This window comes from Methylobacterium sp. JK268, from assembly GCF_054052225.1.
In genome coordinates, this window is sequence record NZ_JBSVZN010000004.1 from 281,667 (window position 1) to 335,351 (window position 53,685).

Annotated in this window: 54 protein-coding genes, 2 tRNA genes and 1 pseudogene (2 of these 57 running past the window's edge); 25 read left to right on the forward strand and 32 right to left on the reverse strand. The window is 72.8% G+C overall.

Annotation, left to right across the window (positions count from 1 at the left end; genetic code table 11):
- The 5 genes from ACW9J6_RS06830 to ACW9J6_RS06850 form a co-directional block, all read left to right on the forward strand.
- A protein-coding gene (locus ACW9J6_RS06830; protein WP_457115692.1) for an O-acetylhomoserine aminocarboxypropyltransferase/cysteine synthase family protein crosses the window boundary here: on the forward strand, positions 1–57 show its 3' end. The gene continues 1,272 nt to the left of window position 1, outside the view; only the last 57 of its 1,329 coding nucleotides appear in the window; its start codon lies beyond the left edge, outside the window; its stop codon occupies positions 55–57.
- A 3-nt stretch (positions 58–60) separates the two neighbouring features.
- Complete coding sequence (locus ACW9J6_RS06835; RefSeq protein WP_457115693.1) at positions 61–864, forward strand: MetQ/NlpA family ABC transporter substrate-binding protein; 804 nt, start codon at positions 61–63, stop codon at positions 862–864.
- Positions 861–2,234, forward strand: a complete 1,374-nt coding sequence (locus ACW9J6_RS06840; protein ID WP_457115694.1) for an LLM class flavin-dependent oxidoreductase — start codon at positions 861–863, stop codon at positions 2,232–2,234. Before ACW9J6_RS06835 ends, ACW9J6_RS06840 begins: the two co-directional genes overlap by 4 nt.
- Before the next feature lie 22 nt (positions 2,235–2,256).
- Positions 2,257–3,681: an LLM class flavin-dependent oxidoreductase gene (locus tag ACW9J6_RS06845; RefSeq protein WP_457115695.1), complete on the forward strand. Its 1,425-nt coding sequence runs from the start codon at positions 2,257–2,259 to the stop codon at positions 3,679–3,681.
- A gap of 192 nt (positions 3,682–3,873) precedes the next feature.
- The gene (locus tag ACW9J6_RS06850) at positions 3,874–5,316 is read left to right on the forward strand and encodes an LLM class flavin-dependent oxidoreductase (RefSeq protein WP_457115696.1); all 1,443 of its coding nucleotides are present in this window, start codon (positions 3,874–3,876) and stop codon (positions 5,314–5,316) included.
- Between the two features lie 482 nt (positions 5,317–5,798).
- Here ACW9J6_RS06850 and ACW9J6_RS06855 read toward each other — a convergent pair whose 3' ends face one another.
- From ACW9J6_RS06855 to ACW9J6_RS06895, 9 genes are read right to left on the reverse strand one after another with little or no spacing between them, the layout of a single operon-like run.
- Positions 5,799–7,211 carry an FAD/NAD(P)-binding protein gene (locus ACW9J6_RS06855; RefSeq protein WP_457115697.1) on the reverse strand — a complete coding sequence of 471 codons (1,413 nt, stop codon included), beginning with the start codon at positions 7,209–7,211 and terminating at the stop codon, positions 5,799–5,801.
- A gap of 24 nt (positions 7,212–7,235) precedes the next feature.
- On the reverse strand, positions 7,236–7,985 hold the full coding sequence (locus ACW9J6_RS06860) for an ABC transporter permease (protein WP_457115698.1): 750 nt from the start codon (positions 7,983–7,985) through the stop codon (positions 7,236–7,238).
- Complete coding sequence (locus tag ACW9J6_RS06865; protein WP_457115699.1) at positions 7,985–8,809, reverse strand: ABC transporter permease; 825 nt, start codon at positions 8,807–8,809, stop codon at positions 7,985–7,987. The genes ACW9J6_RS06860 and ACW9J6_RS06865 overlap by 1 nt, the downstream gene beginning before the upstream one ends.
- Positions 8,806–9,864 carry an ABC transporter substrate-binding protein gene (locus ACW9J6_RS06870; protein WP_457115700.1) on the reverse strand — a complete coding sequence of 353 codons (1,059 nt, stop codon included), beginning with the start codon at positions 9,862–9,864 and terminating at the stop codon, positions 8,806–8,808. The genes ACW9J6_RS06865 and ACW9J6_RS06870 overlap by 4 nt, the downstream gene beginning before the upstream one ends.
- Before the next feature lie 56 nt (positions 9,865–9,920).
- Complete coding sequence (locus ACW9J6_RS06875; protein ID WP_457115701.1) at positions 9,921–10,976, reverse strand: ABC transporter substrate-binding protein; 1,056 nt, start codon at positions 10,974–10,976, stop codon at positions 9,921–9,923.
- 17 nt (positions 10,977–10,993) lie between these two features.
- Positions 10,994–12,043 carry an ABC transporter substrate-binding protein gene (locus ACW9J6_RS06880; RefSeq protein WP_457115702.1) on the reverse strand — a complete coding sequence of 350 codons (1,050 nt, stop codon included), beginning with the start codon at positions 12,041–12,043 and terminating at the stop codon, positions 10,994–10,996.
- Between the two features lie 11 nt (positions 12,044–12,054).
- Positions 12,055–13,401, reverse strand: coding sequence for an LLM class flavin-dependent oxidoreductase (locus tag ACW9J6_RS06885; RefSeq protein ID WP_457115703.1), 1,347 nt, complete (start codon positions 13,399–13,401; stop codon positions 12,055–12,057).
- A gap of 14 nt (positions 13,402–13,415) precedes the next feature.
- Complete coding sequence (locus ACW9J6_RS06890; RefSeq protein ID WP_457115704.1) at positions 13,416–14,246, reverse strand: ABC transporter ATP-binding protein; 831 nt, start codon at positions 14,244–14,246, stop codon at positions 13,416–13,418.
- Positions 14,243–15,601 (reverse strand): LLM class flavin-dependent oxidoreductase, encoded by a 1,359-nt coding sequence (locus ACW9J6_RS06895; RefSeq protein ID WP_457115705.1) that lies wholly within the window; start codon positions 15,599–15,601, stop codon positions 14,243–14,245. Before ACW9J6_RS06895 ends, ACW9J6_RS06890 begins: the two co-directional genes overlap by 4 nt.
- A gap of 141 nt (positions 15,602–15,742) precedes the next feature.
- Between ACW9J6_RS06895 and ACW9J6_RS06900 the strand changes: the two genes are divergently transcribed.
- Positions 15,743–16,567, forward strand: coding sequence for an NADPH-dependent oxidoreductase (locus tag ACW9J6_RS06900; protein WP_457115706.1), 825 nt, complete (start codon positions 15,743–15,745; stop codon positions 16,565–16,567).
- A gap of 73 nt (positions 16,568–16,640) precedes the next feature.
- Entirely contained in the window at positions 16,641–17,093 is a 453-nt protein-coding gene (locus tag ACW9J6_RS06905) for an RrF2 family transcriptional regulator (protein ID WP_457115707.1), read from the forward strand.
- 91 nt (positions 17,094–17,184) lie between these two features.
- On the opposite strand, the gene ACW9J6_RS06910 is transcribed toward ACW9J6_RS06905, so the two are convergent.
- The 3 genes from ACW9J6_RS06910 to ACW9J6_RS06920 all read right to left on the reverse strand — a co-directional run bounded on the left by ACW9J6_RS06910 (position 17,185) and on the right by ACW9J6_RS06920 (position 20,635).
- Positions 17,185–18,099: a hypothetical protein gene (locus tag ACW9J6_RS06910; RefSeq protein WP_457115708.1), complete on the reverse strand. Its 915-nt coding sequence runs from the start codon at positions 18,097–18,099 to the stop codon at positions 17,185–17,187.
- 365 nt (positions 18,100–18,464) lie between these two features.
- A complete protein-coding gene (locus ACW9J6_RS06915; protein WP_457115709.1) occupies positions 18,465–19,811 on the reverse strand; it encodes an LLM class flavin-dependent oxidoreductase in 1,347 nt (448 codons plus the stop codon).
- Between the two features lie 734 nt (positions 19,812–20,545).
- A tRNA-Ser gene (locus ACW9J6_RS06920) sits at positions 20,546–20,635 on the reverse strand.
- A gap of 367 nt (positions 20,636–21,002) precedes the next feature.
- On the opposite strand from ACW9J6_RS06920, the gene ACW9J6_RS06925 reads away from it, so the two are divergent.
- Positions 21,003–21,395 carry a response regulator gene (locus tag ACW9J6_RS06925; RefSeq protein ID WP_457115710.1) on the forward strand — a complete coding sequence of 131 codons (393 nt, stop codon included), beginning with the start codon at positions 21,003–21,005 and terminating at the stop codon, positions 21,393–21,395.
- Here ACW9J6_RS06925 and ACW9J6_RS06930 read toward each other — a convergent pair.
- The 3 genes from ACW9J6_RS06930 to ACW9J6_RS06940 form a co-directional block, all read right to left on the reverse strand.
- On the reverse strand, positions 21,370–21,600 hold the full coding sequence (locus ACW9J6_RS06930) for a hypothetical protein (RefSeq protein ID WP_457115711.1): 231 nt from the start codon (positions 21,598–21,600) through the stop codon (positions 21,370–21,372). The genes ACW9J6_RS06925 and ACW9J6_RS06930 overlap by 26 nt on opposite strands.
- Before the next feature lie 125 nt (positions 21,601–21,725).
- Complete coding sequence (locus tag ACW9J6_RS06935; protein WP_457115712.1) at positions 21,726–21,956, reverse strand: hypothetical protein; 231 nt, start codon at positions 21,954–21,956, stop codon at positions 21,726–21,728.
- A 1,214-nt stretch (positions 21,957–23,170) separates the two neighbouring features.
- Positions 23,171–24,028, reverse strand: a complete 858-nt coding sequence (locus ACW9J6_RS06940; RefSeq protein WP_457115713.1) for a LysR family transcriptional regulator — start codon at positions 24,026–24,028, stop codon at positions 23,171–23,173.
- Positions 24,029–24,120: 92 nt separating this feature from the next.
- Between ACW9J6_RS06940 and ACW9J6_RS06945 the strand changes: the two genes are divergently transcribed.
- Complete coding sequence (locus ACW9J6_RS06945) at positions 24,121–24,690, forward strand: DUF4865 family protein (protein WP_457115714.1); 570 nt, start codon at positions 24,121–24,123, stop codon at positions 24,688–24,690.
- Between the two features lie 5 nt (positions 24,691–24,695).
- Positions 24,696–25,085, forward strand: coding sequence for a tautomerase family protein (locus ACW9J6_RS06950; protein ID WP_457115715.1), 390 nt, complete (start codon positions 24,696–24,698; stop codon positions 25,083–25,085).
- Between the two features lie 912 nt (positions 25,086–25,997).
- Here the strand turns inward: ACW9J6_RS06950 and ACW9J6_RS06955 are convergent.
- Positions 25,998–26,567: pseudogene (locus ACW9J6_RS06955) on the reverse strand (hypothetical protein); the annotation flags it as partial.
- A gap of 44 nt (positions 26,568–26,611) precedes the next feature.
- Positions 26,612–27,001 carry a hypothetical protein gene (locus ACW9J6_RS06960; protein ID WP_457115716.1) on the reverse strand — a complete coding sequence of 130 codons (390 nt, stop codon included), beginning with the start codon at positions 26,999–27,001 and terminating at the stop codon, positions 26,612–26,614.
- A gap of 345 nt (positions 27,002–27,346) precedes the next feature.
- Between ACW9J6_RS06960 and flhA the strand changes: the two genes are divergently transcribed.
- On the forward strand, positions 27,347–29,473 hold the full coding sequence (gene flhA / locus ACW9J6_RS06965) for a flagellar biosynthesis protein FlhA (RefSeq protein WP_457115717.1): 2,127 nt from the start codon (positions 27,347–27,349) through the stop codon (positions 29,471–29,473).
- A 514-nt stretch (positions 29,474–29,987) separates the two neighbouring features.
- Here flhA and ACW9J6_RS06970 read toward each other — a convergent pair.
- Positions 29,988–30,659, reverse strand: coding sequence for an NADPH-dependent F420 reductase (locus tag ACW9J6_RS06970; protein ID WP_457115718.1), 672 nt, complete (start codon positions 30,657–30,659; stop codon positions 29,988–29,990).
- A 103-nt stretch (positions 30,660–30,762) separates the two neighbouring features.
- On the opposite strand from ACW9J6_RS06970, the gene ACW9J6_RS06975 reads away from it, so the two are divergent.
- Complete coding sequence (locus ACW9J6_RS06975; protein ID WP_457115719.1) at positions 30,763–31,668, forward strand: LysR family transcriptional regulator; 906 nt, start codon at positions 30,763–30,765, stop codon at positions 31,666–31,668.
- Here the strand turns inward: ACW9J6_RS06975 and ACW9J6_RS06980 are convergent.
- Positions 31,659–32,816 (reverse strand): citrate/2-methylcitrate synthase, encoded by a 1,158-nt coding sequence (locus tag ACW9J6_RS06980; protein WP_457115720.1) that lies wholly within the window; start codon positions 32,814–32,816, stop codon positions 31,659–31,661. The two genes, ACW9J6_RS06975 and ACW9J6_RS06980, sit on opposite strands and share 10 nt — an antisense overlap.
- Positions 32,817–32,890: 74 nt before the next feature.
- On the opposite strand from ACW9J6_RS06980, the gene ACW9J6_RS06985 reads away from it, so the two are divergent.
- Positions 32,891–34,321 (forward strand): CoA transferase, encoded by a 1,431-nt coding sequence (locus ACW9J6_RS06985; RefSeq protein ID WP_457115721.1) that lies wholly within the window; start codon positions 32,891–32,893, stop codon positions 34,319–34,321.
- A 77-nt stretch (positions 34,322–34,398) separates the two neighbouring features.
- Positions 34,399–35,361, forward strand: coding sequence for a cation diffusion facilitator family transporter (locus ACW9J6_RS06990; RefSeq protein ID WP_457115722.1), 963 nt, complete (start codon positions 34,399–34,401; stop codon positions 35,359–35,361).
- A gap of 169 nt (positions 35,362–35,530) precedes the next feature.
- On the opposite strand, the gene ACW9J6_RS06995 is transcribed toward ACW9J6_RS06990, so the two are convergent.
- From ACW9J6_RS06995 to ACW9J6_RS07005, 3 genes are all read right to left on the reverse strand, one after another.
- Positions 35,531–36,382, reverse strand: a complete 852-nt coding sequence (locus tag ACW9J6_RS06995) for a class I SAM-dependent methyltransferase (RefSeq protein WP_457115723.1) — start codon at positions 36,380–36,382, stop codon at positions 35,531–35,533.
- Between the two features lie 3 nt (positions 36,383–36,385).
- A complete protein-coding gene (locus tag ACW9J6_RS07000; RefSeq protein ID WP_457115724.1) occupies positions 36,386–37,441 on the reverse strand; it encodes a lysylphosphatidylglycerol synthase domain-containing protein in 1,056 nt (351 codons plus the stop codon).
- Positions 37,442–37,582: 141 nt separating this feature from the next.
- Entirely contained in the window at positions 37,583–38,470 is an 888-nt protein-coding gene (locus ACW9J6_RS07005; RefSeq protein ID WP_457115725.1) for an alpha/beta hydrolase, read from the reverse strand.
- A 181-nt stretch (positions 38,471–38,651) separates the two neighbouring features.
- Between ACW9J6_RS07005 and ACW9J6_RS07010 the strand changes: the two genes are divergently transcribed.
- Positions 38,652–39,242 carry a GNAT family N-acetyltransferase gene (locus tag ACW9J6_RS07010; protein ID WP_457115726.1) on the forward strand — a complete coding sequence of 197 codons (591 nt, stop codon included), beginning with the start codon at positions 38,652–38,654 and terminating at the stop codon, positions 39,240–39,242.
- Positions 39,243–39,278: 36 nt separating this feature from the next.
- Here ACW9J6_RS07010 and fliJ read toward each other — a convergent pair whose 3' ends face one another.
- Both fliJ and fliI read right to left on the reverse strand, forming a co-directional pair.
- The gene (gene fliJ / locus ACW9J6_RS07015; RefSeq protein ID WP_457115727.1) at positions 39,279–39,686 is read right to left on the reverse strand and encodes a flagellar export protein FliJ; all 408 of its coding nucleotides are present in this window, start codon (positions 39,684–39,686) and stop codon (positions 39,279–39,281) included.
- Between the two features lie 118 nt (positions 39,687–39,804).
- The gene (gene fliI / locus ACW9J6_RS07020; RefSeq protein WP_457115728.1) at positions 39,805–41,178 is read right to left on the reverse strand and encodes a flagellar protein export ATPase FliI; all 1,374 of its coding nucleotides are present in this window, start codon (positions 41,176–41,178) and stop codon (positions 39,805–39,807) included.
- Between the two features lie 495 nt (positions 41,179–41,673).
- On the opposite strand from fliI, the gene ctrA reads away from it, so the two are divergent.
- A complete protein-coding gene (ctrA, locus tag ACW9J6_RS07025; protein ID WP_379126594.1) occupies positions 41,674–42,375 on the forward strand; it encodes a response regulator transcription factor CtrA in 702 nt (233 codons plus the stop codon).
- A 52-nt stretch (positions 42,376–42,427) separates the two neighbouring features.
- Here the strand turns inward: ctrA and ACW9J6_RS07030 are convergent, their stop codons facing one another.
- Genes ACW9J6_RS07030 through ACW9J6_RS07040 form a run of 3 tightly spaced genes read right to left on the reverse strand, consistent with a single transcriptional unit; the run spans position 42,428 to position 44,644 of the window.
- Positions 42,428–43,252, reverse strand: a complete 825-nt coding sequence (locus ACW9J6_RS07030) for a substrate-binding domain-containing protein (RefSeq protein WP_457115729.1) — start codon at positions 43,250–43,252, stop codon at positions 42,428–42,430.
- Positions 43,222–43,938, reverse strand: a complete 717-nt coding sequence (locus ACW9J6_RS07035; RefSeq protein ID WP_457115770.1) for an ATP-binding cassette domain-containing protein — start codon at positions 43,936–43,938, stop codon at positions 43,222–43,224. Before ACW9J6_RS07035 ends, ACW9J6_RS07030 begins: the two co-directional genes overlap by 31 nt.
- A gap of 10 nt (positions 43,939–43,948) precedes the next feature.
- Complete coding sequence (locus tag ACW9J6_RS07040; RefSeq protein ID WP_457115730.1) at positions 43,949–44,644, reverse strand: ABC transporter permease; 696 nt, start codon at positions 44,642–44,644, stop codon at positions 43,949–43,951.
- Between the two features lie 162 nt (positions 44,645–44,806).
- On the opposite strand from ACW9J6_RS07040, the gene mntR reads away from it, so the two are divergent.
- The 4 genes from mntR to ACW9J6_RS07060 all read left to right on the forward strand — a co-directional run bounded on the left by mntR (position 44,807) and on the right by ACW9J6_RS07060 (position 47,399).
- On the forward strand, positions 44,807–45,295 hold the full coding sequence (gene mntR, locus ACW9J6_RS07045; protein ID WP_457115731.1) for a manganese-binding transcriptional regulator MntR: 489 nt from the start codon (positions 44,807–44,809) through the stop codon (positions 45,293–45,295).
- A 96-nt stretch (positions 45,296–45,391) separates the two neighbouring features.
- Positions 45,392–45,649 (forward strand): AbrB/MazE/SpoVT family DNA-binding domain-containing protein, encoded by a 258-nt coding sequence (locus tag ACW9J6_RS07050; protein WP_457115732.1) that lies wholly within the window; start codon positions 45,392–45,394, stop codon positions 45,647–45,649.
- The gene (locus ACW9J6_RS07055) at positions 45,649–45,981 is read left to right on the forward strand and encodes a type II toxin-antitoxin system PemK/MazF family toxin (RefSeq protein WP_457115733.1); all 333 of its coding nucleotides are present in this window, start codon (positions 45,649–45,651) and stop codon (positions 45,979–45,981) included. Before ACW9J6_RS07050 ends, ACW9J6_RS07055 begins: the two co-directional genes overlap by 1 nt.
- A 143-nt stretch (positions 45,982–46,124) precedes the next feature.
- Complete coding sequence (locus tag ACW9J6_RS07060) at positions 46,125–47,399, forward strand: serine hydrolase domain-containing protein (protein WP_457115734.1); 1,275 nt, start codon at positions 46,125–46,127, stop codon at positions 47,397–47,399.
- Between the two features lie 78 nt (positions 47,400–47,477).
- Here the strand turns inward: ACW9J6_RS07060 and ACW9J6_RS07065 are convergent, their stop codons facing one another.
- The 3 genes from ACW9J6_RS07065 to ACW9J6_RS07075 all read right to left on the reverse strand — a co-directional run bounded on the left by ACW9J6_RS07065 (position 47,478) and on the right by ACW9J6_RS07075 (position 49,258).
- A complete protein-coding gene (locus tag ACW9J6_RS07065; protein WP_457115735.1) occupies positions 47,478–48,524 on the reverse strand; it encodes a MaoC family dehydratase in 1,047 nt (348 codons plus the stop codon).
- Between the two features lie 120 nt (positions 48,525–48,644).
- Entirely contained in the window at positions 48,645–48,965 is a 321-nt protein-coding gene (locus ACW9J6_RS07070) for a DUF167 family protein (RefSeq protein ID WP_457115736.1), read from the reverse strand.
- Positions 48,966–48,970: 5 nt separating this feature from the next.
- Positions 48,971–49,258 (reverse strand): YggT family protein, encoded by a 288-nt coding sequence (locus ACW9J6_RS07075; RefSeq protein WP_457115737.1) that lies wholly within the window; start codon positions 49,256–49,258, stop codon positions 48,971–48,973.
- 107 nt (positions 49,259–49,365) lie between these two features.
- Here ACW9J6_RS07075 and ACW9J6_RS07080 point away from each other — a divergent pair.
- The 4 genes from ACW9J6_RS07080 (at position 49,366) to ACW9J6_RS07095 (ending at position 51,425) form a co-directional block, all read left to right on the forward strand.
- Positions 49,366–49,441, forward strand: a tRNA-Ala gene (locus tag ACW9J6_RS07080).
- 240 nt (positions 49,442–49,681) lie between these two features.
- Entirely contained in the window at positions 49,682–50,788 is a 1,107-nt protein-coding gene (locus tag ACW9J6_RS07085) for a CaiB/BaiF CoA transferase family protein (protein WP_457115738.1), read from the forward strand.
- A 75-nt stretch (positions 50,789–50,863) separates the two neighbouring features.
- The gene (locus ACW9J6_RS07090; RefSeq protein WP_457115739.1) at positions 50,864–51,142 is read left to right on the forward strand and encodes a BrnT family toxin; all 279 of its coding nucleotides are present in this window, start codon (positions 50,864–50,866) and stop codon (positions 51,140–51,142) included.
- Positions 51,126–51,425, forward strand: coding sequence for a BrnA antitoxin family protein (locus ACW9J6_RS07095; RefSeq protein ID WP_457115740.1), 300 nt, complete (start codon positions 51,126–51,128; stop codon positions 51,423–51,425). The genes ACW9J6_RS07090 and ACW9J6_RS07095 overlap by 17 nt, the downstream gene beginning before the upstream one ends.
- Positions 51,426–51,570: 145 nt before the next feature.
- Here the strand turns inward: ACW9J6_RS07095 and ACW9J6_RS07100 are convergent, their stop codons facing one another.
- Positions 51,571–51,822, reverse strand: a complete 252-nt coding sequence (locus ACW9J6_RS07100; protein WP_457115741.1) for an anti-sigma factor family protein — start codon at positions 51,820–51,822, stop codon at positions 51,571–51,573.
- A gap of 10 nt (positions 51,823–51,832) precedes the next feature.
- Positions 51,833–52,480, reverse strand: a complete 648-nt coding sequence (locus ACW9J6_RS07105) for an RNA polymerase sigma factor (protein WP_457115742.1) — start codon at positions 52,478–52,480, stop codon at positions 51,833–51,835.
- A gap of 153 nt (positions 52,481–52,633) precedes the next feature.
- On the opposite strand from ACW9J6_RS07105, the gene ACW9J6_RS07110 reads away from it, so the two are divergent.
- On the forward strand, positions 52,634–53,685 hold the 5' portion of the coding sequence (locus tag ACW9J6_RS07110) for a solute carrier family 23 protein (protein ID WP_457115743.1). It continues 253 nt past the right edge of the window; only the first 1,052 of its 1,305 coding nucleotides appear in the window; it begins with the start codon at positions 52,634–52,636; the stop codon falls past the right edge of the window.

A 53,685-nucleotide genomic window follows, 5' to 3' on the forward strand; every position in this document is an offset into this window, starting at 1 on the left:
CTGGCCGACCTCGACCGCGGTCTCGCCGCCGCGGGCGGGCTCGCCCAGGCCGCCTGATCGATGCGCCGCTTCGTTCTCGGGCTCGTCGCCGCGCTCGCGGCGGCGGGCAGCGCCCTCGCCCAGCCCGACAAGCCCGACCTCACGGTCGGCTTCGTGCCCGGCCCCTACGAGGACGCCTTCAAGGCCGGGGTCGAGCCGACCCTGCGCGCGCAGGGCTACCGGGTGCGGGCCGTCCACTTCAGCACGGGCGTCGAGGTCAACGCCGCGGTCCATGCCGGCGAGATCGACGCCAACGTGATGCAGCACAGCGTCTACCTGAAGGCCTACAACGACCGGAACGGCACCGACCTCGTCGGCATCGTGCAGGTGCCGACCCCGCCCATGGGGCTCTACTCGCGCAAGCACCGCTCGGCCGCCGAGGTGCGGCCCGGCGCGACCGTGGCAGTGCCGAACGACCCGGTGAACCTGGAGCGGGCGCTCAAGATCCTGCGCGATCTCGGCTGGGTGACGCTGCGCCCGAACGGCAACCCGGTCGACGTCACCGAACTCGACGTGATCGCGAACCCGGCCGGGATCCGGCTGGTGCCGCTGGAGGCCGCACAGGCCCCGCGGGTGCTCGACGACGCCGATTTCGCGGCGATCCAGGGCAATTTCGCGATCTTCAGCGGGCTCAAGCTCAGCGAGGCGCTGGCCCTGGAGACGATGACCGCCCCCTACGTGAACGTCGTGGCGGTGCGCAGGGACAAGGCCGGGACGCCCTGGGCGCGGGACATCGTCGCCGCCTACCGCTCGGACGCGTTCAAGGCCGCGATCCGGGCCGACCGCTTCTACGACGGGTTCAAGCTGCCGGATTACTTCGAATGAGCCGCCGCGAACTGCGCCTGAACGCCTTCCACATGCATTCCCCCGGCCACACCTGGGCCGGGATGTGGCGCCACCCGCGCGACGCCTCGGTGCGCTACACCTCCCTCGACTACTGGACGTCGCTGGCGCGCACGGCCGAGCGCGGGCTCCTCGACGGCATCTTCCTCGCCGACGTGTTCGGCACCTACGACGTCTACGGCGGCAACGCCGACGCGGCGCTGGCGGGGGCCGCCCAGGCCCCGAATGCCGACCCGCTCCTGGTCGTGCCGGCGATGGCGCTCGTCACCTCGCAGATCGGTTTCGGGGTGACGGCGAACCTCACCTACGAGCACCCCTACCAGTTCGCCCGGCGCTTCTCGACGCTCGACCACCTGACGCAGGGCCGGATCGGCTGGAACGTCGTCACCGGCTACCTGGAGAGCGGCGCCCGCGGCATGGGCCTCGCGCAGGCCCGCGCCCACGACACCCGCTACGAGGCGGGCGAGGACTTCATGGAGGCCGCCTACAAGCTCTGGGAGGGGAGTTGGGAGGACGGCGCGGTCGTCCACGACCGCGCGCGGGGCCTCTACACCCGCCCGGACAAGGTGCACCGGGTTCGCCACGAGGGACCCTATTACCGGGTCGACGCCCGCCACCTCGCCGAGCCCTCGCCCCAGCGCACGCCGGTGCTCTACCAGGCCGGCACCTCCTCGCGCGGGCGCGCCTTCGCGGCCCGCCACGCGGAGTGCATCTTCCTCAACGGCCACACCCGGGCCATCGCAGCCAAGTCCGTGCGCAGCATCCGCGAGGCCGCGCGGGATCACGGGCGCGACCCCCACGACATCCTGATGTTCCTCGGCGCGACCGTGATCGTCGCCCCGACCCACGCCGAGGCGCTGGACCTGCGCGACGAGTACGCCCGCTACCTCGACGTGCAGGGCCAGCTCGCCCTCGTCTCGGGCTGGACCGGCATCGACCTCTCGACGCTGGGCCCCGAGGAGGCGCTGGCCTACGTGAAGACCAACGCCATGCAGTCGCTGGTCGAGAACCTGACGGTGAACGCGGACCACCGCTTCACCGTGCGGGACTTCGCGCAGTTCGGGCCGCTGGGCGCGCGGGCGCCCTTCATCGTCGGTTCGCCCACCGAGGTCGCGGACGAACTCCTGTCCTGGGCCGAGGAGGCCGACGTCGACGGCTTCAACCTGACGCGCGTGGTGGTGCCCGAGACGCTGGAGGCCTTCGTGGACCTCGTGGTGCCCGAACTCCAGGACCGCGGCGTGTTCAAGACCCGCTACGCGGAGGGCACGCTGCGCGAGAAGCTGTTTCCGGGCACCGGCCCGCGGCTGAAGCCCACCCATCCGGGCGCCGCCTTCCGGCACCGCGCGGAGTGAGGATCGCCATGAGCAGAGCCCCATGAGCAAACCCATCCGCGTCAACGGCTTCGCGATCCACGGCCCGGTCCACCTCTCGCCCGGCCTGTGGCGGCACCCGCGCGACCGCTCCCTCGCCTTCAACACGCTCGGCTACTGGACGGACATCGCCCGGCTCCTGGAGCGCGGGCTGTTCGAGACCCTGTTCATCGCCGACGGCCTCGGCATCCACGACGTCTATGCCGGCACCGCCGACGCGGCCCTGCGCCGGGCCGCGCAGGTGCCCAAGCACGATCCCATGCTCCTCGTCTCGGCCATGGCGGCGGTGACGGAGCATCTCGGCTTCGGGGTGACGGCGTCGGTCTCCTACGAGCCGCCCTTCACGCTCGCCCGCCGCTTCTCGACCCTCGACCACCTCACGAACGGGCGCATGGCCTGGAACGTGGTGACGGGCTACTCGGCCGCGGCCAGCCGGGCGGTGGGCCGGCCGGGCATCGCCGCGCACGACACCCGCTACGACGTCGCGGACGAGTTCCTCGACGTGGTCTACCGGCTCTGGGAAGAGAGCTGGGAGGACGGCGCGGTTCTACGCGATCGGGAGCGCGGCCTGTTCGCCGACCCGGCGCGGATCCACCGCATCACGCATGCGGGCGAGCACTTCCGGATGGAGGGCATCCACCTCGTCGAGCCCTCGCCGCAGCGCACGCCGTTCCTGTTCCAGGCCGGCGCCTCGAACCGGGGCCGCGACTTCGCGGCCTCCCACGCCGAGGCGGTGTTCCTGAGCGACCCCTCGAGGCAGGCGATCGCCGCCACGGTGGCGGATACCCGCGCCCGCGCGGCGGCCCGCGGCCGCGACCCGGCCGACATCCTGTTCTTCGCGCTCATCACGGTGATCGTCGGCCGCAGCGAGGCGGAGGCGCACGACAAGCACCGCGACTACCTCGCCTACGTCGATCCGGAGGGGGCGCTGGCGCTGTTCTCGGGCTGGACCGGCATCGACCTCGCCGCCTACGCGCTCGACGACCCCTTCCCGGTGCTCCGCCGCGACAACGCGATCGCGTCGGTGGCCGAGTCGTTCGGCCGAAGCGAGCGGCGCTGGACGATCCGGGAGATCGTGCAGCACAACGCGATCGGCGGGCGCGGCCCGGTGCTGATCGGCTCGCCCGCGCAGGTGGCGGACGGGCTCGAAGCCTGGATGGACGAGACCGGCATCGACGGCTTCAACCTGAGCTACGCGGTCACGCCCGAGGGCTACGGCGACTTCATCGACCTCGTCGTGCCCGAGTTGCAGCGCCGGGGCCGCTACAAGGCGGGCTACGCGCCGGGCACCTTGCGCCAGAAGGTGTTCGGCGAGGCCCGCCGGCTGCTGCCGGCGAGCCACCCGGCGGCGCGGTTCCGGCCGGTACGGGACCTCGGCGCTGTCGCTCCGCCGCGTTCTCGGACGAGCGACCCTCGGCACTTCTCCTGAACTGGCGGTCGTGCAACATTCCGGCCGCGCGGGCGGTGGCCGCTTCGGCGAACGGTGCCGAGGGCCGGATCCGATCACCTCGCAATCGGATCCGGCTCTCTGTCTTTTTGATCGTGCCGCATTGTCGTCGGCGAACCGGCATCCCCTTCGCCGAAACTGATCGAGCCTGGCCGAAGGAACGCGGAGACTACCATGGCGAGTGCCCGCACCCTGCATCTCGGCGCCTTCATGCGCCCCGTCGGCATCCACACCGCGTGGTGGCGCTATCCGGGAGGCTACCCGGACGCGAACTTCAACTTCGCGCACCTCGCCCGCTTCGCGCAGACGCTGGAGCGGGCGAAGTTCGACGCCTTCTTCATGGCCGACCACCTCGCGGTCCTGAACATGCCGGTCGAAGCGCTCAAGCGCTCGGCGACCGTGACCTCGTTCGATCCCCTGACCCTGCTGCCCGCGCTGGCCGTGGTGACGGAGCGCATCGGGCTCGTCGCCACCGCCTCGACCACCTACGACCAGCCCTACCACGTCGCCCGCAAGTTCGCGTCCCTCGACCATCTCTCGGGCGGGCGGGCGGGCTGGAACGTGGTCACGACCTCGAACCCGGACGCGGCCAGGAACTTCGGGCTGGAGCACCATCCCGAGCACGCCGACCGCTACGACCGCGCGCACGAATTCGTCCGCGTGGTGAAGGGTCTGTGGGATTCCTTCGCGGATGACGCCTTCCGGCGCGACGTCGGGACCGGGGTGTTCTTCGATCCCGAGCGCATGCACGTTCTCGATCATCGCGGCGAGCACTTCGCGGTGCGCGGGCCTCTGAACGTCGCGCGGCCCGTCCAGGGCTGGCCGGTGATCGTGCAGGCGGGCGCCTCGGAGGCCGGGCGGCAGCTCGCGGCGGAGACCGCCGAGGTGATCTTCGGGGCCGCCGCGACCCTGGAGGACGGCCGACGCTTCGCGCAGGACGTCCGCGGGCGCATGGCGCGGGTCGGCCGCGACCCCGACCACCTGAAGATCCTGCCCGCCTGCTTCGTCGTGGTGGGCGACAGCGACGAGGAGGCGCGCGAGAAGCGCGCGGTCCTCGACGGCCTGGTGCACGAGGCGAGCGCCATCGCGGCCCTGTCGATCGCGCTCGGGGTCGATGCGGCCGCCTTCGACCCGGACGGCCCGCTGCCCGAGATCCCGGAGAGCAACCAGTCGAAGACCGGCCGCGAGCGGGCGATCGCCCTTGCGACGCGCGAGGGCCTGACCGTGCGCCAGCTCGCGCAGCGGCTCGGCGGCTATGCCGGCCTCGCGATGGTCGGCACGCCGCGGCGCATCGCCGATCAGATGCAGGCCTGGATCGAGGCCGGCGCGAGCGACGGCTTCAACGTCATGTTCTCGGACGTGCCGCAGGGGCTCGACGACTTCACGGCCAAGGTGGTGCCGGAGTTGCAGCGGCGCGGGCTCTTCCGCACGGAGTACGAGGGCCGCACCCTGCGCGAGCATTTGGGGCTGCCGAGGCCGGCGAACCAGTTCTACGCGTGCGCGCCTGACATCCGCGGCGCGCGAGGCGAACCCGGCGGCCTGGGTCTCGCGGGCGCGGCTGCGACGACCATCGACGGCACGCCCGAGCGCGCGGCGTCTTCCGGACGTGTTGCGTGATCGTGGAAGATCGCCGGCTGGTGCAGCTCTGACTGGCGGTGAAGATATTGAGTCATTGATGCTGTTACATTGATGCCCGCGTACGATCCTCTCTCGAGTGGATTATCGCGTGTACAATGTACAATGATAAGTCCATCAGCTGAACGAATGAGTAAGACACAACATTCCTCATGCTGAGGTGCGACCGCAGGGAGCCTCTGGCGGGCCGCAGGCCCGCACGCACCCCAGACCAGTCTGTCCAAGCAGCCGTTATGTTGGAGCACCCGTCAGGGGTGCTTCGAGGCTGCGCACGATCTTCGATCGCGCGCAGCACCTCAGCATGAGGCGTGTTGTGCGCTCCAGGAGCGTTCCGCTGATGCTTCGGTCGCGGAGCGTTGGGTACACGCTCGCCTGCTTGAGAGAGAGGAGCCCCGCGCCACGGTCCCGGAAACGGGGTGCTCCACATCTCGCAGCACCCGCTATGCCTTGCGCGTACGTTCTATTCAGGCGGCCGTGGCGGCTGGAATGGCATCCTCCGGCCGGGCGAGCAGCGGCCCGAGCGCGATGGCCTGGGTCAGGATCTCCAGCACGGTGTTCGATTCCCAGCGCCGGCCTCGGAGCACCGGGCCGATGCCGAACAGGCGCTCGCTCGCGCGGCCGTCGCGGCCGATCAGGCTGCCGGCGGGATCCGCGTCGAGCCCTGAGCCCAGCGGACCGGGTCGCACCAGGCCGCGCGCCAGGAGGTTGCGGGCGAGTGGACGGGTCGCGGCGGCGCGGGTCCAGGAATAGTCCCAGCCGAGGTTGTTCACGACCGCGTCGACGGCCAGGTCGTGCACCGCGCCGCCGCGAGTCGCCACCGTCGCGACGAGGCGTCCGCCGCTGCGGGCGAGGCCGACGACGCGGCCCGCCTGCGCGCTGAACCGCCTCTCCACCTGCACGGCCCGGAAGGTGGCGTAGGAGGGGCCGGGCGAGCGGTGCAGCGCGTTCTCCCAGTGGCGGCGCAGGTGGCGCAGGAAGCGCGCGCGCTCCGCGTCGGAGGCGCCCGCCCACAGGGCCGGGACGTGCGGGCGGACCGACGGCACGATCGCCTGCCAGTCGCCGCCCTGCGCGGTGATCGCGGCGAGCTCCCGCCGCACCCGGGCGAGCAGCCCCAGCGCGGTCGCGGGCAGCGGCGCCTGCCCGAGAAAGTCCGGCCAGGCCGGGGGCTCACGGCGCTCCTGGGGCAGGAAGCCGTGGCGCGACACGCCGATGTGGCGACCGCGAAAGCCCCGGCGCTCCAGGCTCACGAGGCTGTCGAGCATGGTGAGGCTGGTGCCGACGTGCAGCACGGTCCCGTCCGCCGGCACCTGCGCGTCGGCCGCCGCGTCGAAGGGATCCGCGACGTAGCCGTCCTCCGGCCCCAGCGCCTCGGCGCCCGGGATCGCGGGCTTGGCGCCGACGAGGCCGGTGGCGAGGAGCGCCCGCTCGGCCCCGACGGTGCGGCCGTCGTCGAGCACCACCGCGACGCCGTCGCGGGAGACGCGCAGGTCCGTGGCCTCGGCGCGGACGTGGTCGAGCCGGGCGCGGGGAGCGGCGCGCAGGGTCCGGGCGAGTTCGTCGCGGACATAGGCCGCGAGCGCCCCGCGCCGGGCAAAGGCCTCGGGAAGGGACGATCCGGCCCAGGCCTCCGGCTTCGCGGCGAGCCACTCCGAGAAGTGGCTCGGGCGCTCGGGGTGGAGGGAGACGATCTTGGCCGGCGCGTTGAGGAAATGCGCCGGATCGGCGGTGCCGTAGGCGATGCCGGCGCCGAGGTCGGCCGCCGGCTCGACGATGGTGATCGCCACGGGCCCCTCGGCGGCCGCGACGACCTTCAGGGCCGCGACGGCGCCGGAGAAGCCGCCGCCGACGATGACGAGCGATGTGCTTGTGTGCGTCATGGATGGGGTCCTTGTGGGGAAGGGTCAGCCGTCGCGCCAGCGCAGCAGCCGCTTCTCGAGGCGGGCGGCGCCCTGGTTGAGGAGGAACCCGACGAGGCCGAGGATCACGACGCCGAGCATCACGAGGTCCATCTGGAAGCGCTCGCGGCCCGCGATGATGAGGCCGCCGATCCCGGGTCCCACGGTCATGAAGTACTCGGCCCCGACGGTGGCGAGCCAGGAGGCGATCAGTCCGAGATGGAGCCCGGTGAGGATCGCGGGCGCGGCGGCGGGCAGGTGGAGCAGCCGCAGCCGCTGCCAGCGGGTCAGCCGCAGCGCGCGGGCAACCTCGCCCAGCGGCGCCCCGGCGGCGCGCACGCCCTCCTGCGTGTTCACCGCCACCGGCACGAAGGTGGCGAGCGCCACGAACACCACCTTGGCGGTCTCGGCGAAGCCGAACCAGATCGAGATGATCGGGATCCAGGCCAGCACGGCGATCTGCTTCAGGCCGTGGAAGGCCGGCCCGAGCAGGAGCCCGGCCGCCCGCGAGAGCCCGAGCAGCGCCCCGAAGGCGATGCCGAGCCCCGCACCGAGGGCGAAGCCCGCGAGGTTGCGCGCGAGGCTCGCGGCGAGGTCGGCGAGGAGGCCGCCCGAGGCCGCCTCGCGCCACGCGGTCGCCGCCACCGCTTCGAGGGGCGGCAGGAAGCGGAGATCGACGAGGCCGCCCCGGCTCGCCCCCTCCCAGGCGGCGAGGAGGAGGACGGGGAGGATCAGGCCGCGGAGGGTGGCGCGCATCAGGCCGTCTCCCCGGAGGCGAGGCGCCACGCCTGCAGCCGCCGCTCGATCCGGGCGAGGCCCGCATCCATCAGGAAGCCCACGAGGCCGATCAGCACCATCGCGGCCAGCATGGTGTCGAGCCAGAACATCTGCCGGCCCCAGACCAGCAGGTAGCCGAGCCCCTCCGAGGAGGCGAGGAGCTCGACCGCGACCAGCGCCGTCCAGGCCTTGGTCAGGCTGTAGCGGATCCCGGTGAAGATCGACGGCACCGAGGCCGGCAGGATCAGGCGGCGCAGGAGCTGCGCGCGGGTGAACCGGAGGGCGCGGGCGACCTCCAGGTAGCCGGGCGGCACCGCGCGCAGGCCCGCGGCGGTGTTGAGCACCATCGGCACCAGGGCGGCCTTGGCGATGACCACGATCTTCAGGGTCTCGCCGATGCCGAGCAGCAGCATCAGGAGCGGGATCCAGCCGAGGCTCGGCACTTGGGCGACCGCGGTGAAGAGCGGCCGCACCGCCTCGTCCACCGCCCGCGAGAGGCCCATGGCGAGGCCCAGCAGCAACCCGAGCCCGGCGCCGAGGAGGAAGCCCAGCGCCACCCGGGCGGCGCTGGCGCCCGCGTGCTGGGCGAGTTCGCCACTCCTCGCCATGTCGAGGAGCGCGTCGAGGACGAGGCGCGGCGCGGGCAGGATCTGCTCCGGCAGCCAGCCCCGCGCCGCCGCGAAGGCCCACCCGACCAGGAGAGCGAGGGGCACCAGGAGCCCGAGGCCGAAGGCCGCGAGGCGCGGCGCCCCGGCGGCGAAGCGGCCGGCTGCGCGGGCTGCGATGGCGGCGGGCGCGCTCACGACAGGGGCCGCCCGTCGGGCCCGAGGCGGGTCCAGGTCTTCTCCAGGCCGAGATCCTTGAGCGCCTGCTCCAGGTAGCGGGGCTCGAACCAGCCGTGGACGTCGACGTCGCGCCGCACGAGCCCGAAGGCCTTGGCCTGCTGCGCCTGCACCCGGTACTGCTCGATCAGGAAGGGGTCGATCAGCGGCGAGTTGCGCTGCGCCAGCGGCTGATCGGCGTAGTCGTAGCGGAACACCGAGGCGGGGGTGCCCGACTTCGCCCAGGTCTCGATCAGCGCCTCGCGGTGCGCCTCGTCGGACGCCCAGGCCGAGGCGGCGACGAGCGCCCGGACCACCTTGGCGACGAGCCGCGGATGGGCGGCCTCGAAGGTGTCCGTCACCAGCACGGCGCCCTGCCGCTCGAAGGCGGGATCGTCGCCCTTGGTGGAGTAGACGATCTTCGCCCGGCCCTGCTCCTGCAGCGAGATGAGCGGGAAGTTGCCGAAGGCGGCGTCGATGTCCCGGCTCGCCAGGGCGGCGCTGGTGGTGGCGGTGTCCATGTTGAGCACCTGGAGGTCGCGCTCCGAGAGCCCGTTCGCGGCCAGGATCTTCGCGGCGGCGAGGTGGTTGTTGGTGCCGCGGAAGATCGCGACCTTCTTCCCCCGCAGGTCCTTGACGGAGGTGATGGGGGAGCCGGGCGGCACCGCGAGGTAGGTCGGCGCATGCGCGCCGGTGGCGAGGAGGATCTTGGTCCTCAGCCCGCTCGCCCGGCCGATCACCGAGGGCAGGTCGCCCTGGAAGGCGAAGTCGAGCTGGCCGTTGGCGAAGGCCTCGTTCACGGCCGGCCCCGCGCCCTTGAAGAACGACCACGCGACCGTGACGCCGGGCTCGTCCCTCAGCGCGTCCTCGACGTAATGCTCGGCATGGGCCAGCGCCGCGGCGCTCCCGCCCGCGAAGGGGCGGTTGTCGACGCCGATCGAGGCGAAGCCGAAGCGGATCGTCACCGGTTCGGCGAAGGCCGCCGCGGGGAGGAGCAGGAGAACCAGCGCCAGGGCGGCGCGACGGGCGAGGAGCATCGGGGCGTCTCCGGGGATCGGGGCTCGGGAGGGGTCGGGCGTCGTCGGCTCCGCCCTCACGACAGGGGCCGCCCGTCGGTCCCGAGGCGGGTCCAGGTCTTCTCCAGGCCGAGATCCTTGAGCGCCTGCTCCAGGTAGCGGGGCTCGAACCAGCCGTGGACGTCGACGTCGCGCCGCACGAGCCCGTAGGCTTTCGCCTGCTGCGCCTGCACCCGGTACTGCTCGATCAGGAAGGGGTCGATCAGCGGCGAGGTGCGTTGCGCCAGCGACTGGCCGTCGAGATCGTAGCGGTAGACCGACGCCGCGATGCCGTTGCGCGTCCAGACCGCGATCAGCGCCTCGCGGTTGGCCTCGTTCGACGCCCAGGCGGCGGCGCGCACGAGCGCCTCCACCACCTTGGCGACGAGCCGCGGATGGGCGGCCTCGAAGGCCTCGGTCACCAGCACCGCGGCCTGGCGCTCGAGGGACGGATCGTCGCCCTTGGTGGAGTAGACGATCTTCGCGGCGCCCTGCTCCACGAGCGCGATCAGCGGATGATTGCCGAAGACCGCGTCGACGTTCCGGCTCGCCAGGGCAGCGTTGGCCCCGGCGATGTCCAGGTTGATGACCTGGAGGTCGCGCTCCGAGAGCCCGTTCGCGGCGAGGATCTTCACGGCCGCGAGATGCAGGTTGGTGCCGCGGAAGATCGCGACCTTCTTGCCCTTCAGATCCTTGACGGAGGCGATGGACGAATCCGCCGGCACCGCGAGGTAGGTCGGCGCATGGGCCTCGGTGGCGAGCAGAATCTTCGTCTTCAACCCGCTCGCCCGCCCGATGACGGAGGGCAGGTCGCCCTGGAGCGCGAAGTCGAGCTGGCCGTTGGCGAAGGCCTCGTTCACGGCCGGCCCGGCGCCCTTGAAGAACGACCACGCGACCGTGACGCCGGGCTCGTCCTTCAGCGCGTCCTCAACGTAATGCTCGGCATGCGCGAGCGCCGCGGTCGATCCGCCCGCGAAGGGGCGGTTGTCGACGCCGATCGAGGCGAAGCCGAAGCGGATCGTCACCGGCTCGGCGAAGGCCGCGGCGGGGAGGAGCAGGGCGAGCGCCAGGACGAGGCCGCGGGTGAGGAGCATCGGACCATCTCCGGGGTTCAGGAGCCGAGGGGGCGCCCATCGGCGCCGTAGCGCGTCCAGGCGCGGTCGAGCCCGAGGCTGCGCAAGGCCGCGTCGAGGAAGCGTGAGTCGAACCAGCCCGAGACGTCGACCGGGCGGCGCACGAGGCCGAGCGCCCGCACCTGTTCGGCCTTCTCGCGGTAATTCGTCACGAACAGGTCGTCGATCAGCGGCGAGAGCCGGTAGGCGAGCGCCTGGCCCTCGTAATCGGCCCGGAACACCTCGGCCGGCGTGCCGGACTTCGCCCAGATCGCGAACAGCGCCTCGCGGTTCGCCTCGTCCGAGGCCCAGGCGGCGGCCCGCACGCTCGCCGTCACCACCCGCCCGACGAGGTCGGGATGGGCGGCCGCGAAGGAGCTGGTGACCAGGAGGTGGTTGCTCGCCACGGCCGTCGGGTCGCCCTTCGCGCTGTAGACGACCTTCGCGTCGCCGCGCACGACCAGGGACAGGAACACCGCCTTGCCGAAGGCCGCGTCCACGTCCCGGGAGACGAGGGCCGCGAGGGCCGTGGGGTCGTCCATCGGCACGAAGCGGATGTCGCGGCTCGACAGCCCGGCCCGCGTCAGGACCCGCTCGGTGGTCAGATGCGTGCTGGTGCCGCGGAACTGGGCGACTCGCCGCCCTCGCAGGTCGGCGAGGTCGTGGATCGGAGATTCGGGCGGCGCCACGAGGTAGAGATTGTCCCGCGCGTTCGTGCCCATGAGGATGCGGGTCTCGAGCCCGGCCGCGCGGCCGCTCAGGGACGGCAGGTCGCCCATGAAGGCGAAGTCGAGCTGGCCGCTCGCCAGGGCCTCGTTCACGGCGGGACCGGCGCCCTTGAAGAAGAACCACTCCACCGCGACGGCGGGATCGCCCTCGAATTCGCGCTCCAGATAGCGCTCGGCCGCGATCAGCCCGGCGAGGCCGGGCACGTTGCGGCTGCCGCCCGGTCCGATCCCCGCATAGCCGACCCGGATCGTCAGCGGCGCGGCGACGGCGGGCAGCAGCGAGGCGAGGAGGAGCAGCGCGGCGAGCGTGCGGGCGAGCATCCCGGTCCTCCTCACTCGGCCGCCTCGCGCCGCGGCAGCGGCCGCGAGGGGTGCGGCAGGCCGAGATGGTCGCGCAGCGTCCGGCCCTCGTAGGCGTCGCGGAACAGGCCGCGGCGGCGCAGCTCCGGCACGACGTGGAGGATGAAATCCTCGAGCCCGCCCGGCAGGTGCGGCGCCATCACGTTGAAGCCGTCGGCGCCCCCCTGCAGGAAACGCTCCTCCAGCTGATCGGCGATGTCCTGCGCCGTGCCGACCACCTGCCAGTGGCCCCGCGCCCCCGCGATCGCGAGGTAGAGCTGGCGGATGGTCAGGCCGTCGCGCCGCGCGAGGTCGATCAGCAGCTTCTGGCGGCTCTTCGGGCCGTTGGTCTCGGGCAGGTCCGGCAGCGGCCCGTCGAGGTCGTGGCCCGAGAGGTCGACGCCCCCGAGCGTCGAGCCGAGCAGGCTCAGGCCCACCACCGGGTGGATGCGCTCCTGCAGGATCTCGAACTTCTCCTGCGCCTCCGCCCGGCTCGTGCCGACCACCGGGAAGACGCCCGGCATGATCTTGAGGTGGTCCGGGTCGCGCCCGTAGCGGGCGAGCCGCCCCTTCACGTCGGCGTAGAAGGCCTGCGCGTCGGCGAGGGTCTGCTGGGCCGTGAAGATCGCCTCGGCGGTGGCGGCGGCGAGGTCCTTCCCGGCCTCGGACGAGCCCGCCTGCACGATGACCGGGTGCCCCTGTGGCGAGCGGGCGACGTTGAGCGGACCGCGCACCCGGAAATGCGCCCCGCGATGGTCGAGCACGTGCAGCTTGCCGGGGTCGAAGAACAGCCCCGACTCGCGGTCGCGCAGGAAGCTGTCGTCCTCCCAGGAGTTCCACAGGCCGACCACGACCTCGGCGAATTCCCGCGCCCTGCCGTAGCGGTCGGCATGCGCGGCGTGGCGCTCGAGATTGAAGTTCCGCGCCTCCGACTCGCTCGACGAGGTGACGAGGTTCCAGCCCGCCCGGCCGCCCGAGAGCAGGTCGAGCGAGGCGAACTTGCGAGCGAGGTTGAAGGGCTCGTTGAAGCTCGTCGAGGCGGTGGCGATGAGGCCGATCCGCTCGGTGACGACGGAGAGGGCCGAGAGCAGCGTCAGCGGCTCGAAGCTCGCCCCGCGCGAGGTGCGGCTGAGCGGCGCCACGCTGGTCTCGCGGATGCCCGAGGAATCGGCGAGGAACAGCGCGTCGAACGCCGCCGCCTCGGCGAGGCGGGCGAGGTGCACGAAGTGGTCGAGGCTGACATGGGCGTCCGGCCGCCCCTCCGGGTGCCGCCAGGCCGCCACGTGGTGGCCGTCGGTCATCAGGAAGGCGCCGAGCTTCATCTGCCGCGGCTTGGTCATGACGGTCTCCGGGATCAGGCCGAGCGGGCGGCGAGCGGCGCCAGGGCGGGTGCGGGGGCGATGGCGGGCTCGGGCGGTCGCGGGGCGCCCTGGTTCGCTTCGAGGAGGTCGAGGACCGCGTTGCGGAAGGCCGCGAGCGCCGGGTCGCGCCGGTCGCGCGGGCGCGCCGCCGGGACCGGCAGGATGCGGGCGATGCGGCCCGGCCGCGGGGCCATCACGACGACGCGGTCGCCGAGCAGCACCGCCTCGTCGACGTCGTGGGTGACGAGGATCGCGGTCAGGCGCTCGCGGGCGCAGATGCGTTGGAGTTCCTCCTGCAGCCGGGCGCGGGTGAGCGCGTCGAGGGCGCCGAAGGGCTCGTCGAGGAGGAGGAGGCCCGGCCGGTTGACGAGGCCGCGGGCGATCCCGGCGCGCTGCGCCATGCCGCCGGACAGCTGGCGCGGATAGGCCCGCTCGAAGCCCGACAGCCCAACGAGGGCGAGATGCTCGGCGACGAGCCGCTCCTTCGCGGCCCCGGAGAGGGGCGCGTTCTCGAGGCCGAGCGCCACGTTCTGCGCCACGGTGAGCCAGGGGAACAGCCGCGGCTCCTGGAAGACGATGCCGCGCGCCAGGCTCGGGCCGGTGACCGGCACGCCGTCGTGGCGCACCTCGCCCTCGTGGTCACCGTCGAGCCCCGCGATGATGCGCAGCAGCGTCGACTTCCCGCAGCCGCTCGCCCCGACCAGGGTGACGAACTCGCCCGGCGCGACCGACAGGTCGATGCCGTCAAGGGCGCGCAGGGGGCGCCCGTCGACCCGGAAGGTCTTCGCGACGCCCCTGATCGCGATCCGGTCGGAGGCGGTCATTCGGCGGCCTCCCGCTGCGCGCCGCGCACCCGGTGCGGCGGGCGGGCGAGGCCGAGATGGTCGCGCAGCGTCCGTCCCTCGTAGGCGGTGCGGAACAGGCCGCGCCGCTGGAGTTCCGGGATGACGAGGGTCGCGAAGTCGTCGAGCCCGTCCGGCAGGGCGGGCGGCATCACGTTGAAGCCGTCCGCCCCCTCCTCGACGAAGCGCTCCTCCAGGGCGTCGGCGACCTGCGCGGGCGTGCCGATCACGGTCCAGTGGCCGCGGGCGCCGGCGATGCGCAGAGAGAGGTCGCGGATGGTCAGGTTCTCGCGCCGCGCGAGGTCGACGAGGAGCGCCTGCCGGCTCTTGCCGCCATTGGTCTCCGGCACGTCCGGCACCGGCCCATCCTCCGGGTAGCCGGACAGGTCGAGGCCGAGCATCCGCTCCAGGAGGGAGCGGCCCACCACCGGATGGATCAGCTCCTGCAGTTCGTCGTACTTCGCCCGCGCCTCGGCCTCGGTGCGGCCGACCACCGGGAAGACCCCCGGCATGATCTTGAGGTCGCCGGGCGCCCGGCCGTGGCGGGCGAGCCGCCCCTTCACGTCGGCGTAGAACGCCTTGGCGTCGGCGAGGGTCTGTTGCGCGGTGAAGATCACCTCGGCGGTGCGGGCGGCAAGCGCCTTGCCGGCCTCCGAGGAGCCCGCCTGCACCACGACCGGATGCCCTTGCGGCGGGCGCGGCACGTTGAGCGGGCCGCGCACGGAGAAATGCTCGCCGACATGCCCGAGCACGTGCAGCTTGTCGGGATCGAAGAACCGGCCCTCCCCCTTGTCGCGCAGGAAGGCGTCGTCCTCGAAAGTGTCCCACAGACCCGCGACGACGTCGACGAACTCCTCCGCCCGCGCGTAGCGGCTTGCATGGGCGAGGTGGCTGTCGCGGCCGAAATTGTAGGCCTCGCGCTCGTCCGCCGAGGTGACGAGGTTCCAGCCCGCCCGCCCGCCCGAGAGGTGGTCGAGGGACGCGAACTTGCGGGCGATGTGGAAGGGCTCGTTGTAGGTGGTGGAGGCCGTCGCCACGAGGCCGATCCGTTCCGTCACGGCCGAGAGGTGGGACAGCAGCGTCAGCGGCTCGAACTGGCCGACGTAGCGCGTGGCCGTCCGGCTGAGCGCCTCGACGTCGTCGCCCCGGATGCTGACGCCGTCCGCGAGGAACAGGAGGTCGAACTTCGCGGCCTCCGCGGCCTGGGCGAGGCGCCGGTAATGGGCGGGGTTCACTCCCGCATCGGCCTGAGCGCGGGGGTGGCGCCACGCCGCCACGTGGTGCCCGCCCGGGTAGAGGAACGCCCCGAGATGCAGCCTCTCGCCCCGACGCGCCATGCCGGCCTCTCCTGCGCCGCCCGACGCGGCCCCGCCATGGATGTGTGCCGACCAAAGCTCATATAGTCAACATACAAAGTAGACTATTTGCGCTGGCGATTCCCTGCGTTAGGCTCGAGCGTCGACACGGAGGCCGAGGGCATGGCGGAGACGGGATCACGCGCGGCGCTGGCGGAGCGCTACGGGGCGGAGGGCGCGGACCTCCCGGTCGCCTGGAACGATACGCTCGCGGGGCTGCTCGCCCACCGCTCCGTGCGCGCGTATCGGCCCGACCCCCTGCCCCCGCACACGCTGGAAGCGCTCGTCGCGGCGGCGCAGTCCGCGGCGTCCTCGTCCAATCTCCAGACCTGGAGCGTGGTCGCGGTGGAGGATCCCGAGACCAAGCGCCGCCTCTCGGCCGTGGCGGGCGGACAGCGGCACGTGATCGAGGCGCCCCTCCTCCTCGTCTGGCTCGCGGACCTGTCGCGGCTCGGCGCGGTCGGCCGCGCGAAGGGCCGGCCGACCGACGGGCTCGGCTATCTGGAGACGCTGTTCGTCGGCATCATCGACGCGGCCCTCGCGGCGCAGAACGCCACGGTCGCGCTCGAATCGCTGGGCCTCGCCTCGGTCTATATCGGTGCCTTGCGCAACGATCCGGTGGCCGTGGCGGAGATCCTCGGCCTGCCGCCGAACGTGCTCGCGGTGTTCGGCCACTGCGTCGGCTACCCCGACCCGGCGCGTCCGGCCGCGGTCAAGCCCCGCCTGCCCCAGAGCCTCGTCCTGCACCGGGAGCGCTACGCGCAGGGCGCGGACCCCGCCGCGGTCGCTGCCTACGACCGCACCCTCGCGGCGTTCCAGGAGGGCCAGCGCCTCGATCCCGTGGGCTGGACCCGGGCGGCCCTCGACCGAGTCCGCGGCCCCGAGGCGCTGAGCGGCCGCGACCGGATCCGCGCCGCGCTGGAGCGGCTCGGCTTCGGGCTGCGCTGACGCCGGAGTGGCGCCCGGAAAGTTCAGCGACTACATCGACAAAGTCGTTCTCCTCGGGTGGCGCGGAGCCGGGATGCTCACCAACAAGGGAAAGTACGGGCTCAAGGCGCTCGTCCACCTCGCGGGCCTGCCGCCGGGGGGACGCATCGGCGTCGCCGAGGTCGCGGCGGCGAACAACATTCCCAAGAAGTTCCTCGACGCGATCCTGGGCGAGTTGCGCAATGCCGGCCTCGTGCACAGCCGCAAGGGACCCGGCGGCGGCTACGCGCTCGCCCGGCCGCCGGAGGAGATCCGGGTCGGCCACGCGGTGCGCGTGCTCGACGGGCCGCTCGCCCCCCTCCCCTGCGCCAGCCGCACGGCCTACCGGCCCTGCGAGGATTGTCCCGACGAGGGCGCCTGCGCTGTCCGCCTCGTGATGCTGGAGGTGCGCAACAGCATCGCGGCGGTGCTCGACACGCTGACGCTCGCGCAGATGCGCGACATGCCGGCGGCGGACGAGGGCGACAGCATCACCTACCAGATCTGATCCGTCCCGGTTCGTCGCCGCCGTCGCGGTCCCTCGCGGACGAACGCGTGTTCCGGTTCGGCAACGACAACGCCGTGCGAGAGAGGTCCAATCAGGAACTGGCGCAGGCAGCGGCGTCCGTGACGGGTGCGGGATGATGGCGGGCGTCGCCGGCGAGGATGCGTGCGGCGAGCCACGCGCAGGCCGCGTCCAGGTCGAGGAGATCCGGCGCGGGGGCATAGGGCATCAGGTCGGCGAGGTCCGCGGAGAACAGCGCGTCCTGCGGACCGGCCGCACGCACCTCCGCGAGCAGCGGGTGGTTCGTCCGCGGCGGCACCGGACCGTCGACAGGCCGGCGCGCGAGCGCGGCGAAGGCCCGCCGCCCGTGCCGCAGCAGACGCCCCCGCGCCGCGACGGGCAGATGGTGCCAGATCGCCGGGGCGTGCAGGCGCACGCCATCGACCGCTTCCGTCACGGGGATCCCGCGGGCCCGCGCCTCGCGGAGCAGGCGCCGCAGCCAGCGGGCAAGATGGGCGGTGCCGGTGCCGAGCGGCAGGTCGGCCGGATCGAGGCGCAGCACGCGCAACGGTCCGGGCGCCGCGACGCCGCGGGGCGGGACGGGAGCCCCCGCCGTCACGGTCGCGGTGCGGCCCAAGATCGAGGTGCCGTCGTCGAGGAGGGCCGCGACGCCGCGGAGCGTGCGGCCGAGGCCGAGGCACCGCCCTTCCGCCACGTGCAGGCGGGCGGAGGCTTCGCGCAGCGCGCCGCTCGCGCGCGGCTCCCGGGCGGCCGATTCGTCCTGCGGCCACCAGCGCGCGCCGTCCGCGACCCCGGTCCTCAGGATCGCACCGTACTCCTCCCGGCGCAGCAGGAGGCAGAGGTCCGGGCGCTGCTCGATCAGCGTCACCTGCGCCCGCGGATCGCGGCGCAGCAGGTGGGAGGCCAGGCAGAGGGCGCCGGCCGTGGCGCCGACCACGAGGTGGTGGCGCCCGTCCGCCGGAGGCGGAACCGAAGCTGACCCGTGCATCGGGATCTCCTTGTCGGGAGCGGCAATGAGGCGGGATTATCGATCCAAGGGACTGAAAAGATCAACGAGAACGTTCTTTTTATAGAACGGCCGGATGCAGAAGAAGTGCTTGGCCGCGTGGAGGATCGCGAGAGGATCCTGCGGCCAGACCGACCCGCTGTCTGCGCCGATCGATCCGCTTTGCCGCTCGGGCGCGTGTCCGCGTGTCAGGACATCGAACGAAGGCGGCTGCCGCGCGGGGCCGGGGACGGCCTGGCCGCGCCGAGGGACCGCGTCGTGCCCGGTTGTTCCGCGCACGCGCCGTCCCGTCGCGGTGCCGAGCGGCGGTCGGGCGCAGGGGCGACGGATCCCTCGTGCCGGCCCGGTCAGGCGCTCCGGCGCCGGGCCGCCGCGTAGCCGCTCTCCGGGCGCGGAAGCCCGTAATGGTCGCGCAGGGTCGTGCCCGCGTACTCCTCCCGGAACAGGCCGCGCCGCCGCAGGATCGGCACGACCTCGGCGACGAAGGCGTCGAACCCGCCGGTGAGCCAGGGCGGCATCACGTTGAAGCCGTCCGCCGCGCCGGATTCGAACCACGTCTGGATCGCGTCGGCGATGCGCTCGGGTGTGCCGGCGATCACCCAGTGCCCGCGCGCGCCCGCGAGCCGCCTGATCACGCCGCGCAAGGTCGGGTTCTCGCGCGCGACGATGTCCATCACGAGCTGGAAGCGGCTGGCGACGCCGGCCGGCCCGGCCGTGTCGACGAGGTGACGGGGGAACGGCCCGTCGAGGTCGTAGCCGCTCAAGTCCACGCCGAGCATGCGCCGGAGCTGCTCCAGCGAGGCCGCCGGCTGGATCAGGGCGTCGAACTCCTCCTCCAGCCGGTCGGCCTCGGCCTGGGTCGAGCCGATGAACGGGCTGATGCCGGGCAGGATGCGGATGTGCTCCGGCCGGCGCCCGAGTGCGGCGGCACGGGCCTTGATGTCGGCGTAGAAGGCCTGCGCGGAGGCGAGCGTCTGATGCGCGGTGAAGATCGCCTCCGCGTGCTGCGCCGCGAAGGAGCGGCCGTCCTCCGACGAGCCGGCCTGCACGTAGACCGGCCGCCCCTGAGGCGGGCGCGGCACGTTGAGCGGTCCGCGAACCCGGTAGTGCCGGCCGGCATGGTCGATGCGGTGGACCTTGTCGGGGTCGGCGAAGACCCCGCTCGCCGGGTCGGCCACGAGGGCGTCGTCCTCCCAGCTGTCCCAGAGCTTCGTCACCACCTCCAGGAACTCGCGTGCCCTGTCGTAGCGGTCGCCATGCGGCGGGTGCTCGGGCAGGCCGAAATTCTGCGCCGCGCCCGGGTCGCTGGTGGTGACGATGTTCCAGCCCGCCCGGCCGCCGCTGATGTGATCGAGCGAGGCGAAGAGCCGGGCGAGGTTGTAGGGCTCGCCGTAGGTGGTGGAGGCAGTCCCGATCAGGCCAATCCGGCTCGTCGCGGCGGCGATCGCGGTGAGCCACGTCACCGGTTCGAAGCGCACGCGCGACGAGTAGCGGACGTTCTCCGGCAGCGAGGGCCCGTCGGCGAAGAAGATCGCGTCGAACTTGGCCTCCTCCGCCCGCCGGGCCAGGTCCTGATAATAGCCGATGTCCATGACGCGGCGCGGCTCGGAATGCGGGTGGCGCCACGCCGCCTCGTGGTGGCCGCCGGGATAGATGAACAGGTTCAGCGCCAGGGAGCGCTCGGGCTTCGACATCCGCCATCTCGCTTCGAAGGGCCGGCGGGCGGGGTGAGCGAGGCGTCACCCACGCCGTCCCGGGCCGAGCCAGCATGGCGAGACGCCCGCGGCACGGTCAAGAGAAGCATCTTTCAAAACGCCCGATCGGTGAAGCATGAACAGGTTGAACCGGCGCCTCGACCCGATCCTGAAGCCGATTTCCCGGCATAGATTGCCAGTTTGAAAATAAAAATCCTCTTGAAGAGGCGCTCGCGAGATTTTTGCACTTGCGTTTAGCGCGGCTTACAGAAGAAAATTGTCTTGAGACAGCGGGAGTGCAAAGCTAGGTCTTGGCTGAACGAGCCCGCCTGCGGCCGCCGGTGCGACAAGGGACGCAGGGCGACCAGGGAACCGAACCGGCTCCCGCGCCGACAGGCGGCGGCGCTGCTCGGCGGCCCGCGGCGCGTCGATCTCCTCGGCCCGGACCGGGATGCGATGCTGAACCGTCCGAAGATCCTGCTCCGCGGCAACGGCTCGGAGACCAACATCCGGGCCTGCGTGACCGACCGCGAGATCGCCGGGGAGCACGATGAGTGAGGCGGGTGGGGGCGGCGCGCGGCCGATGACGACCTCCGCCACATTCAAGGTCTCGGTCTTCCGCGACCTCGGCGACCGGCTTAGCATCAGGAGTGACGGCCGCGCGATTCCGCGTCCTTCGTCGGCCGGATCGCAGAAGCCTGAAGGCGCGGGAATTCGCTCCGATTACGGAAAGCTGGCGGAGAGAGAGGGATTCGAACCCTCGATACGGTTGCCCGTATACACGCGTTCCAGGCGTGCGCCTTCAACCACTCGGCCACCTCTCCGACCCGCCGATGCCGCGGCGCAGGGCCGTTGCCGTCGGGACGGTGTCCTCTAGCGGGGTGCGGCGGCGGGTGCAAGCGGCAGGTCGCCGGAAGACCCTCCCGCGGCGCAGGATCCCGCGGGGGTGGACTTCCGCGGCCCACCGCCCGACCTTAGGGGAGCCGCCCGCGACGCGGAGCGGCGCGGCCGCGCGCATCGGCGGCGGCCCCGGAACGGCCTGCAACCGGCGGGTGCCGTTCCTCGTTGCGCTCTTCGGTCGGTCCGGTGCGGCGGCCGGCCGGGGATCGCCGCAGAGCAACTTGCCCACCGTATGGATCGCCCGGAGCGGGCGTGCCCGCCGGAGGGCGGAACGCGTTGAGGGAGTGGATCGTGGGAACCGAGACCGAGAGCGGACCGGGCGAGCGGCCGGTGGTGCTGGTGGTGGAGGACGAGGCGCTCACCATCATGGATCTGAGCGACGTGCTGGAGGCCGCGGGCTTCGAGCCGCTGCAATCAGCCTCCGCCGAGCGGGCGATCGGCCTGCTGGAGAGCCGCCCCGACATCGTCGCCCTCATTACCGACGTCGAACTGTCCGGACGGACCGACGGGTTCGATCTCGCGCGCACCGCCGCGCAGCAGCGCCCCGGCCTGCCGATCGTCATCGTCTCCGGCCGGGCCAAGCCGGATCCCGACCGGATGCCGCGCGACGCGCAGTTCGTCGCCCGCCCCTGCCGCGGCGACGACATCCTGGAGGTGCTCAGGACGGTGATGGGCCCCCGCTGAGGCCGCTCGCCGCGGCCTCCTCCAACCAGATCTCCACCGGCGCGCAGATCGCGCCGAGATCGAGGACCACCTGCCGCAGGCGGCGGCGCGGATCCTCCGGAGTCGGGGGCAGGTCGAGCACCTCCCCGACCGCCCGAACGAAGCCCCGAATCGTCCGGCTCCCGAGCCGGATCGTGACCGGCGTGCCGCCCTGCCGCGCTTGCATGTGCCTCCCCACCTCCCCGCCTGCCCCACAACGTCGCCCCGGCGTGAGGCGGTCCCGGGCCGTTGTCGGCAGCGTTACCGTTTCGTCAACGGCAGCGCGGACAAGTGCGCCGGGGCCGTCCGGCGCTACAGGAGGCCGCTGGCCTTGAGGTCGCGCAGGCGCGCGGCCCCCTGCCGGCCCTCCGGGCGGGGGGGCGTCAGCCGGCGCTCCAGGCTGTCGAGGGCCCGGATCTGCAGCCGCATGGCGTGGCGCAGGTTCTCGATGCTCGCGTGCAGGGCCCGGGCCTCCGCCAGCGGATCGTAGGGACGAATCGGGGACGGAGCGTCGTGCGGCATGCCGTCATTGCGCGCCGTCATGGTTAAACCGACGTAAAATGGCGCCGTCGCAGCCCGTCCGCGGAAGGGTCAGGTCCACCCCGTGCGGGCGCCGTAACGGCATCCTATCTCTTGGGGCGAGCAGGACCGTCCGGATGCCGCGCCTCCCCCTTCCCTCCCCGCCCCACCGTGGCCGCCTCGCCGGCGCCGCGGTGATCGGCGCCGCCGCCGCGGCCCTCGCTCTCGCGGCGCCCGCCGCGCTGCCGCGGGCCTGGGAGGCCTGGGCGCTGCGCGACGCCGCCGAGGATCCCGCCGCCCTCGTGGCCCTGCGCCTGCGCCGCGAAGCGACGCCGCAGCGCTTGGGGGCCGCGATCGACGACGCCGTGGCGGCGCAGGACGAGGAACTCGCCCGCAGCCTGATCGCGGTGGCGGAGGCGGAGGCCGTGCCGGTCTCGGAGGAGCGCCGGGCTGCCGTGGCGCGGCTGGCCGAGGGAAGCGGCCGGCGGGCGCTCGCCGCGGCGGCGAGCGGCTTCGCCACCGGCCAGGGCGACGGCGTCGCCGGCCTGACCGGCGCCCTGGCGGGCGATCTCGTCGGCTACGGGGACCTGCGCGACCTCTGGAGCGAGGGCGGCAAGCTCCTGCGCCAGGAGGCCTACGATCCGCTGCTGCTCGGGCTGTCGGCGGCCGGGCTGGTCCTCACGGGCGCGACCGTGGCCTCGCTCGGGGCCGCGGCCGGGGCCGACGTGCCGGCCCATGCGGGCGCCACGGCCCTGAAGCTGGCGACGCGCACCGGCCGCCTCTCGGCGCCGCTCCGGGCCGCCCTCGCCCGCTCCACCGCGGGCCTCGTCGATGCGGGCGCCCTGCGCGGGGCGCTCGCCGCTGCCGGGCGGCTCGACCTCGCGGGCGCGCGGGCGACGCTCGGCGCGGCGCTGCGCCCCGGGGCCCTGCGGACGCTGCGCGGCCTCGGCGAGGAGACGGCGGCGCTCCAGAGCCGCATCGGCACGCGGGGGGCGCTGCAGGCGCTCTCGGTGGCGGAGAACGCGGGCGAGTTGCGCCGGGCCGGCCGCCTCTCCGAGCGCCTCGGCGCGCGCACGCGCGGCGCCCTGGCGCTGCTCGGGCGCGGCGCCCTGGTGCTGGGCGAGGTCGCGCTGGCGCTCCTGCAGGCCCTCTGGCTCGGGCTCGCGTGGTTCCTGGGCGCGGCCCTCTTCTGCCGCCGGCTCGGCACCGCGATCGGCCGCCTGCTGTTCCGGCGCCCGTCACGCCGCCGCGCGGAAGCTCGCCGCGAGGAGCCGCAGGGCGCCGCCGGCCCGCTTCCCGGGGCTGCGAGCGTGGAGCACCACCTCGGAAGGCGGGAGCGGCGGCAGCCCGAGATCGCCGCCGACCTCGAGGGCGCCTGACGGCGCGGTCCGGCGCGCCAGGGCGGCGACGCCGAGGCCGGCGGTCACCGCCGCCCCGACCGCCAGCACGCCGCCGCCTACGAAGGTCTCGGTCCAGGGAATGCCGGCCTGGTCGAGGAGCCGCACCGCGGTGGCGCGGATCCCGCAGGGTGCGGCCAGGCTCGCCAGGCGCAGCACCTCGCCCGTCCGGCGCCGGAAGCCCGGCGCCGCGAACCAGCCGAACGGGTCCGTGCAGACGGTCGTTCCCTCCCGGCCGTCGTCGTGCCGACGCACGATCACCGCGTCGAAGGCGCCGCGGTCGAAGGCTGCCGCGAGGTCGGCCGAGGCCGCGATCCGCACCTCCACGACGAGGCCCGGATCGTGCGCCGCCAGCGTCCCGAGCAGGACCGCCAAGTCCGGGCCGGCGACGTGGTCGCTGATGCCGAGGGAGAGCCGCTGCGGGGGCGCCTGCCCGAGCTCCGCCAAGGCGCGCTCCTGCGCGGCGAGGAGGTCGCGGGCCGCCGGCAGGAAGGTCTCGCCCCGATCGGAGAGCCGGACCTGCCGCGGCGTCCGGTCGAGCAGCCGGCAGCCGAGCCGTTCCTCCAGCCGCTTCAGCCTCAGGCTCACCGCCGCCTGCGTGGTGTCGAGGAGGTCGGCGGCCCGCGTGAAGCTGCGCAGATCCGCCACCAGCACGAAGGCGCGCACCGCGTCGAGATCGAGGGAGGAACCGGCCGCCATAACGAAGCCTTATTGCAGAAACTCCGGACCATATCTGGCAGTCATTTCTGGGCGCTGGCAAGACCGGTGCGTCGCCACGGGGACACACCACCATGCTGGTCATGCAGTACGGCCACCGGCTTCCGGCCGATTACGCGATGGATCGCATCCGCGAGCGCGCCGCCCGGCGCGGCCCGCTCTGGGACGCCGCTCCGGGTCTGGTCTTCAAGGCCTTCGCGCTGCGCGAGCACGGGCGGGACGGGGCCACCGACAACGCCTACGCCTCCTTCTACCTCTGGCGGGAGGCGGCGGCCGCGACCGCCATGCTGACGGACGACCGCTTCGCCGCGGTCGAGGCCGGCTTCGGGCGGCCGGAGGTCGCGCTGCTCGCGCCCATCGCCTGGGGCGCGGGGCCGGCCGAGGCGATCCGCAGCCTGCGGCAGGAGGTGTGGGCGGTCCCGCCCGGCACGGACCTGGCGGCGTTGCGGCGCCGGGAGGCCGCGTCCGTCGCCGACGCGCTGGCGGGCGGCGCCGCGGCCTGCCTGTCGGCCCTCGATCCGGGATCCTGGCTTCTGACGCGGCTCACCCTCGCCCGGGAGCCCGACACCGACGCGCCCGGGCGCGCCTTCACGGTTCTGCACCTTGCCAGCCCGGGCTGGAATGCCCTCACGATCGAGGCCTGATCCCCATGCCGCTCACCCGCATTTCCCTGCGCGCCGGCCGTTCCGCCGCCTATCACCGGGCCCTGATGGAGGGGATCTACGCCGCCATGCGTGAGACCTTCGCGGTGCCGGAGGACGACCGCTTCATGGCGATCGACGCGCACGGGCCGGACACGTTCCTGTACGGCGCCACTTATCTGGGGATCGCGCGCAGCGACGACCTCGTGCTGATCCAGATCACCTGCAACGACACCCGGGACGCCGCCCAGAAGCGGGCGTTCTACCGGGCGGTCGTGGAGCGCCTCGGCCGCGACCCGGGGCTGCGCCCGGAGGACATCCTGATCAACCTGGTGGAGACGAAGCCGGAGAACTGGTCCTTCGGCCACGGCGGCATGCAATACGCGCCGCCGGCCTAACGCGAGCGCGCTCGCACGGCGTCGTCGTTGCTGCGGGATGGGAGGCACCCCGTCTCAAGAAGCGTGGCGCAGGGAACCCCTCTCCCCATCCGCACGCACTGTATGATCGCCTGCATAGCTTGGGACGGCGCGACCGACGCCGATCAGGCTGAAAATGTGCAGATATCATTCAATCAGGCGATGGTGAGCCGCGGCATCAGACCCGGCCGATGGCAACAAACCCGACTCCTCATGCTGAGGTGCGACCGAAGGGAGCCTCTGGCGGGCCGCAGGCCCGCACGCACCCCGGAACAGTCTGTCCAAGCAGGCCTTGTGTTGGATCTATGGTCAGGTGTGCTTCTAGGCTCGCTTCGCTCGCACCTCAGCATGAGGCGTGTTGTGCATTCCAGATCCGTTCAGCTGATGATCTGGCGAAAGAGAGGGGTGCGCACGGCAGCCCGAGTGGGAGAGGGGATCCCGCGCCCGCCTTGATGAACGATCATCAAAGACGCAGCGTCCTCGTCGCAGACCAGGACACGCATTCATCCGCAAGGGACGGTGAAGCCGGCCTCATCTGATACCGACGCGCGAAGGCCCGGCCGGGGTGTTCCCGGCCGGGCCTTCCGTTTCGCGACGAGCCGCAGGTCAGCGGCGGTCGGTCTCGATCGGCCGGCGGGCCGGGGGCAGTTCGTCGGCGATCCCCGTCCCGCGCTCGCGGGTGGTGCCGGCGAGGCCGTCGCGCTCGGCCGCCTCGTCGATCGCGCGGGCCGCCGGAGTCGTGCCCGCACCCGCCCCGTAAGGCAGGCCGCCGGTGGGAAGCGCGGCGCCCGTGTCGAGGCCGGTCGTGGTCGAGCCCGCCGCGCCGATCACGGTGGTGCCGATCTCGCCGCCAGCCACCCCGGCCGGGTTGCTGTAGGAGCCGGTGCCCTGGCGGCCCGTCCAGCCCTCGCCGCGCCAGCCTTGGGCGCGCTGGTCCATGTCGACGGAGCCGTGCTCGCGCAGGATGCCCGCCACCCGGTCGGCGGTGGCGTCGTCCGCCCGCACCGTCACCAGCGTGCCGCCGCGGCGCACGCCCTCGGCATAGGCATGGGCCTCGTCCTCGCTGAGGCCCGCTCCGGTCAAGGACCCGAGGAGGCCGCCGGCCGCGGCGCCGACGCCCGCGCCCGCCAGGGTCGCGACCGCCCAGCCGGCGGCGACCACCGGGCCGACGCCCGGAATGGCCAGGAGGCCGAGGCCGGCGAGAAGGCCGGCCCCGCCGCCGAGCACGGTGCCGACGCTCGCGCCCGCCCCGGCGCCGTCGGCGCTCTTGTGGGCCGTGTCGCTATGCGTCGCGTCGCTGTGGGTCGCGTCGCGTCCGGCCACGTGCCCGGAATAGCGGTCGCCCTCGTTGTTGGCGACGATGCTGACGTCGGAATGCGGCACGCCGGCCGCCTCGATCTTCCGCACGGCGGCGGCGGCGTCATCGTAGGAATCGAACAGGGCCGAGAGGGTGCGGGTCGCCATGGGGCGCTCCATCGTGAGAGGGATTCGTGCGTGGCGGGCGGCCGCTACTGCGTGACGGCGACGTTGCCCTTGAAGTCGAGGCCGACCTGGACGGTCTTGCCCGCGTGGTCGGCGCTGCCCCGCCAGATGCCCTGATCGTCCTTCTTCAGGTCCTTGACCTGGGTGAAGCCGGACTTCTCGAGGCGGCTGCGGGCCTGGCCCTCGGTGAAGCTGTTGGCGCCGGGCTCCAGCTTGGCGTTCGTCAGCGTGCCGGTGGTGCCGGGGTTGGTCTTGTCGACCGTGTCAGTGTTCGGCCGGGTCACGGCCTCCTGGCCCTGCGACTGCGTGCTCGGCTTGGCGTCGCGCGCCGGATCACCCGTGACGGTGGTCTGGGCCTGCGCGATTCCGGCCCCGAGCAGGCTCAGGGTCGCGACGGTGATCAAGGTCGTGCGCATGGTCTCCTCGACGTTTGTCCGTTTGAGTTACCGTCTCAATCGTTATGCCGCCGCTTGGTTCCGCTTGTTCTGCCGGCTCAAACAGCAGCGCAACGTTAACATTGGCAGTTTTCGAAACCTTGACCGTCATGGTTCCACGCAAGGTCTTGTTTTTTGCTGCGGCATTGCGATGCCGAACGCCAGCTTTGCTGCATTGCCGCGAAGTCGAGCCGGCTTTCGATCCGGCCGAGGGGCGGCGCCGTCGCGCGAGCGGGCACCCGGCGCCGGGACGGCCCGACGCGGTTAACGGATCCTTCACCACGCACCCGGCAGATCTTGCCCAGCGGGGCGCGGGATCACGGCCGGATGAGCGAGGCGAAGGCGACGGCATTCGACGGTTTGCGCGCCTTCGCGCTGCCGACGCGGGCCGACCTCGTCGGCCTGACGAAGCGCAGCGACCTCGTGCTCGCGATCGCGGTGATGGGCATCCTCGTGGTGCTGATCTTCCCGCTGCCGGCGCTGCTCCTCGACCTGCTGCTCGCGGTCTCGATCATCCTGTCCGTCCTCATCCTGATGACGGGCCTGTTCATCGAGAACCCGTTGGAATTCACCGTCTTCCCGACGGTGCTCCTCATCGCCACGATGCTGCGGCTGGCGCTGAACCTCGCCTCGACCCGGCTGATCCTCGGCCACGGCCACGAGGGCACGGCGGCGGCGGGCCACGTCATCGAGGCCTTCGGCCACTTCGTGATGGGGGGCAACTTCCTGATCGGGATCATCGTCTTCGCGATCCTGATCATCGTGAACTTCGTGGTGATCACGAAGGGCTCGGGCCGCATCGCCGAGGTGGCGGCGCGGTTCAGCCTCGACGCGATGCCGGGCAAGCAGATGGCGATCGACGCCGATCTCTCGGCAGGTCTCATCGACGAGAAGACGGCCCGCGCCCGGCGCCAGGCGCTGGAGGAGGAGAGCGCCTTCTTCGGCGCCATGGACGGCGCCTCGAAATTCGTGCGCGGCGACGCGGTGGCGGCGCTGCTGATCACCGCCATCAACGTGGTCGGCGGCATCATCATCGGCACGATGCAGCAGGGGATGGGCTTCCTCGCCGCGGCGCAATCCTACACGCTCCTGACCGTCGGGGACGGGCTGGTGAGCCAGGTGCCCGCCCTGATCGTCTCGACGGCGGCGGGCCTCCTCGTGTCGAAGGCGGGCGTGCGCGGCGCCGCCGACCGGGCGCTCGGGCGCCAGATCGCCAACTACCCGAAGGCGCTCGGCATGTCCGCGGCGGTGATGCTGCTGATCGCCTTCCTGCCCGGCATCCCGGTCCTGCCCTTCCTGGCGCTCGCCGGGGGCGCGGCCTACCTCGCCCGGCGGATCGCCCGGATGCCGAAGGCGGCCGACCCCGACGCCCCGCCCGGCAGCCCCGCCGCGTCCGGCGACGGCGCGGGCGCCAAGGAGGAGACGGTCTCGGACCTCCTGCGCCTCGACGACCTCAAGCTCGAGATGGGCTACGCGCTCCTCGCCCTCGTCAACGGACCGGGCGGGCAAGACCGGCTCACCGAGCAGATCAAGGCCCTGCGCCGCCAGCTCGCGGCGGAGCTCGGCTTCGTGATGCCCTCGGTGCGCATCCTCGACAACGTCCAGCTCGACGCCAACACCTACATCATCCGAGTCAAGGAGATCGAGGCGGGGACCGGCCAGGTCTTCCCGGGCCAGTTCATGGCCATGGACCCGATGGGCGGCCAGGTGCAGATTCCCGGCCAGCACCTGCTGGAGCCGACCTTCGGGCTGCCGGCGACCTGGATCGACGCCTCGTTGCGCGACCAGGCGCAGCTGCGCGGCTACACGGTGGTGGACGCCGCCACGGTCGTCTCGACCCACCTCACCGAGGTGATCAAGGCCCACGTCTCCGAGCTCCTCAACCACGTCGAGGTGCAGAAGCTGCTGAAGGAGCTGCCGAAGGAGCACGGCGAGCTCCTCAAGGAGATCGTGCCGAGTCAGATCGCCACCACGGGCATCCAGCGGGTGCTGCAATATCTCTTGGCCGAGCGGGTCTCGATCCGCGACCTCGGCACGATCATCGAGGGCATCGCCGAGGTGGCGGGCCACGTGAAGAACCCGCGCGACATCGTCGAGCACGTCCGCGCCCGCCTCGGCCGCCAGATCTGCGCCCAGTACCAGGGTCCCGGCGGCGTCCTGCCGATCATCACGCTCTCCCCGGCCTGGGAGGGCGCCTTCCTCGAATCGATCGTCGGCCAGGGCGACGAGCGCCACCTCGCGATGCAGCCCTCGCGGCTGTCGGACTTCGTCACCACGGTGCGCGACCGCTTCGAGGAGGCGGCGCGGATCGGCGAGATGCCGGTGCTCGTCACCTCGGTGCAGGCGCGGCCCTTCGTGCGCTCGATCATCGAGCGCTTCCGGCGCGAGACGCCGGTGATGAGCCAGGCGGAGATCCACCCGCGGGCGCGGCTGAAGACGGTCGGGTCGGTGTGAGTTCGTCACCGGCTTGGCCGTCCCTCGCGGACGAACGAGCGTTCCGATTGACGGCGAAGACGTCCAAGTCTTGGTGCTGGCACTTCCAGACTGGCGCGGGATCCCCTCTCCCGAGTGGGAGAGGGGTAGGGGCGATCGAAGATCGCGCAGGGTGGCTCGGCTTCCGCAAGAAAACTGTACCGTTGAGCAGCCAGCGGCACGGTCCCGCCTTCTTGCTGAAGCGTCCGTCCCTCACCCCTGCCCCTCTCCCACTCGGGAGAGGGGTTCCCCGCGCCATGATCTCCAAAACCGGGTGCTTCGAATCTCCCAGCAACGACAATGCCTTGCGAGAGCGTACTATTGAGGGGTCGTCAGCGGTCGGACCCTGGCGGATCGGACGCGATAGCGCGCGGCTCGATCCAAGCGCCGCTCTTTTCCGGACGAGAGCAGCGCCAGCGGAAGGAGATCCGGAAAAGGGGGATCGGGTTCAAGCGCAAGATCCCTCTCCGCCCCTCATCGTCGCGAGACCGACGGATCACACGGCCCGTTCTCGCGACCGGACCAGGCTCTCCGGGGCGACGTCGCGCCGGGTCCCCGCCAGGGTCTCGACGAGTGCGGCCCGATCCAGGCGCACGCAATAGGCGGGCGTCCCCCGCTCGAAGCGCCAGCCCTCGCGCAGCGGCCCGGCATCGACCGCGTCGAACCCGAAGGCCTCGTAGAGCCCGGCCACCAGCGCCTTCGCCTCCGCGTCGTCCCCGGCCAACGGCAGCGCCCGGCGATCCGCGGCACCGGCCGGGCGCCCGTCCTGCTCGAGGTCGGTCATCGGGATGGCATTGAAGGCCTTGACGATGCGCGATCGCGGCAGATGCGCCGCCAGCAGCTCGCTGGTGGTCGTCTCGCAGCGGTCCAGTTCGGGGATCGCCCCGTCCCGCTCCGGATAGTAGTTGTTGGCGTCGATCACGATCCTGCCCTCCAGGGGAGCGACCGGGACCGCGCGGTAGGCGGCGAGCGGGATGGCGACCACCACCACCTCCCCGAAGGCGACCGCCTCCTCCACCGTGCCGACCCGCGCGCCGGTGGCGTAGGGCAAGCTGAACAGCGTCCGGGGTCCGCGCGAATTGCTGAGCATGGCCTCGTGGCCGGCCCGCACCGCCAGCGTGGCGACGGCCCGCCCGACATAGCCGGCCCCGATGATCCCGAGCTTCATGACGATGTCCCTGGTCAACTGCGACGCCCAGGGTGTAATTTCCCAACCACGCTGCGATAAATCGCCGAGATCGCAGCTCACTCCCAACCAGAAGGGGGCAATCGTGGACCGGCTCACCAGCATGGCGGTTTTCGTGCGGGTGGCCGATCTCGGCTCCTTCGCCGCCACCGCGCAGGCGCTGGGCCTGTCGGCCCAGATGGTGGCGAAACACGTGGTGTTCCTGGAGGATCGGCTGGGGGCCACGCTGATCCATCGCACCACCCGTCGGCAGAGCCTGACGGATGTCGGCCGCGCCTACGTCGAACGCTGCCGGCTGCTCCTGGCGGAGGCCGAGGCCGCCGACGAACTCGCGCACGAGATGCGGTCGAAGCCGAAGGGGACGCTCCGGGTCAACGCGCCCCTCACCTTCGGCTCGTTCAGCCTCGCGCCGTTCATCACCCGCTTCCTGGCCGACCACGCCGAGATGCAAATCGACCTCGCGCTCAGCGACCGCTACGTCGATCCGATCGAAGACGGCTACGACGTCCTGATCCGCATCGGGACGGCGGAGAATGGGGCGCTGATCGCCCATCCCCTCGCGCCCTACCGCCTGATCGCCTGCGCCTCGCCCGCCTATCTGGAGCGGCGCGGCGTGCCGCGGCGGCCGGCGGATCTCGCCGCGCACGACTGCCTCGTCTACGGGACCGACGCGCCCGATCGCGGCTGCAAGTGGCTTTTCACGCGGAACGGCCGGCGCGAGGAGGTCGCGGCCGGCGGACGCCTGCGCGGCAACGACTGGCGGGTGCTGCTCCAGGCGACCCTGGAGGGCTACGGCGTCACCCTGGGCCCGGAGAGCGTCCTGATCCGCGAGATCGAGGCGGGGCGGCTGGTCCGGATCCTGCCGGACTACGAGGGTCCGGCGCGGCCGATGCAGGTCCTGTATCCGGCATCCCGCCGCCCGACCCTCAAGCTGCGCCGCTTCGTGGAGGCGGTGCAGCACAGCTTCGGTCCTCCGCGCGCTCAGGCCTGAGGCGCTCCCGCCCGACCCGGGCCCTCCCGCTCCCGCGGCCCCCGGTAGCGCCCGCGCGGGCGGATCAGGCCGCCCGCGGCCACCTGCTCCAGGAGGTGGGCGCTCCAGCCGACGCTTCGCCCGAGCAGGAACAGGGACAGGGGTGCGTCCTCCGGCAGCCGGAATGCCCGCGTGAGCGCAGCGAGGGCGAAGTCGATGTTCGGCGGATCACCCGTGGCGCCGCGGACCGTGTCGCGCAGGTCGCGCGCGGCCGCGTCGAGCGGGAGGCCGTCGAGCAGCCGGGCGGCGCGCGGATCGCCCTCCGGGTAGAGCGGGTGGCCGAAGCCCGGCAGGCCGTGGCCGCGGGCCAGCCAAGCGGCCACGGCGCGGCCGGCCCCGGCCCGACGCGCCTCATCCATCAGCGCGAGCGTCGCCGCGCCGGCCCCGCCGTGGCGCGGCCCCGAGAGGGCGCAGAGGCCGGCGAGGAGGGACGCGGCCACCGAAGCGCCGGTCGAGGCCGCGACGCGGACCGCGAAGGTGGAGGCGTTGAGATCGTGATCGGCCAGCAGGACGAGGGCGCGCCGGATCCGGTCGGCCTCCGCCGCGCCGAGCGACCACGCGCGCGCCAGCCGATGATGCACCGGCTCCCCGCCCGGCCCGACGCCGAGGCTGCCCGCGAGATGGCCGATAGCGCGTTCGGCGTCGCGGCGCAGCGGGTCCGGGCCGAGTCCGAGGGTCGCCCGGCTCGACGCGGCGAGCGCCGCGAGGGCCGCGAACGGGCCGGGCGCGCGGACGGCCGGCGCCGCGAAGCGGATCTCTCCACCCTCGCGCCACAGGAGCGCGGCCGTCTCCTCGAGGGACGCCGTGTCCGCGAAGGCGACGGCGTTCACCCCGCGATAGAGGAGAGCCCCGCGCTCGATCGCCGAGAGCCCGGTCTCGATCGCGGGCTCGCCCCAGGCGAGGACGCCCTTGGCGATGGCGGCGGCCTTGTGCGCCCGGCCGCGCCGGGCCCGCAGGACCGCGACGTCGTCGGCCCGGTACAGGCTGCGCCGCGCGTCGGCCGGGTCGGGATGTGTCTCGATGCGCCCGCGGCTCACGTAGGCGTAGAGCGTCTGCGGCTTCACACCGAGCACCCGCAGCACCGCGTCGCGATCGAGCCAGGTCGTCATGTTGATCGTGTTGATCAAGATTGATGCGTGCGCACAGGCGCAGCATGGTGGTTGCGCGTCAAGGAGGGAGCGCCATGGCCGCTGGACATCGGGAGGACGCGACGAGGCGCGGGGCCGATGCGGTCGGCGATTCCGCGGAGGAACGGTTCCTCGCCCCGATCCTGGGGGATCTCGGCCTCCCCGCGGATGCGGCCGGGAGGCTGCACGTCGAGGGCGCGGAGAGGCTCCCCTCCGCCTTCCCGGTGACCGCCCTCGCCGCGGCCGCGATCGGAGCGGCCGGGCTCGCGGTCACCGACCTCGCCGCCGAGGGATCGGCCGGCCCTGCCGTCCGCGTCTCCCGCCGGCTCGCCTCCCGGTGGTTCGGGCAGAGCCTGCAGCCCCTCGGCTGGACCCTGCCGCCGGCCTGGGATCCCGTCGCGGGCGACTACCGGTCCGCCAACGGTTGGATCCGCCTCCACACCAACGCGCCGCACCACCGGGCCGCCGCGCTCGCGGTGCTGGGATGCGCGCCCGACCGCGGCGCCGTCGCCGCCGCGGTGGCGGGCTGGCCGGCCGATGCGCTGGAGACGGCGGTGGTCGAGGCCGGGGGATGCGCCGCGGCGATGCGCGCCGCGGAGGCGTGGAGCCGGCACCCGCAGGGCCGCGCCGCCGCCGGCGAGCCCCTGATCGCGGTCACGCCGGGCGGCGACGCGGCCTCGGCCTGGCGGCCGAGCCCCGAGCGGCCCCTGGCCGGGGTGAGGGTGCTCGACCTCACCCGCATCCTGGCCGGCCCGGTCGCGACCCGCTTCCTGGCGGGCTTCGGCGCCGACGTCCTGCGCATCGATCCGCCGGACTGGGAGGAGGAGTCCCTGGCGCCGGAGGTCACCCTGGGCAAGCGCTGCGCCCGCCTGGACTTGCGGGCCGGGGCCGACCGGGCGACCTTCGAGCGTCTCCTCGCCGGGGCGGACATCCTCGTCCACGGCTACCGGGCCGGTGCGCTGGACGCGCTCGGCTACGGCGAGGGGGCCCGGCGGGCGATCCGGCCGGGCCTGATCGACGTGGCGCTCGACGCCTACGGATGGTCGGGTCCCTGGCGGGAGCGGCGCGGCTTCGACAGTCTCGTGCAGATGTCCTCGGGGATCGCCGCGGCGGGCATGCGCTGGCGCGGGGCCGAGGTGCCGGTGCCGCTCCCGGTGCAGGCCCTCGATCACGCCACCGGCTACCTGATGGCCGCGGCGGCGGTCAGGGCCCTCGCCCGACGCCTGCGGCACGGGGAGGCCTCCTCGGCGCGGCTGTCCCTGGCCCGCACCGCCGCGCTGCTGCTCGCGGGCCGCGACGCGGACCCGCCCCAGGGTGGCGGGTGGGCGCCCGGGACCGAGGCCGGGGACGAGGATCCGGCGATCGAAGCGACGGAATGGGGACCGGCCCGGCGCCTGCGGCCGCCGCTCGCCATCGACGGGGTGCCGATGCGCTGGGAGCGGCCGGCGGGGCGGCTCGGATCGCGACCGGCGGCCTGGCCCGGGTGAGCCGCCGGCCCGCGGCGACGCCGCCAGGGCGCGGGACGCCTCGCGTGACGCAGCGCGATGCGGTATGTCCCCGGGCCATGGCTCACGACCACGCGCACGACCACGGCGGGCACGACCATCACGGCCACGGCCGTCACCACCACGGGCAAGGCCACGTCCATGCCCCGGCGGAGTTCGGCCGCGCCTTCGCGATCGGCATCGCCCTCAACACCGGCTTCGTGCTGGTGGAGGGGCTGTTCGGGGTGCTGAGCGATTCGGTGGCGCTGCTCGCCGATGCGGGCCACAACCTTTCCGACGTGCTCGGCCTCGTCGTGGCCTGGGTGGCGGCGGTGCTGGCGCGCCGGGCCCCCTCCCCGCGCTTCACCTACGGGCTGCGCGGCTCCTCGATCCTGGCGGCCCTGTTCAACGCGGTGTTCCTGCTCGTGGCGGTGGGCGCCGTCGCCTGGGAGGCGATCCTGCGCCTCTCCGACCCGCCGCCGGTGGCGGGCGCGACGGTGATCACCGTCGCCCTGATCGGCATCGCCATCAACGGGGTCACGGCCTGGCTCTTCGCCTCCGGCCGCAAGGACGACATCAACATCCGGGGCGCCTACCTGCACATGGTGGCGGACGCGGCGGTCTCGGCGGGGGTGGTGATCGCCGGGATCGTGATCGTCTTCACCGGCTGGACCTGGCTCGACCCGCTGGTCAGCCTCGCGATCGTGGCGGTGATCGTGGTCGGCACCTGGGGGCTCCTGCGCGACAGCGTCACCCTGTCCCTCGCGGCGGTCCCGCCCGGCATCGATCCCGTCGCGGTGCGTGCCTGCCTGTCCGAGCGGCCCGGCGTCGCCGAGGTCCACGACCTCCACGTCTGGGCGATGAGCACCACCGAGACGGCGCTCACCGCGCACCTCGTCATGCTCGCGGGCCATCCGGGCAACCCGTTCCTGGCCGAGTGCGCGCAGGTGCTGCGTGCGCGGTTCGGCATCGCCCACGTCACCCTGCAGGTGGAACTCGCCGGCGGTCCGGCCTGCGCGCTGGCGCCCGACCACGTGGTGTGAGGCCCTGACGGTGGGGCACCCGACGCGGGCGGATCCGTCGAGCGCCTGCTTCATCAGTCCAAGGTCTCCCTTTTCCGGGTCGCATTCCGCTGACGCTGCATGCGCCCGGAAAAGGGGAGCCATGTGGAACGAGCGAGCTATCCTGGTCGGCGAGACCCGTCATGTCGCCCTATCGCTTCCTCAGCCACAGGCTGGTCTCGAAGGCGCCCGGCGGCAGGGGCAGGTCCGCCAGCGGGCCTTCCGCGAAGGGGCCGAGTCGCGTGGCGACGTAGCGGCTCGCGAAATCGAGCGCGAAGGCGCCGCCCTGGAGCAGGGTGCCCACCGGGATCTGCTCGTTGTAGCCGCGCCAGGCCCAGGCCGCCGGATAGGCGTCCGGCAGGAAGACGTCGTGGAGATGGACCCGCACCCCCGCGGCGAGGCGGGGCAGCCCGTCGAGGAGCAAGCGGTCGACGTCAGTGCCGGGCATCGCCACGTGGCTCGAATCGATGAAGAGCACGTCCCCGGCCTGAAGGGCGGAGAGCGCCGCGAGGTCCTCCGGGGAAAACAGCCGCGCCTCGTGGCGCAGGCCCGGCAGCGCCGGCAGCGGCGCGCGCGGCTTGGGATCGATGCAGGTGATCTGCGTCGCGAGGCCGCCATCCGCCACCGCCTGGGCGAGGAAGCGGGTCGAGTGGCCCGAGCCGACCTCGACGACGCGCCGGGGCGCGCCACGCCGCACGATGGCGTAGGCCGCGGCGGCGTCGAGGCGGGGGAACCAGTCCTGGGTGAAGCGCGGCGGCACCGGCCCGAGCAGCCCGGGCCCGCCCGCCACGATCCGGCCGAGCGCCTCGGCGCAATCCGCCACCGCGCCGAGCACCGACCGGAAGCGGGGTTCGGCCGCGGCGAAGAGCGGCTCCAGGGCGGGGTAGCCTTCGGACCCGCCCGCGGCCGCGTGCCGGTAGGGGATCAGGAAGCCGCCGCCGGGACGGCCGGCGAGCGCCAGGAGCGCGGCCCGCGCCCGGCGCAGCCGCGCCCGCGGCCGCAAGGGTCAGCCGACCTTGCGGACCGGGGCCGGCGTCGCGGGCAGGTCCGGCGTGAGGCCGGGACCATCCACCGGCGGAGGCGGCACGGTCGGGGGCACCTGCGCCTTGCCGCGCATCAGGGCCGCGAGGCGCCCGCGTTCGAACAGTCCCACCACCACGATCGCCATGGCGAAGGGCAGGAGCAGGTAGAACAGGCGGAAGATCAGCACGGCGGCGAGCACGTCGACCTTCGGCAGGTCGGGCATCGCCGTGATGAAGATCAGCTCGAACACCCCGAGCCCGCCGGGCGCGTGCGAGGCCAACGCCGCAGAGAACGAGGCCAGGAACACCGCCAGCACCACGACGAAGCCCGGATTCCCGGCCTCCGGCAGGGCGAAGTAGATGATGCCGGCCGCCCCCAGGAGCTCGAGAGGGGCCGCGACGAGCTGGCGCACCATCACGTTGGGCCGCGGATAGGCGAGCTTGAAGCTGCGGATCGTCAGCGGCTTCAGGTGCAGGACCGAGCCGATCACGTAGAGCGCCACGATGCCGAGCAGGCCGAGGCCGAGCACCCGCGCGGTAGCCGGATTCGTCATCACGGCCGGCAGCATCCCGTCGAGACGGGTGAGGAGCTGGGGCTGGAGCGTGAGGACGAGCCCGCCGAGCAGCATGGTGCCGAGGCCGAAGGTGAAGGAGCACAGCGCCACCAGCACCGCCACCTGCGTGGCCGAGAGCCCCTTCGACGTGTAGGCCCGGTAGCGCACCAGCGCGCCCGAGAACACCGAGGCGCCGATGTTGTGCGACAGCGCGTAGGTGGTGAAGGAGCAGAGCGACACGAAGATCCAGGAGATGCCCTTCACCCCCAGATGCAGCAGCGCGATCCGGTCGTACCACGCGAGCGCCATGTAGGCGACGAGTGTGGACAGGCCGGCGAGCGCATAGCGGTGGAGCGGGATCGCCCGCAGGCTCGCCTCCACGTCCGCGATCGAGAGGCCCTTGAGCTGGTGCCACAGCAGGTAGATCGAGACCACGACGGCCGCGAGGCCGACCAGCGGCCAGAGGAAATCACTCAGCTTCTTCATGGCGGTGTCCGTCGCACTCCCCGGTCGGCGCGCTAGATGCACGAGCGTCCCGGCGGCCGCAAGGACCCGGGATGCGGCCCGACTCGCGGGCCGGGCGCCGTCCTTTCACGGGATCATGACGGTTTCGTGCCTTAACCGATTTTAAAGGCCGCGCTCCTCGACCCAGTCCAGCACCAGACGTGCGACGCCCTCCGCACCGTGATCGAGCTGCAGAAAGTGGGCGATGTCGGGCACGGTGCGGTGCCGCGCCCCGTGATAGAGGGCGGTGCGCCACGTCGTCGCCGGCCAGATCATCCGGTCGCGGGCGCCGCCGACGACCAGGGCCGGCAGGCCGATCAGGGCGGCCGAGAGCGTCGGCATCGGCCAATGGGCCTCCGCCAGCGCCAGAGGGCTCTCGGCGGACATGCGCGCCGCGTAGGCGCGGGCGCGGTCGAGGGGCAGCCCCTCCGAGAACAGCCAGTGGCGGGAGAGCGCCATGGCGGGCTCCCGCCCGGGCAGCAGGGCGCCGGCCAGGGACTCGACCCAGAACCCGGGGTCGAAGAGGGCGATCTGCGCGCCCACCAGCGCGAGGCCGTCCGGCGGCAGCGGCGCCAGGAGCACCAGCCCGCGCAGGGGCACCTGCCCGATCAGGCGCTGGGCGAGCAGCCCGCCGAGGGAGTGGCCCACCAGGATCGGCGGCTCGCCGCAACGCGCGATCGCCGCCCGGAGGTCGAGGAGGTAGTCGCCGAGGGAGACGTTCTTCAGGCGCCGCCCGCCCTGGCTGCGGCCGTGGCCGCGCAGGCTGAAGGCCGCCGCGCGCCGGCCCCGCCGGGCGAGATGGGGCAGGAACACCTCCTGCCAGATCCAGGCGCCGCCGAAGGCGCCATGCACGAACAGGAGCGGCGCCCCGCGGGGCTGGCCGAGAGGGCGCGCCTCGACCCATTCGAGGGTGGGGCCGTCGGCCCGGGCGATCATGCCGGCCGTGGTCGGGCCCTCGGGACCGATCGCGACCGGGAAGCGCTCCGCCTCCGCCGCCACCTGCTCGCTCATCGTCCCGCTCCCGCGCCCGCCGCCGATGGATCTAAGGCGGTGGACGCCTGCCGCAAACGCTGCCACCGCGACCGTTAGATCCGCGCTGGCTTGAGCGGAGCTTGCCCGCCCGCGCCGCCGCGCGCCATGAGGACTTACGACCGGAAGACCTGAGACCGGAAGACCTGCGACCGGACCCCCGATGACCGTGCTCAAGCTCGACGGGCTCACGCCCATCCCGGCGACCCACGTGGCCGCCATCGTCACCTCCCTGGAGATGCGGGAACGCCCCGCCCTCCCGGCCGGCCCGCCACCGCCGCTCGCGCCGATCGGGGCCGACCTCGCGCGCTACCGCGCGCTCTACGCCCGGATCGGTACGCCCTGGCTGTGGTTCAGCCGGCGCCTCCTCGCCGACGCCGCGCTCCTGGCCATCTTGGCCGACCCGGCCGTCGAGGCGCTGGCGCTGGTGCGGGAGGAACGGGACATCGGTCTCCTCGAGCTCGACGCGCGGGTGCCGGGCGAGGTCGAGATCGCCTTCTTCGGGCTCGTGCCGGAGGCGGTCGGGGCCGGGATCGGCCGGATGCTGATGGGGGAGGCCCTGCGCCGGGCCTGGGCGCGGCCGGTCGAGCGGGTCTGGCTGCACACCTGCACCCTCGACCACCCGGCGGCCCTGCGCTTCTACGTGTCGTGCGGCTTCGCGCCCTTCGCCCGGCACGTGGAGGTGGTCCCCGATCCGCGCCTCTCCGGGCACCTGCCGCGCGAGGCCGCGCCGCACGTGCCCGTTCTGGGGTGATGTCCGCGGGACGGACCGCTCAGAGCCCGGTCCCGCTCAGGCGCGGGCGCGGCCCAGCGCCACCGCGTCGAGGTCGGATTGCTCGCGGGCGGTGTCCGCGGCCTTCTCGGCCGTGCGCTCGCGGTCGTCCAGGATCTCGACCTTCTTCAGCTCCTCGAAGGCCTCGGCGAGGGCGGCCTTGGCCTCCTCGAGCTGCGCGTCGAGGTCGCTCGCCGAGCGGCGGATGTTGTCGCGCCGCTGGGCGGCGGCGCGCGCGTAGGTCGGATAGGCGAAGTGGCCCGGATCGGTGATGCCGGCGCGCTGCTCCTCCTGCGCGATCTCGCGGTCGAGCTCCGCCGCCATGCGGGCGAAATCCGCCATCATCGACTCGATCTGACTGACCCGCCGGCGCTTCTCATCCACCTGGAAGCGTCGCAACCGGATGAGCGTGTCCCGCGATTTCATCGTGCTCCCACTCCACGCCGCTGGGCGGTGCTCCCCGCCTCGCCACGCCCGAGCACGACGCGCGCGGCCCGCGCGGAGGTGTCCTCTCCGCTCGGAGACGTCGACGGTGCGCCTGTGCTCAGGGCCCGCCGACGATCGCCGCCAGGCGCAGATATCCTTCCCCCAGGGAGGTTGCTTCTTCCTTACCCTGACCCAGAAAAGCCTCCAGATCGGGCATCCGGGCGATCGCCTCGTCCACCTCCGGCGAGGCGCCCGACCGGTAGGCCCCGAGGCGGATCAGCTCCTCCATGTCGGCGTAGGTGGCGAGCAGCGTGCGGGCGCGGCGCACCACCGGGAGGAAGTCCGGGTCGCAGGCCCGCGGCATGGTGCGGGAGACCGAGCGCAGCACGTTGATCGCCGGGTAGCGCCCGCCCTCGGCGATCCGCCGCTCCATCACGATGTGCCCGTCGAGGATGCCGCGCACCGCGTCCGCCACCGGCTCGTTGTGGTCGTCGCCCTCCACCAGCACGGTGAACAGGCCCGAGATCGTCCCCTCGCCGGTGCCCGGGCCGGCCCGTTCGAGGAGGCGGGGCAATTCGCTGAACACGGTCGGGGTGTAGCCCTTGGCGGTGGGCGGCTCGCCCGCCGCGAGGCCGACGTCGCGCTGGGCCATGGCGAAGCGCGTGACGGAATCGATCATGCACAGCACCCGGGCGCCCTGGTCGCGGAAGTGCTCGGCGAGCGCCAGGGTCACGTAGGCGGCGTTGCGGCGCATCAGGGCGGGCTCGTCGGAGGTCGCCACCACCACGACCGAGCGCGCGAGGCCCTCCGGGCCGAGGTCGTCCTGCAGGAATTCCTGCACCTCGCGCCCGCGCTCGCCCACGAGGCCGATCACCGCCACGTCGCAGGCGGCGTTGCGGGCGAGCATCGACAGCAGCACCGACTTGCCGACGCCCGAGCCCGCGAAGATGCCCATGCGCTGGCCGAGGCACATGGTCAGGAAGGTGTTGATGCAGCGCACGCCGAGATCGAGGGGCGGCCCGACCCGCCGACGGGCATGGGCCGGCGGCGGATCGGCCCGCAGCGGGTAGGCGACGGGGCCGGCCGGCAGCGGCCCGAGCCCGTCGACCGGCCCGCCGAGCGCGTCGACCACCCGGCCAAGCCAGCCCCGGCTCGGCCGGATCGCGCCCGCACCCTCGGCCCGCACCCGGGCCGGGCAGCCCCGGCGCACCCCCTGCAGGGAGCCGAACGGCATGGCGAGCGCGTGCGCCCCCGAGAAGCCGATGATCTCGCAGGGGACGACGGCCTCGCTCCCCTCCGCCTCGACGGCGATGTCGAGCCGGCCGCCGAGCCGCATGGCCGCCAGCGGGCCGGCGACCTCGATCAGCAGGCCCCGGATCGCCACCACCCGGCCGAACACCTCCAGGGCCTCGACCCCGTCGAGCGCCGCGCGGGCGGCCGTGAGCCGCCCCGTCCCAATCTCCGTTCCTGCGCCGGTCCCTCGCCCCGCCATCGGCTGCTCCGCGCCCCGCCCCAATCCTTTCCGCCCCACCGGCAATTTTCGCGGAGCGGCCCGGTCCCTGCTCCGCGGCCTCCCTCGACCAGCTTGTGGATGGCGACCGGGTGCACGACCCCATCAACCTTCCATTTACCCCTCTCCTTAACACTGCCTGAGGAGCATCGAGGGGCACCCGACCGTAGGAAACCGCGGGCGTGTGCCACGATTATCACACCGGGGACGAAGGCGAGTCCCTGGAGTCGGTTAGCCCCGCGGCGGGGCACGGAGACGCGACTCGCGGGCCACGGATTGCCGGAACGGATCGACAACGCGCAAGGGATTGACTCGTCGGGTGGATCTTAAAGCGCTTGCGGGATGGAATCAGGCTTTGTTAACGCTTTGGGCATAGCGTCGCGAGTCGAATGAGAAGACGGGCATCCGCCACGGGCCGGTGGCGGATGGGCGGCGGGTGTTTGCCTCACCCTCATGGGCCAGGGCTTGGGGACTGAGATGCGCGTACTTCTGATCGAGGACGACAGCGCCACGGCGCAGAGCATCGAGTTGATGCTCAAGTCCGAGAACTTCAACACCTACACCACCGATCTCGGCGAGGAGGGCGTCGACCTCGGCAAACTGTACGATTACGACATTATCCTCCTCGACCTCAACCTGCCCGACATGTCGGGCTACGAGGTGCTGCGCAGCCTGCGGGTGGCGAAGGTCAAGACCCCGATCCTGATCCTGTCCGGCATGGCCGGCATCGAGGACAAGGTGAAGGGTCTGGGCTTCGGCGCGGACGATTACCTCACCAAGCCCTTCCACAAGGACGAGCTCGTCGCCCGCATCCACGCGATCGTGCGCCGCTCGAAGGGTCACGCCCAGTCGGTGATCACGACCGGCGACCTGATCGTCAACCTCGACCAGAAGACCGTCGAGGTCTCGGGCGCCCGCGTCCACCTGACCGGCAAGGAGTACCAGATGCTGGAACTCCTCTCGCTGCGGAAGGGCACGACGCTCACCAAGGAGATGTTCCTCAACCATCTCTACGGTGGCATGGACGAGCCGGAGTTGAAGATCATCGACGTCTTCATCTGCAAGCTCCGCAAGAAGCTGGCGAATGCGAGCCAGGGCAAGAACTACATCGAGACGGTGTGGGGCCGCGGCTACGTGCTGCGCGAGCCGAACGACGACGAGGACCGGATCGCGGTCTGATCGGAAGACGGCGGGCTTTCGGCCCGCCGCGTCCGGTCCCGATGGTCGGGCGTCACCGGTCCGGCGTCCCGGCATCGGGCACGAACAGCGATTGCCCGTCGATCCTGTAGCCCGCGATCACCCCCTGCCCGGCGGGCGACAGCAGCCAGTCGATGAAGGCCTGGCCCTCCCGCGCCTTCACGTGCGGGTGGCGCTCCGGATTGACCAGCATCACGCCGTACTGGTTGAAGAGGCGCGGATCGCCCTCCACCAGCACCGCGAGGTCTCCCCGATTCCCGAATGCGAGCCAAGTGCTGCGATCCGCCAGCAGGTAGGCGCCGGTGGCCGAGGCGGCGTTGAGGGCCGGCCCCATCCCTTGCCCGATCTCCTTGTACCAGGAGCCCCGCACCGCCGCGAGGTCGAGGCCGGAGTCCCGCCACAGGCGCAGCTCCGCCGCATGGGTGCCGGAGCGGTCGCCGCGCGAGATGAAGGTGGCTTTGGCGGCCGCGATCCTGCGCAGGGCCGCGACCGCGTCGCGCCCGGCGACCCCGGCGGGATCGGCCCTGGGCCCGATCACCACGAAATCGTTGTACATGACCGGGTCGCGCCGCAGCCCGGCCCCCTCGCGCACGAAGGCCTCCTCGGCGGGGCGGTCGTGGACGAGCACCACGTCGGCGTCGCCCCGGCGTCCGATGTCGAGGGCCTGGCCGGTGCCCACCGCCACCACCCGCACCCCGATCCCCGTCGCCTCCGTGAAGTGCGGCAGCAGGTGGCCGAACAGGCCCGACTGCTCGGTCGAGGTGGTGGAGGCGACCGTGATGCTCTCGGCCGCGGCGGCGGGCAGCGCGGCGAGCCACGCGGCGAGGCTCAGGGCGAGGAAGCGGCGAACACGGTCCAAGGCAAGGCTCCGGCGAGGTAGGCCCGGGTTTCGGGCGCGGCGGGATGGGACAGGACGCGCTCGACTGGGCCGTGCTCCACGAGCCGCCCGCCCGAGAGCACGGCGACGTCGCGGGCGAGGCGCGCCACCTGCCCGAGCTGGTGGGAGACCAGCAGCACCTTCGTGCCCTCCCGCGCCATCCCGGCCACGATCCGTTCCACCGCGTCCGACGCGGCGGGGTCGAGATGGGCGGTGGGCTCGTCGAGGAGGAGCAGGTCCGGGGCGACCGCCCAGGCCCGCGCCAGGGCGAGGCGCTGCTGCTCGCCCCCCGAGAGCCGCGTCGCCGGATCCCCGGCCCGGTCGGAGAGGCCGACCAGTGCCAGGGCCGCGCGGACGCGCCGGGCGCGCTCGGTCCGGCCGCACCCGCCGAGGGCGAGCCCGACATTGTGCGCGGCGCTCGCCCGGACGAGTCCCGGCCGCTGGAACACGAAGGCGCGCCGCGCCCCGGGCGCGAGCGCGATCCGCCCCGCGCTCGGGGTCAGCAGCCCGTCGATCAGGCGCAGGAGCACGCTCTTGCCCGCGCCGTTCGGGCCGATGATCGCGGTCACGCCCGGCGCGTCGAGCCCGAGGCTCACGCCGTCGAGGATCGCGCGCCCGCCGGCCCGGAACGCCACGCCGTCGAGGCGGATCGGCAGGCCCCGGCTCACCCGCGGGGTCTCATCCATAGGCCCTTGCCGCGTAGGCCCGCAGCAGCGAAGCCGCGGCGTTGAGGATCAGGACGAGGCCGATCAGCACCGCGCCGAGCGCGAGGGCCAGGGGCAGGTCGCCCTTCTGCGTTTCGAGCGAGATCGCGGTCGTCAGGGTGCGGGTCTCGCCCGCGATGTTGCCGCCGACGACGAGCACGGCGCCGACCTCCGAGACCGCCCTCCCGAAGGCGGCCAGGACCACGGTCACCAGGGAGAAGCGGGCGTCGTGGATCAGGGCCGCCGCGCGCCGCAGCGGCCCCAGCCCGAGCGAGCGGAGTTGCTCGCCGAGATGCGCCTCCGCGTCGGCGAGGATCTGGCGCGCGAGCGCCGCGACCAGGGGCGTGACCAGCACCGCCTGGGCGGCGATCATCGCCCCCGGAGTGAAGAGCAGGCCGAGCGCCCCGAGCGGGCCCGAGCGCGACAGCAGCAGGTAGAGGACGAGGCCGACCACCACCGAGGGCAGTCCCATCAGGGCGTTGAGGAGGCCGATCAGGGCGGCGCGGCCGGGGAACCGCGCCACGGCCGCGAGCGCGCCGAGCGGGATCCCGGCCAGCGCGCCGAGCAGCACCGCCGCGAGGCCGACCCGCAGCGACAGCCACGCGATCGCCACCACCTCGCGGTCGAGGCTCGCCAGCTTCGCCAGGGTTTCGCCAAGGGTCTCTGCCATCGGCTCCGGTCGGTCGGGACGGGTGCCCGCTGATGCAACGGGCGGGCGGCCCGGCACAAGGGGAAAACCCGGGCGGAGATGCGCGCCCCCTGCACACCCGCCCGCCCCTCCGCTAAGAAGGGCGCCCGTATCCCGGCCGGCAGAGGCGGACCGTCCCAAGCCATGCAGGACCTGCCCCACGCTCCTCGGCCCGAGGATCTGCGCCACGAGTCCCGGGAGGAGCCGGGTCTCGTCGATGCCGAGCGGCACTCGGCGGGCTTCCGGCAGGTGCGCGAGGCGCGGCGGCTGGAACTGGTGGAGGATTACGTCGAGCTGATCGCCGACCTGATCGGCGATGGCGGCGAGGCGCGGCAGGTCGACATCGCGGCCCGTCTCGGCGTGGCGCAGCCGACCGTGGCCAAGATGCTCAAGCGCCTCGCGGAGGACGGGCTGGTGCAGCAGCGCCCCTATCGGGGCGTGTTCCTCACCGAGGCGGGCCGGGCGCTGGCGGCGGAATCCCGCGAGCGCCACCGCATCGTGGAGGATTTCCTGCTCGCGCTCGGGGTCAGCCCGGACGTGGCGCGCTGCGACGCCGAGGGCATCGAGCACCATGTCAGCCGCGAGACCCTGGACGCGTTCCGGCGCTTCGCGGCCGGGCGGGGGGATGCGTGAGGTCGAAGGCGGCGAAGGCCTATCCCGATGCCCACAGCCACGGGCTTTCGGATGCTTCCGCGCGATGTTATATTTTCATATAATTTGAGGTCTGCCATGCACACGACGAACCTGCGCAAGGTTGGTGGCTCCGTCATGCTGACGGTGCCGCCCGCGTTGCTGGACCTGCTCCACTTGTCGGCGGGCGCCAAGGTGGGCCTCGCGATCGAGGGCGGCCGGCTGGTGGTCGAGCCGCAGCCCCGGTCGCGCTACACCCTCGACGAACTCATCGCGCAATGTGATCCCGAAGCCGACCCACCGGCCGACGACGCGGCTTGGCTCGACGTTGAGCCGGCCGGTCGCGAGATCCCGTGATGGAGCGGGGCGACATCTATCTCGTCTCGCTCGACCCGACCGCCGGCCATGAACAGCAGGGCACGCGGCCGGTGCTGATCGTGTCTCCCGGGCCTTTCAACCGCCTGACGCGGACCCCCGTAGTGCTGCCCATCACCACCGGCGGCAACTTCGCCCGGATGGCCGGCTTCTCCGTTCCGCTGACGGGTGCCGGGACGCGCACCCCCGGCGTCGTGCGCTGCGACCAGCCGCGCGCGATCGACATCGGCGCGCGGAAAGGCCGGCGGCTGGAGGCCGTGCCGGTGCCGGTCATCGACGAAGTGATGGCGAAACTCGCCACGATCCTGGCGTGACCGCCGTCTTTGGAGCCTGATCATCGGACGACCGCCAGGCGCTTCTTCGCGACGAAGTGGGCTCAACGAATCGAGACGACAGGGCCGGCCCGCCTGTCCGGCTGCCTCTCGCGGCCTATCTTGACCGAAAACGGGAGGACGGGATGGCGTGGAATGCGACGCGGCCGGCGGGCTTGTCCGCCGCGGCCGTGCTCTGGGCGGGCCTGGCGCTCGCCGCGGACGGGGCACCGACCCAGGAAGGGTTCTCGACCGAGCGCCTCGCCCGCATCGCGCCGGCGATGACGCGGGAGATCGAGAAGGGGACGATCCCGGGGGCCGTCACGCTCATCGCCCGCAACGGCAAGATCGTCCACTTCGAGGCGCACGGCTTCCTCGACTCGGCCAAGACGAAGCCGATGCCCCGCGATGCGGTGTTCCGCGGCTTCTCGATGACGAAGCCCTTCGTGGCCGTGGCCGCCGTCGCTCTCATGGAGCAGGGCAAGCTCGGCCTGCGCGACCCGCTCGCGCAGTACTTTCCCGAGTTCAAGGAGATGAAGGTCTACACCGAGGTCCGCGACGAGCGCGGGCGCACGTCCCGCGTCGCCGTCCCGGCCAAACGCCCCATCCTGATCTGGGACCTGTTCCGTCACACGGCGGGCTTCACCTACGCAGGGTCCGCGCCCTTCCCGGAGATGCGGGAGGCCTACGAGAAGGCGGATGTCGAGAGCCTCACCACGGATGTCTCGAACGACGAATTCATCAAGCGCCTGGCGGCGATCCCGCTGGCCTATGAGCCGGGAACACGCTGGGAGTACTCGGTCGGCATCGACGTTCTCGGTCTCGTCATCGAGAAGGTGACGGGCAAGCGCCTCGACCGCTACCTGGACGAGGTGCTGTTCAAGCCCCTCGGCATGACCGAGACGAGCTTCCAACTCAGGCCGGACCAGGTCTCCCGGTTCGCCGACGCCTTCGATTCCGACCCGCTCAAGGCCGACCTCTGGAAGCTGGCGCGCAGCGACCAGGATCCCGGCAAGCGCTACGTCCACGGCGGCGCCGGCTCGGTCATCACGGCCGGGGACTACTTCCGTTTCGCCCAGATGGTGGCGAATGGCGGCGAACTCGACGGGGTGCGCATCCTGTCGCGCAAGTCGGTCGCGTTCATGCTGTCGAACCACCTCCAGGGACTGGAGGGCTCGCCGGCCCCGACCACGGGCCCCGGCTACGGTTTCGGCCTCGGCTGGGGCGTGCGGCTGGATGAGGGCGGTGCCTGGATTCCCGGCTCGCCGGGGGACGCGATGTGGGCCGGTGCGGGCGGCACCAGCTTCACGGTCGACCGCCAGGAGAAGATCGTCGGCGTGTTCCTGTCCGCGGGCCCGGGCACCCGCCTGCAGACGCGCTTCCTGTTCAAGAACCTGCTCTACGGCGCGCTCGTGGAGTAGCGTCGCGGACGGGGCGCTCCCGCTCCAGCGGGGGGAGCGGCGCCGTACCGTCCACGTCGAGTCCTCGGCCGAGCCGCCTCACCGCGGCATCAGCGCCCAGTAGTCGAGGTCGAGGATCACCGCCGGGTCGTAGCCGTCCCCGGCCTTGTCGGGATAGGCGCCGCAGGGCTGGTTCTTGGTCGCGACCGTGCGCAGGCGCAGCGCCCCGACGTCGCGGCGGCCCGGCAGGTCCGCGGCCTCGATCACCTCGCTCCAGGCGTAGACGGTGTCGCCGGCGAAGAGCGGCGCCACGTGCCGTCCCGCGTTGATCCCCGCGATCGAGAAGGCGTTGGCGAGCCCGTTGAAGCTCAGCGCCCGGGCGAGCGAGATCACGTGGCCGCCGTAGATCAGCCGGCGGCCGAACCGCGTCTCCTTGCCCGCATGGGCGTCGAAATGGACCTTGGCGGTGTTCTGGAAGAGGCGCGTGGCGATCTGGTGCTCGGCCTCCTCGACGGTCATGCCGTCGACGTGGTCGATGCGCTCGCCGGGCGCGTAGTCGCCGAAGCGGTGCGGGCTGCCCGCCAGCACGGAATCGTAGGCGGCCGGATCGAGCGGCGGCAGCGCCGGCGCGAGATCCGCCACGGGCACCGCCTTGCCGAGCGTCGGGACCGCCTCCTCGGCGATGGCCGCGGCGGGGTCGCGCTTGCGGACCAGGACCCAGCGGCAATAGGTCAGCACGGCCGCGCCGTCCGCGTCGTAGCCCGTCGAGCGGACGTAGACGACACCGGTCTGGCGGTTCGAACTCTCCTTCAGGCCGATCACCTCGGAGACCGAGGCGAGCGTCTCGCCCGGATAGACCGGCCGCAGGAACCGCCCCTCCGCGTAGCCGAGATTGGCGAGCGCGTTGAGGGAGATGTCGGGCACCGTCTTGCCGAAGGCGACGTGGAAGACCAGGAGGTCGTCGAGGGGCGCCCGCGCGTAGCCGAAGGCCCGCGCGAAGGCGTCCGAGGACTGGACCGCGAAGCGCGGCCCGTAGAGCGCGGTGTAGAGGGCCACGTCCCCCGTGGTCACGGTGCGCGGCGTGGCGTGGCGGATGGTTTCGCCGAGGCGGAAATCCTCGAAGAAGCGGCCGGGATTCGTCTTCATCGTGCGTCCTCGGGAGCGGCGGCGCGCCGTCAGCCAAGCCTGGGGGCGCGGGGCGGTGCAAGCCGCCCCGGCTGGGCGCCTTGTCGCACCGCCGCGCTCGCGGGCGCGATACGCCTTTCGTCAGGCCCCGATGAGGGCCGAGAGCCTGGCCGCGAGGGCCGGCCCGTCGCCGGCCACGCGGAAGGTCTTCACGCGGGCGGTGGCGCCGCTCGCGAGCGCGACATCCCGCGCCGGACAGCCCAGCGCCGCGGCCAGGACGGCCCGGATCGCCGCGTTGGCCGCCCCGTCCTCCGGGGCGACCCGCACCCGGACCTTGAGGACGGCGAGCCCGTCCGCCCGGATCTCGGTGCCGTCGAGGGCGTCGCGCCCGCCCCGGGGCGTCGCACGGACGCGCAATTCGAGGCCGTCCGGCAGGAGCCGCCAGGGCAGCGTGGTCGACACCGCGGTCACACCAGCGCGGCGAAGAGCTCGAACATGAGGTTGCGCAGGAAGAACAGCAGCAGAACCAGGATGATCGGCGAGATGTCGATGCCCCCGAGATTCGGCAGGATGCGCCGGATCGGCCGCAGGGCCGGCTCGGTCACCCGGTACAGGAACTCCTCGATCTGGGAGACGATCGGGTTGCGGGAATTCACGACGTTGAAGGCGATGAGCCAGCTCAGGACGGCGCTCGCGATCAGGAGGTACACGTAGAGCGTGATGACGTTGTCGATGAGCCAGAGAAGCGAGCGCATGCGCGGTCCGTAGGTCCTCGTCGTCCGAAAGGGCACACCGTGCGGTTCGGAGCAGGAAGGGAATTGACAGGGCGAAGCAGGCCGGCCTACAAGCCCCCCACCTCGACGGGGCTGTAGCTCAGATGGGAGAGCGCCGCAATCGCACTGCGGAGGTCAGGGGTTCGAATCCCCTCAGCTCCACCAACCCACCGGCAAGATGGTGAAAAGTTGGTGGGAAGGCGGACCAAGGGTCCGACGCAAATCCGAAAGATGTCGCGCAGGGTGAAGTCTCTCCTGAACCGGTGAGGCCGCTGCGTCATGCGGCTGGCACGCGTCGAATCCACCTGCGCGGTGGTGGCGCGGGCGCCGGGACTGCGCGGCGTCGCGTTTCCTGTAGCATGCCCGCCGGGCGCCGCGACGGGCGCCGGGAGGAAGCGCGCTGCGATGATGTCGACGTCATCACCGGATGCGGGCGGGCGCGGTCCCCTCGCGGGGCTTCGCATCGTCGAGTTCGCCGGGATCGGGCCCGGCCCGTTCGCAGCGATGCTGCTGGCAGATCTCGGCGCCGAAATCCTGCGCATCGACCGGCCGGGCGGCGCCGATCCCTACGCGCGGCACGTCCTCCCCCGCAGCCGCCCGACCGTCATCGCGGACCTGAAGGACGAGGCCGACCGCGCCCGGGTGCTCGCCTGCCTGGAGCGCGCCGACGCCCTCATCGAGGGGTTCCGGCCCGGCGTGATGGAGCGCCTCGGCCTCGGTCCCGACGCCGTGCTCGCCCGCAACCCGCGCCTCGCCTACGGCCGCATGACCGGCTGGGGGCAGGAGGGGCCGCTCGCGCCGCGGGCCGGCCACGACCTCACCTACATCGCGGTGACCGGGGCGCTCGCCGCGATCGGCCCCGCCGCCCATCCGGTGCCGCCCCTGAACCTGATCGGCGATTTCGGCGGCGGCTCGCTCTACCTCGCGATGGGGTTGCTGGCGGCGATCCTCTCGGCCCGGGCGACGGGCCGCGGCCAGGTGGTGGATTGCGCGATCTGCGACGGGGCCGCCTCCCTGATGGCGATGGCGAGCGACTTCGCGGCCCAGGGGCGATGGTCGCCCGCGCGCGGGGCGAACCTCCTCGACGGCGGCCGGGCCTATTACCGCACCTATGCCTGCGCGGACGGCCGCTTCGTGGCGCTGGCGCCGCTGGAGCCCCAGTTCTTCGCCGAGTTCCGGCGCCGGGTCGGCCTGGAGGACGATCCGGCCTTCGACGCGCGCGACGAGGATGAGCTGCATCGCCGCCTGGAGGCGCTGTTCCTCACCCGCGACCGCGACGCGTGGTGCGCGCTCCTCGAAGGCACCGATTCCTGCCTCGCCCCCGTGCTCACCCTGGAGGAGGCGCCCCGGCACGCCCACCTCGACGCCCGCGGGACCTTCATCACCATCGACGGCGTGGTGCAGCCAGCGCCCGCGCCGCGCTTCTCGGCGACGCCAGCCCGGATCCGGACGGATCTGCCAGCGATGAGCCTCGAGGAGGCAGCGCGGGTCTGGGGATGCGGGGAAGGCTGAACGGCACTCTCCCCCATCGATCCTGGCAGAGCGGCGGCGCTTGTCGATTTCCGCAAGGGCGTATATACATACCCGATGCGGATCGTATGGGACGAGACGAAGCGCCTCGCGAACCTTGCCAAGCATGGGCTGGACTTCGAGGGCTTCGCGGACCGTTTCGACATCGATACCGCCGTCGAAGTTCCGACTTTTCCGAGCCGGACCGGCCGCGACCGCACTCTGTTCGTTGGGCCGCTCGACGGTGTCCTCGTGGTCGCGGCCGTGCTCTCGCCCCTCGGATCGGAGGCGCAATCCCTGATCAGCCTCCGGCCCGCCAGCGCAAAGGAGCGACGCCTCTATGAGCACCGATCGTGATCACGCCCCCGGATACGTCCCGAACCCGAACTACACGCAAGAGGATTGGGACGAGGTCTCGGACAGCCCCGAGATCACCGAGGAGCAGATGCGGGCCGCCCGGCCCCTGCGGGAGGCCCGACCGGGGCTCTACGCCGCGCTCAAGGCGCATCAGAGCAGGACCGCGACACCGCCCAAGGTGATGATCTCGCTGCGCGTGGATCCGGACGTCCTGGAGAAGTGGCGCGCGAAGGGGCCGGGCTGGCAGACCCAGCTTCACGATCTGATGCGCAAGCACGCCTAGAGCATATTCCGCCGACGTCGTTGCCGGTTCGGCGGAATAGGCTCCCGTCTCACGGATTGTCGAAGCCCGCCGGACCGGTGGACCACCGACACCGGTCCCGCTTCGAACGAGCCGCCTCCTCTCGGGAGCCGCGCCGCCGCCGCCCTCAGCCCCGCTCGCCCGGCCGCCCGGCCCGCATCACCGCGGCGACGAGCGCCTCCTCCCGCTGCGGATCGAGGGGCGGCGGCGGCACCGCGCGAAGGAGGCGCCGCGCCGCCTGGAGCTGGGCCAAGAAGCGTCGGCAGGGCGGGCAGGCGAGGAGGTGCAAGCGCACGCGCGCCCGCGTGGCGAGGCCCGCCTCGCCGTCCATCACCGCGCCCACCCGCTCGGCCACCTCGCGGCATCGCATCATCGACATCCCCTCTCCCTCACGACGCGGCGCGCAGCGGCGCCTCGCGGGTGATGCGCTCGAAGGCGGTGCGCACCCGCATCCGCGCCCGGTCGAGAAGCGCCCGCTGACGCGCCTCGCCCACGCCCAGCATCGCCTCGGTCTCCCGCACTCCGAACCCCTCGACGTCGCGCAGGCGCAGAACCGAGGCCTGGAGCGGCGGCAGGGCCTCGATCGCCGCCTCCACCACCGCCCAGACCTGACGGCCCGCCAGCGCGCGCTCCAGGTCGACCTCCGTCCAGTGCCAGGGCGCCTCCCGCCAGTGGCCATCGGACAGGAAAGCGTCGGCCTCGGCCTCCTCCGACGCGCCGGACCCGGCGGGCGCGAGATCCGAGAAGGTCGCGGTGCGCCGTCGGGTCTGCGCCGCCTTGCGGGCGAGCCGGACGACGATCCCGGTGAGCCACGTGCGCAGGGAGGAGCGCTCCTCGAAGCCGTCGAGGTTGCGCATCGCGGCGATCCAGGCCTCCTGCACCACCTCCTCGGCGGCCTCGGGCGGCAGCGAGGCCCCGCGCGCCACCGCGACGAGGCGCAGGTGGTGGCGGCGCACGAGCAGCCGGAACGCCGCCTCGTCCCGCGCCCGCAGGCGGGGCAGCAGGTCCTCGTCGCTCGGATCGGCCGAGCCGGTCATCGCGCCCTCCCCGATCGGCGAACCTCCACCCTCGGGCTCCCCTTCGCTCCCGGCGGGTTCCCGGTTACGGGGCGCCCGCTCGCGCGGTCTCCCGTGGCCCGCGGCCCCGTTCTGCTCTAATCGCACGCCGGACGAGCGACGGGGAGGGACCGCATGGCGGCGCGGGATCGGGACGGGGATGGGGGATCGGGCCTTCCGCGCTGGCGGCTCGCCCGGGGCGCGGTGATCCTGCCCGACGAGCGCCCGCCGCTCGGGCAGATGCTGGTCCTCGCCCTCCAGCACGTGGTGGCGATGTTCGGATCGACCGCGCTGGCGCCCCTGCTGATGGGGTTCGACCCCAACCTCGCCATCCTGTTCTCCGGCGTCGCGACGCTGCTGTTCTTCGTCGTGGTGGGCGGCCGCGTCCCGAGCTATCTCGGCTCCAGCTTCGCCTTCATTGCGGTGGTGATCGCCGCCACGGGCTATGCCGGCAGCGGACCGAACCCGAACCTGCCCGTCGCCCTCGGGGGGATCGTGGCGGCCGGCGCGGTCTACGCCTTGGTCGGCGTCGCGGTGATGGTGGCGGGCGAGGCCTGGATCGGCCGGCTGATGCCTCCGGCCGTGACGGGGGCGATCGTCGGGGCGATCGGCCTCAACCTCGCGCCGATCGGCGTCAAGGGGATCTCGGGCTCGCCCCTCGCCACGGGCGTCGGGCTGTTCACGGTGGCGGCGGTCGGCCTCGCGGCCGCCTACGCGCCCGGCGCGGCGCGGCGGCTGCCGCTGCTGATCGGCGCCGCCGCGGCCACCGTGCTCTACGGTGTCCTGGCGAACGGGCTCGGGCTCGCCGCCCCCCTCGACCTCGCGCGCGTCGCGCAGGCGCCCTGGTTCGGCTGGCCGCACCTCGTCGCGCCGGTCTTCGAGCCCTCGGCGATCTGGCTCATCGCCCCGGTGGCGGTGGTGCTGGTCGCGGAGAATCTCGGTCACGTGAAGGCCATCGGCGCGATGACCGGGCGCAACCTCGACCCCTATCTCGGCTGCGCCTTCCTGGGCGACGGGCTCGCCACGATGCTGTCCGGCGCCTTCGGCGGCACCGGGGTGACCACCTACGCCGAGAACATGGGCGTGATGGCGGTGACGCGGATCTACTCCACCCTGGTCTTCGCCGTCGCCGGCCTGGTGGCGATTCTGTTCGGGCTGTCACCGAAATTCGGCGCCGCGATCCTGCT

Bases quoted from the DNA above. Each gene is read 5' to 3' on its own strand.
- ACW9J6_RS07105 (WP_457115742.1), bottom strand. From the start codon at position 52,480: ATGACCGGCTCGGCCGATCCGAGCGACGAGGACCTGCTGCCCCGCCTG.
- ACW9J6_RS06940 (WP_457115713.1), bottom strand. From the start codon at position 24,028: ATGGCGGCCGGTTCCTCCCTCGATCTCGACGCGGTGCGCGCCTTCGTG.
- flhA (WP_457115717.1), top strand. From the start codon at position 27,347: ATGAGCGAGGCGAAGGCGACGGCATTCGACGGTTTGCGCGCCTTCGCG.
- ACW9J6_RS06835 (WP_457115693.1), top strand. From the start codon at position 61: ATGCGCCGCTTCGTTCTCGGGCTCGTCGCCGCGCTCGCGGCGGCGGGC.
- ACW9J6_RS06900 (WP_457115706.1), top strand. From the start codon at position 15,743: ATGGCGGAGACGGGATCACGCGCGGCGCTGGCGGAGCGCTACGGGGCG.
- ACW9J6_RS06855 (WP_457115697.1), bottom strand. From the start codon at position 7,211: ATGACGCACACAAGCACATCGCTCGTCATCGTCGGCGGCGGCTTCTCC.
- ACW9J6_RS06970 (WP_457115718.1), bottom strand. From the start codon at position 30,659: ATGAAGCTCGGGATCATCGGGGCCGGCTATGTCGGGCGGGCCGTCGCC.
- ACW9J6_RS06990 (WP_457115722.1), top strand. From the start codon at position 34,399: ATGGCTCACGACCACGCGCACGACCACGGCGGGCACGACCATCACGGC.
- ACW9J6_RS06960 (WP_457115716.1), bottom strand. From the start codon at position 27,001: ATGCGCACGACCTTGATCACCGTCGCGACCCTGAGCCTGCTCGGGGCC.
- ACW9J6_RS06875 (WP_457115701.1), bottom strand. From the start codon at position 10,976: ATGCTCCTCACCCGCGGCCTCGTCCTGGCGCTCGCCCTGCTCCTCCCC.
- ACW9J6_RS06935 (WP_457115712.1), bottom strand. From the start codon at position 21,956: ATGACGGCGCGCAATGACGGCATGCCGCACGACGCTCCGTCCCCGATT.
- ACW9J6_RS07050 (WP_457115732.1), top strand. From the start codon at position 45,392: ATGCACACGACGAACCTGCGCAAGGTTGGTGGCTCCGTCATGCTGACG.
- ACW9J6_RS07085 (WP_457115738.1), top strand. From the start codon at position 49,682: ATGATGTCGACGTCATCACCGGATGCGGGCGGGCGCGGTCCCCTCGCG.
- ACW9J6_RS06910 (WP_457115708.1), bottom strand. From the start codon at position 18,099: ATGCACGGGTCAGCTTCGGTTCCGCCTCCGGCGGACGGGCGCCACCAC.
- ACW9J6_RS06985 (WP_457115721.1), top strand. From the start codon at position 32,891: ATGGCCGCTGGACATCGGGAGGACGCGACGAGGCGCGGGGCCGATGCG.
- ACW9J6_RS06980 (WP_457115720.1), bottom strand. From the start codon at position 32,816: ATGACGACCTGGCTCGATCGCGACGCGGTGCTGCGGGTGCTCGGTGTG.
- ACW9J6_RS07095 (WP_457115740.1), top strand. From the start codon at position 51,126: ATGAGCACCGATCGTGATCACGCCCCCGGATACGTCCCGAACCCGAAC.
- ACW9J6_RS06895 (WP_457115705.1), bottom strand. From the start codon at position 15,601: ATGGCGCGTCGGGGCGAGAGGCTGCATCTCGGGGCGTTCCTCTACCCG.
- ACW9J6_RS07055 (WP_457115733.1), top strand. From the start codon at position 45,649: ATGGAGCGGGGCGACATCTATCTCGTCTCGCTCGACCCGACCGCCGGC.
- ACW9J6_RS06930 (WP_457115711.1), bottom strand. From the start codon at position 21,600: ATGCAAGCGCGGCAGGGCGGCACGCCGGTCACGATCCGGCTCGGGAGC.
- ACW9J6_RS06850 (WP_457115696.1), top strand. From the start codon at position 3,874: ATGGCGAGTGCCCGCACCCTGCATCTCGGCGCCTTCATGCGCCCCGTC.
- ACW9J6_RS07100 (WP_457115741.1), bottom strand. From the start codon at position 51,822: ATGTCGATGATGCGATGCCGCGAGGTGGCCGAGCGGGTGGGCGCGGTG.
- ACW9J6_RS06950 (WP_457115715.1), top strand. From the start codon at position 24,696: ATGCCGCTCACCCGCATTTCCCTGCGCGCCGGCCGTTCCGCCGCCTAT.
- ACW9J6_RS06845 (WP_457115695.1), top strand. From the start codon at position 2,257: ATGAGCAAACCCATCCGCGTCAACGGCTTCGCGATCCACGGCCCGGTC.
- ACW9J6_RS07090 (WP_457115739.1), top strand. From the start codon at position 50,864: ATGCGGATCGTATGGGACGAGACGAAGCGCCTCGCGAACCTTGCCAAG.
- ACW9J6_RS07005 (WP_457115725.1), bottom strand. From the start codon at position 38,470: ATGAGCGAGCAGGTGGCGGCGGAGGCGGAGCGCTTCCCGGTCGCGATC.
- ACW9J6_RS06945 (WP_457115714.1), top strand. From the start codon at position 24,121: ATGCTGGTCATGCAGTACGGCCACCGGCTTCCGGCCGATTACGCGATG.
- mntR (WP_457115731.1), top strand. From the start codon at position 44,807: ATGCAGGACCTGCCCCACGCTCCTCGGCCCGAGGATCTGCGCCACGAG.
- ACW9J6_RS06840 (WP_457115694.1), top strand. From the start codon at position 861: ATGAGCCGCCGCGAACTGCGCCTGAACGCCTTCCACATGCATTCCCCC.
- ACW9J6_RS06870 (WP_457115700.1), bottom strand. From the start codon at position 9,864: ATGCTCCTCGCCCGTCGCGCCGCCCTGGCGCTGGTTCTCCTGCTCCTC.
- ACW9J6_RS07040 (WP_457115730.1), bottom strand. From the start codon at position 44,644: ATGGCAGAGACCCTTGGCGAAACCCTGGCGAAGCTGGCGAGCCTCGAC.
- fliI (WP_457115728.1), bottom strand. From the start codon at position 41,178: ATGGCGGGGCGAGGGACCGGCGCAGGAACGGAGATTGGGACGGGGCGG.
- fliJ (WP_457115727.1), bottom strand. From the start codon at position 39,686: ATGAAATCGCGGGACACGCTCATCCGGTTGCGACGCTTCCAGGTGGAT.
- ACW9J6_RS06860 (WP_457115698.1), bottom strand. From the start codon at position 7,985: ATGCGCGCCACCCTCCGCGGCCTGATCCTCCCCGTCCTCCTCCTCGCC.
- ctrA (WP_379126594.1), top strand. From the start codon at position 41,674: ATGCGCGTACTTCTGATCGAGGACGACAGCGCCACGGCGCAGAGCATC.
- ACW9J6_RS07010 (WP_457115726.1), top strand. From the start codon at position 38,652: ATGACCGTGCTCAAGCTCGACGGGCTCACGCCCATCCCGGCGACCCAC.
- ACW9J6_RS06890 (WP_457115704.1), bottom strand. From the start codon at position 14,246: ATGACCGCCTCCGACCGGATCGCGATCAGGGGCGTCGCGAAGACCTTC.
- ACW9J6_RS07065 (WP_457115735.1), bottom strand. From the start codon at position 48,524: ATGAAGACGAATCCCGGCCGCTTCTTCGAGGATTTCCGCCTCGGCGAA.
- ACW9J6_RS06915 (WP_457115709.1), bottom strand. From the start codon at position 19,811: ATGTCGAAGCCCGAGCGCTCCCTGGCGCTGAACCTGTTCATCTATCCC.
- ACW9J6_RS07000 (WP_457115724.1), bottom strand. From the start codon at position 37,441: ATGAAGAAGCTGAGTGATTTCCTCTGGCCGCTGGTCGGCCTCGCGGCC.
- ACW9J6_RS06885 (WP_457115703.1), bottom strand. From the start codon at position 13,401: ATGACCAAGCCGCGGCAGATGAAGCTCGGCGCCTTCCTGATGACCGAC.
- ACW9J6_RS06905 (WP_457115707.1), top strand. From the start codon at position 16,641: ATGCTCACCAACAAGGGAAAGTACGGGCTCAAGGCGCTCGTCCACCTC.
- ACW9J6_RS06880 (WP_457115702.1), bottom strand. From the start codon at position 12,043: ATGCTCGCCCGCACGCTCGCCGCGCTGCTCCTCCTCGCCTCGCTGCTG.
- ACW9J6_RS07075 (WP_457115737.1), bottom strand. From the start codon at position 49,258: ATGCGCTCGCTTCTCTGGCTCATCGACAACGTCATCACGCTCTACGTG.
- ACW9J6_RS07060 (WP_457115734.1), top strand. From the start codon at position 46,125: ATGGCGTGGAATGCGACGCGGCCGGCGGGCTTGTCCGCCGCGGCCGTG.